Genomic DNA, 53609 nt, shown 5'->3' on the forward strand with positions numbered 1-53609 from the left:
ATTTTACGACAGGGGCGGATTGGCGGTTTGACGGAAGAAGCGCGCGGCTGCCATCCTTCGACAAGCTCAGGATGAGCGGAGTGGGAGGGGAAACATCCCCATGCGCTGGAACCCGCCATTCCCCCGATCCCGCTCAGGCTGAGCCTGTCGAAGCCCCGGCGAGCGAGGCGCGAGGCTGCCATACTCCACTAGCTTAGGATGAGCGGGGTGTGGGAGCGGAATTCCAGCGGCCAACTCGCAACCGGCCCGTCCTCGATCGCGCTCAGGATGAGTGGTGGCCGGGGGAATGGCACCTGCCAACCTACACCCGTCATCCCCGCGAAGGCGGGGATGTGGATTCACATTCGAAGTGCAACGGTTGAAGAGAGCATGCCTCGGCGGGTGTTTTGAAGTCGAGGCATTTTCGCGGTGTATTGTTGTAGCGTTGGATGATGTCCTCAAAGTGGGCAGGCGAGAGATCCTCGATGTTGGTCTTGCGCGGCAGGTCGCGTCTGAGGCGGCCGATGGCGTTTTCGACGCCGCCCTTTTGCCATGGGGCGTGGGGGTCGCAGAAGAACGTATCGATGCCGAGACGGTGCAACCTGTGGTGCTGTGCAAACTCGGTGCCGTTGTCGAGGGTCAGGGTTTGGCGCAAGGCGGCGGGCCAGGGCCGCAGCATGGCGGCGAGCAGGTCGGCGGTGCGCCGGGCCTTTCGGTCGGGCGGATGGCAGATCAGGGTGTAGCGCGAGGAGCGTTCATGGGCGACGAGGATGGCCTGGCCGTATCGGGCGAAGAGCATGAAGTCGGCCTCCCAGTGGCCGGGCCGGGACCGATCCGCGGCCTCGCCCGGGCGCATGGCGATGGGTTGGCGCTTGGCGATGAAGCGGACCGAGGATCCGCCGGGCTTGCGGCGCCATCCGCGGCGGGCCTTGGCGCGGGGCAGATAATGGCGCCATGATCGATCGTTCGTCCGCCTGATCTGGGCATGGATGAAGCGATAGATGCTCTCGTGACTGATGATACGCACGCCGGCCTCGCGGGCCATGCGGCCGGCGATCTGCTCGGGTGACCAGCCGGCCGCGAGGCGGCCCAGCACGCCCTCGCGCAAGGCCTGATCGCGTTCGAGGCGCATGCCCGACCAGCGCCGGGCGCGCGCCTGCTCTTGCGCATAGCCGGGCCGATAGCCCACCGTGCTGCCGCTGTTGCGCTTCAGCTCCCGAAAGATCGTCGATGCCGAGCGATCCAGAGCTGCCGCGATCTGGCGCAGCGATTGCCCGTCTTCATGAAGACGGGCAATCGTACACCGCTCTTCCAGATCAAGCTGTTCGTAAGCTCTTCCCATGACAACACCATAACCTGGTGTTGCACTTCGTTTGTGAACTTGGCGGATCCCGCTTCTGTTGTGCAGGCGAGAGGTCAGGAAAAAGCGGGGCCCTCGCCTTCGCGAGGGCGACGAGGGTGCGAATATGACGGCTCACCGGCACTATTCCCCCGCCCCAAACGACGCCGCGCGTGGGAACCGATCTGGTTCCCACGCGCGGTCAGGTGCGACCCTGCAGGCAAAACGTGCGGATGGTACCGCGGGTTCCCGGGGGTGCCCCCGGGCAGACCCTCAGGATTCGAGCTGGCGCAGCAGCGAGCGGACGTCGCCGTCCATGTCGGCATCGCGCGTGCGCAGTTCCTCGATCAGGCGGACCGCGTGGATCACGGTCGAGTGATCACGCCCACCGAACTTGCGGCCGATCTCGGGATACGAGCGCGGCGTCAGCACTTTGGCGAGATACATCGCCACCTGACGTGGACGCACCACCGCGCGGGCGCGGCGCTTGGAGCTCATCTCGGTCCGGTCGATACGGTAGAACTGGCAGACCGTGCGCTGGATCTCGTCGATCGTGATGCGGCGGCGGTTGGCCGAGAGGATGTCGGTAAGCTGTTCCTCGGCCAGCTGGAGCGAGACGGCCTGACCCGTAAGCTGGGCATAGGCGATCAGCTTGTTGAGGCCGCCGACCAGTTCACGCACGTTGCGGTTGATGGTGCGGGCAAGGAACTCGATCACGTCCGACGGCACGTCCACCGAGGCGAAGCGGTGCAGGCGGTTTTCGAGGATCGAGCGGCGCAGTTCGATGTCGGCCGGCTGGATGTCGGCGACAAGGCCCATCGACAGGCGCGAGAGCAGGCGCGGTTCGACACCGTCGAGCGCCTGCGGCGCGCGGTCGGCGGCGAAGACCAGGCGCTTGCCTTCCTGAAGCAGCGCATCGATCGTGTAGAGCAGTTCTTCCTGCGCCGATGCCTTGCCGATGATGAACTGGATATCGTCCACCAGCAGCAGGTCGAAGCCGCGCAGACGCGACTTGAACTCGATCATCTGGTTCTGGCGCAGCGCCTGGACGAATTCGACCATGAAGCGCTCTGCCGAGCAGTAGAAGATCCGCGCATGCGGGTGGTGCTGAAGATAGGCATGGCCGATCGCGTGCAGCAGGTGCGTCTTGCCCTGGCCGGTGGCGGCCTTGAGGTAAAGCGGCGAGAACTGCGGCGATTCGGTGGCCGACATGCGCTGCGCGGCATTGCAGGCCAGCACGTTGGACTGGCCGGTCACGAACGTCTGGAACGTCTGCGAGGCATCGATGCCGGCAGGACCCTGGCCCAGCGCGGCGAAAGCTTCGCCGGACAGTGCGACCGAGATCGGATCGGCCGAACCTTGCGCCGAATCATTGGCCGGTGCGCTCGACGGACGGCCGCCACCGCCCAGACGCAGCTCGGGAAGCTGGCGACGACCCGGGTGCACGAGGATGCGCACGTGGCGCACGTCGGGACGAGCGATCTTCCATGCCAGCGAGAGACGGTCCGCGAAACGATCCGCCACCCAGTTCGCCGAGAACTCGGTGGGCAGATAGAGATCGAGCGTTCCCGTTTCCTTGCAATAATTGCCGGGCTGAATCGGCTTGATCCACTGGCTGTGCGCTTGCTGACCGAGGTCTTTGCGCAAGCCCTGGCTGATGTCCGCCCAGTCGGCCGCCAGATTCACGGCTTCCTGATCCTCTTCCATCACCAATTTTACCGCCTTCGATTTCTTGCTCACGCCGTTAGCGCCTTGACCTGCTGTATCTGACATAAAACCAACCCCCCTTGTTGGCTGCTGCCCCGAATGGGCCGCGCGCAACCGGAAAGGACACGCCACCAGGCGTAAAAAAATCCCCAACCGCAAACGCATGTTTGCAGCGGGTGCTTCGTCGCTGTTGATGTTCCCCGGCCGGTTCCGCAACGGCCGAGGACCCTTTTAGAAACGGGTTTGGTCGCGGTGCAATACGATCCTCCCCAAATAAAAAAAATTATGCCTGTTGACTCGTCTCGGAGTGCCCAATTTCCGTCATGAAAGAATTTTCATGAATGAAATCAAACGGTTCCCATATGCGCACATGCGAATCGTAAGGTTTCCGTCATTTCGTTGCACAGGCCCCTTCTCGGGGTCCGAAGCGGGGCTTCGGGCCGGGTGACGAGGTCCCGATTTCGTTCCTGTTCCGTACTCGGCCGAAAGTACTAGGTGAGGCTCCTGTGTGCCGAATCGGAATTCGACTCAGGAACACCCGTCCCCTCGGCAAAGGCGGAAGGACCGATTCGACGCAATGTGCCGATTCGGAAATGGGGTCTCCGTGCGGATTGTGAAGGGCGTGGAGCAGTGCGCGGGGTTTTGAGGCCCTGCGTTCCGATCCTGTCTACCCGATGGATGTTGTGGTTGGCCCCTCAGTACGCGATTCGCGCCGGGAGCATTTGCTACGCCCCGTTAGGCAGGAGCACCCGTTGGGCGCAAGCGCTGAGTGCAGTCCTTTTGTGCGGAATGGCGGCCGGTGGATGCGCGCGCTGCACGATTCACGCGGCGCCGGGCGCAAGGGGTGGCCGACAGGAACGAGGACGCCATAAACGAGGACGCCATAAACGCCTTCGGCCCAAGCTTCCGCCCGATACCCGCAAGATGTGCGGGGTGTCCGGACAGAAGCTTGGGCCGAAGCAGCAGTCCCGGGCCACCCGAATTAATCGGGGCCCGGACTGTCAGGCCGGGCTCAGAGAGCCGAGACGGCCTTGGTCAGGCGCGAGAACTTGCGCGCTGCGGTGTTCTTGTGAAGCACGCCGCGGGCAACGCCACGCGCCAGCTCGGGCTGGGCTTCCTTGAGAGCGGCCGAAGCGGCGCTCTTGTCGCCACCGGCAATCGCAGCTTCGACCTTCTTCACGAAGGTACGGATGCGGCTGATGCGGTTGGTATTGATCTCCGCACGGCGATCGTTGCGACGGATGCGCTTGCGGGCTTGCGGCGTATTGGCCATCGAATTTCCTCTGTCTGGCCGCCCCACGCTGGTGATGCCGGCCCAATGCCTAACGAATCTGCTTTTGGCGAGCGGACTCGCCGGAAAGCGCGCCCCTTAGCGGTGTAGCGCCATTCCGTCAACCCGCGTGAGGCGCCCGAAACCGCCTATTTCTGGCATTTCGGACACCAAAAGGTACTGCGTCCACCTTGGACGAAGCGCCTTACCGGGGCCCCGCATAGGCAAGCTTCGCCCTCACGTCCATAGACCTGCCAGGAAGTGGCGAAATAGCCCAGTTCGCCATTGGGCTGCGCATAGTCGCGAATCGTCGAGCCGCCCGCCGCGATCGATTCGGACAGCACATCGCGAATCGCCGGCACCAGCCGGTTCAGCGCGGGCAGGGTAACGCGGCCGGCTTCCTTGTCGGGCCGGATCCGCGCGCGGAACAGCGCTTCGCAGACATAGATATTGCCGAGCCCGGCGACGACCTGCTGGTCGAGCAGCATCTGCTTGATCGGGGCGATTCGTCCGGCCAGCTGCGTCTTGAGATGCGGGGCCGTCAGCCCTTCGCCCAGCGGTTCCGGCCCCAGTGCGGCAAATGCGCCCCACGAATCGAGCCCGGCGGTGGGCACGAGGTCCACCGAACCGAATCGCCTTGCGTCGTTGAGCGCCAGGACATGGCCCGATCCGGTCTCGATCACGAGGTGGTCGTGCTTTTCCGGTTTCTCCGGCTCGATTCGCCAGCGGCCGGACATGCCGAGGTGGAACACCATGGTCTGGTCGCGGTCGGTATGGATGAGGCCGTACTTGGCGCGGCGGCCCATCGTCGTCACCCGCGCGCCGGTCAGGACTTGGACCAGATCGGGCGGGAACGGGCGGCGCAAGTCGGCGCGGTTGAGCGTTACACGCGCGATCCGCTCGCCTTCGAGATAGCGGGCAAGGCCGCGCACGGTGGTTTCGACTTCGGGAAGTTCTGGCATCGTGGGGGGGAGATAGGGCTTCGCACGCGCCATGAAAAGCGAGCGAGGGCTCGGCATTCCGAATGTCACGAGCCTCGCCACCCAACGAACGGGCCGCTAAGCGCTTGTCATGGAAGAAAAGCCTTCGAACTTTCGCGCCTTTGCCATGCTTGGCCTCGTCATGCTGCTGTGGGCGGGTAATTCGATCGTCGGCCGGGCGGTGCGTGCGGATGTGCCGCCGTTCACGCTGGCATTCGGGCGCTGGCTGCTGGCGCTGATGGTCCTGCTGCCTTTCGCGCTGGGTCCGCTGCGGCGCGAGTGGCGCGCGGTTCTGGCGGGCTGGCGGTGGATTGTGGTGCTGGGCGTGCTCGGCGTCGTCTGCTTCAACGGCTTCCTTTATAAAGGGCTGCATTACACGACCGCCGCCAATGCCCTGCTGCTGCAAGCCTCGATCCCGGCGGCCGTGACGGTGCTGGATCGGGTGCTGTTCGGCGGGCGGCCTGGGAAATTGCATGTGCTGGGCGTCGTCGTCTCGACGCTGGGGGTCATGGCCATTGTCTTCAAAGGCGATCCGGCGGCGCTGATGCAACTGCGCTTCGGTCCGGGCGACAGCCTGATCTTCTGCGCGGTGGCGGCATGGTCATTCTACACGGTGCTGCTGCGCAAGCGGCCACCGGTGTCGCCGGTGGTCTTCCTGTTCCTGACTTTCGCGCTTGGCGCGATGGGCATGGCCCCGCTGGCCGCACTGGAGGCGGCGAGCGGGCAGGCCGTGCACTGGAGCCCGCATGTGCTGGCGGCTTTCGCCTATGTCGGCCTGTTTCCTTCGGCGATTGCCTACTTCATCTATAACCGCGCGACGGCCGAGCTTGGCGCGGCCCGCGCCGGGCAGGCGATCACGCTGATGCCGCTGTTCGGCGCGCTGCTCTCGGCGCTGCTGCTGGGCGAGCGGCTCATGCCCTACCACCTCGCGGGCATGGCGCTGATTCTGGCAGGTATCGTGCTTTCCGCGCTCGCCCTGCGGCGGGTACGGGCGAACGCGACGGCATGAACGCCGCGCCCGCCGCCGAAAGCGGCTGGATCAGCCGTATTTGTAGTGGAAGGCTTCGTCGCTGGTGCAGGCGTAGACAATGGCCTCCACGAAAGCGATGCAGCCCGGGATCAGCGTCCAGCAAAAGACGAGGTACAGGATGCCCAAGCCGGTTCGGTTGAGATAGAACTTGTGCGCCCCAAGGCCGCCCAAGAGCAGGGCGAGCACGATGGCAGCCCCCTTGCTTTTCACCGGACGGCTGTATCCTCCGGTGGAAACGGCCGCGTTCATATAGACGTTGCCTTGCCTCTCGCTGGCGCGGAGGGCCTCTTCGGCGCGGCGCAAGGCAATATCCAGAGTTTCGCCGCAATGACGGCATTTCTTGGCGGTTGCCTTGACCGCTTCCGCACAGAATGGACATTCCGTCGTGGCCATTTCACTCAATCCTTCGCTGGTTGAGAGTGCGTCTTCGCGGGTTTCCGTTTCCATTCTTCTGTCCCCTTTTTTCCGATTGCGAACCGGCGTGACTGATTCTTCGTGCGGAAATGATAGGGAGGACTGCCATTGCAACTCTTAAAGCGCCGGTGAAATTATTGAAATAACGTGCAATTTCAATTTTCGCCGCGCCGCAAACTATATTGGGCAAAGGATCCGTTCACTGGCCAGCATCACCCTTTGCGCAAACGGCATTTACGCCTAAAGCGGCGCCATGAGCGAAACGGTTTCCTTCGGCTACGAGGATGTGGCCACCGAGGAGAAGCAGGAGCGCGTCGGCGCTGTCTTCTCCAGCGTCGCACGCAAGTACGACGTGATGAACGATGCCATGTCGGCAGGCATGCATCGGCTGTGGAAGGACAAGTTCGTGCGCCGCGTGAAGCCGCGCGAGGACGAGCAGATCCTCGACATGGCGGGCGGCACGGGCGACATCGCCTTCCGCATGGCCGCGCACGGCGCCTCGGTCACTGTCTCCGACATCAATCAGGACATGCTGGACGTCGGCATCGAGCGCGCGATGGAGCGCGGCATTGATGGCCTCGTCTGGTCGCGCCAGAATGCCGAGGAACTCTCGTTCCCGGCGCGCCACTTCGATGCCTATACGATTGCCTTCGGCATCCGTAACGTCACCCACATCGACAAGGCACTGGCCGAGGCGCACCGCGTGCTCAAGTTCGGCGGGCGCTTCTTCTGCCTCGAATTCTCGACCACCGAATGGCCGGGCTTCAAGGAGGCCTACGACGCCTATTCGCACCATCTGGTGCCGAAGATCGGTCAGGCCATCGCCGGTGACGCTGAGTCCTACCGCTACTTGATCGAATCGATCCGCCGCTTCCCGCCGATGCCGGAATTCGAGAAGATGATCCGCGCGGCCGGCTTCCGGCACACCAAGGTCGAACCGATCATGGGCGGCCTCGTAGCGATCCATTCGGGCTGGAAGGTCTGAGATCCAGATCGTGACGGGTTCTGCAACGCATATCCTGCGCCTGCTCAAGTGGGGGCGCGTTCTCGCGCGCCACGGAGCGCTGCGCGGGATCGAGAATGACCGCAATGCCCCCGCGCAGGTCAAGCGCCTGTGCCGGATCGCCCGGTTCGGCACGCGCCAGCCGGTGGAGCCCGACTATGCCGGGGCTTTCCAGGAGATCGGCCCGGCCGCGATCAAGCTGGGGCAGGCGCTGGCGACGCGCCCCGATCTCGTGGGCGAGGGCCCCGCGCACAACCTGCTGACCTTGCAGGACAGCCTGCCGCCGGTCGCCTTTTCCGAGATCCGGCACGCGATCGAGGGCAGCTTCGGCGTGCCGCTCGACAAGCTCTTCGCCTCGATCGAGGAAACCCCGGTGGGTGCCGCCTCGATCGCGCAAGTCCACCGCGCGGTCACGCCCGATGGCCGCGAAGTGGCGGTCAAAGTGCTGCGTCCCGGCATCCGCGAGCAGTTCGCGCACGACGTCGAGACGTATGAATGGGCTGCCGCGCATCTGGAAGCGCTGGGCGGCGAAGCCGCGCGCCTGCGCCCGCGCGCTGTGGTGGCCAATCTCAAGCGCTGGACCCTGCGCGAGTTGGACCTTCGGCGCGAGGCGGCCTCGGCCTCCGAGCTTTCCGATGCGATGAAGGGCATCCACGGCTACCGCGTGCCCGCGATCGAATGGGACCGCACCAATGGGCAGGTCCTCACCGTCGAGTGGATCGGCGCCACCAAGATGGGCGATCTCGACGGTCTGCGCGCCGCCGGGCATGATTTGCCGCGGCTGGCGCACAAGCTGGTCATCACCTTCTTGACCCAGGCGATCTCGTCGGGCTTCTTCCATGCCGACATGCACCAGGGCAACCTGTTCGTGGAAGCGGACGGCACCATCGTCGCCATCGATTTCGGTATCATGGGCCGCATCAACCGGCAGGCGCGGCTGTGGCTGGCGGAGATTCTCTACGGTCTCACCACCGGCAATTACCGCCGCGTGGCCGAAATCCATTTCGAAGCGCAATACGTGCCGAGCTACCACACCGTGGAAGAGTTCGCGACGGCGCTGCGCGCGGTGGGCGAGCCGATGCGCGGCAAGCCGGTGTCCGAACTGTCGGTCGGCCAGATGCTCGACGGGCTCTTCGCGATCACCCGCGATTTCGACATGGCGGTGCAGCCGCACCTGCTGCTGCTGCAAAAGACGATGGTCATGGTCGAGGGTCTGGCGACGGCGCTCGATCCGGACATCAACATGTGGGACGTCTCGGCGCCGTTCGTGAAGAGCTGGCTGCGCGACGAACTCGGGCCAGAGGCGATGATCGCCGACCGCCTGCGTGAGGATCTGGGCACGCTGTTCCGCCTGCCCGCGCTGGTGCGACGGATCGAGGAGAAGTTCCCGCCCAAGGGCGGCGCGCCCGAGCAGGCGCCGCTGCCGGATGTCGACCTGATCTGGTCGCCGGGCGGCGAGCGTAAACCTCAAAGTAACCACTGGGCAGGCTATGGTCTGGCGGCAATCCTTGGGGGTGTCGCTGCATGGGCGCTGACGTACTGGACTCTGCTGGGGCACTGAGCCCCGGCCGCATGAAAACGGCCGAGGTCGCCGGTCGGGATTCCGACCCGGCGCCCACGCTTTTCGCGCATTGGCCGGTCTGGGCGGCGCGGCTGGCGCTGGCGTTTCTGGCCGTGCTGCTGGTCGCCTCGGCGCTGGTGCCGGTCGCCAAGTCGGGCAGCCGTTCGCCGTGGCAGGGGCCGGTCGAAGGGCCGGTTTCGACCGCCGCGGCTCCCGGCGCCGCGAAAAAGCCCTACGACGAGGATATCGCGCTCTACGAAGTCGCCATCGCGCGCATTCGCAAGGGTGAGAACTATTACCACTTCATCGTCCCCGAACAGCGTTCGCGCGACTATCCGGTGAACCCCGCCATCGCGGTGCGTCTGCCGACGCTGGCCTACCTCAATGCATGGCTGGGCGAGGCGGGGCAGATCCTGGCCGCCGTTGCGCTGATGGTCGGCATCGTTGTCGTCTGGTGGCGCAAGCTGGGTGATGCGGGTGTTTTGCCCCGGCTACGCAGGATCGCGACGGCGCTGGTCTTCGTCGGTGCCTCGCTGGCGCTCAACCGGCACTATTTCCCGTTGCACGAGCTATGGTCGGGCGGGCTCATTGCGCTGGCGCTGGGCCTCCACCGGATCGGCACGCGCGGCGAGGGCGGACGTTGGCACGCCGCTTTTGCCGCCGCCGCGTTGGCGCTGGCGATCCGCGAGCATGCGCTGCCCTTCGTCGCGCTTCTGGCCGCGACCGCGCTGTGGCAGCGCAACTGGCGCGAGGCGGCGGCGTGGAGCGCGCTGATGGCGCTGTTTGTCGCAGGTCTTGCCTGGCACCTTGCGCTGATCTCGCAGCAAGTGCTGCCCACCGATCCGCACAGCGCGCCCTGGCTGGTCATGCGCGGGCTGTCGGGCTGGCTCTCCAACGTGATCCAGTCGAGCAATTTGCGCTGGCTGCCGCACTGGCTGGCCGGACCGGCGGTGGTGCTGATGACGTTCGGCTGGCTCGGCTGGAACCGCGCGGAGGGCGAGTTCGCCTTCCTGCTCGCCGTCGGGTACGGCGTGCTGTTCATGGCCGCCGGCCGTTGGGACAACTTCTATTGGGGGGCGATGATTGCCCCTGCGATGTTCGCCGGGATAGCCTTCGCGCCGCGCGCGCTGACAGGCCTCGTCTCGGCGGCAGGACTTGTTTCAGCCGAAAGGCTGGCCAAATCTCCGGTAAAGATCCCCTAAACAGATTGCACCGTTATGAACGCTGTTGCACAAGCCGGGACCATGAGTGGTCCCCGTATTCTCCTCGTCATCGGCGGCGGTATCGCGGCCTACAAGGCCTGCGAACTCGTCCGCCAGATCCGCAAGGAAGGCGGCGAGGTCACCTGCGTGCTGACCGAATCCGGCGCCAAGTTCGTCACCCCGATGGCGCTGGCGGCGCTGTCGGAGCGGCCGGTCTACACCTCGCTCTGGGACCTCAAGAACGAGGTCGAGATGGGCCATATCCAGCTGAGCCGGGAGGCCGATCTGGTGGTGGTCTGCCCAGCGACGGCGGACCTCATGGCCAAGATGGCCTCGGGCATTGCCGATGATCTGGCCACGACGATGATGCTGGCGACCGACAAGCCGGTCATGGCCGTCCCGGCAATGAACGTGCGCATGTGGCAGCACGCCGCCACGGTCCGCAACGTGCAGATCCTGCGCGAAGTGGGCGTCGATGTGATGGAGCCGGACGAAGGCACCATGGCCTGCGGCGAATTCGGCCCGGGCCGCCTGCCCGATCCTATCGCGATCTGGCAGCGCATTGCCTGGGCGCTCGGCCTCGGCCCCGTGGAAGTGGCGCCGCTGCCCGGCACCGTGCCGACGCTGCCACAGCCCGAAATGGGGCTGGACTTGCGCAACCCGTTCCCCTGGCAGCCGCAGTTCGCTGCGCCCGAGCCGGAACCGACCGCCGAGGATGCCGATAACGACACCGGCCACGATATTGGCGCGGACAGCGCGGCGGACAGCTTCGGGTTGGGTGGCCTCACCGGTTCGATGATCAGCCGCGGCCTGCAAAAGGCCAAGAAGGCGATCAGCTTCGGCGCGTCCGACAACGACGGGCTCGCGTCCGACCCGCTTTCGCCCCATTCGCTGTCCGACGGCGGCGCGGTCGCCGATCCGGCAGCGGGGCTGCTGGTGGTGAAGAAAGGCGGTGCGCGTTCTGCTCCGCCGACCGATCCTGACGCGATCAACCACGTCATTTCGCCTTTCGGCGCTGCGCCGCAGCCTTTCGGCTCCGCGCCGGAGGCGCCCTTCGAAAAGCCGACTGACGGTCCGCTCTCGGGCCGCCATGTGCTGGTGACGGCCGGCCCCACCTGGGAGCCGATCGACCCGGTGCGCTACATCGCCAATCGCTCCTCGGGCAAGCAGGGCTTCGCCATTGCCGGCGCCGCCGCCAAGGCCGGCGCGCGGGTCACGCTGGTGGCGGGCCCGGTGCATCTCGAAACCCCGCCGGGGGTGGACCGCGTGGACGTGGAAAGCGCGCAGCAGATGGCCGACGCGGTCAAGAGCGCGCTGCCTGCCGACATTGCCGTGATGGTCGCCGCCGTGGCCGACTGGCGGACGATCAATGTCGCCAAGGACAAGCTGAAGAAGCGCGGTTCGGCGCCGCCGGCGCTGCTGCTCACCGAAAACCCCGACATTCTCGCGAGCGTCGCCGCGCGGCCCGACCGGCCGCCGCTGCTGATCGGCTTCGCTGCCGAGACCGAGGACGTGATCCGCTACGCCAAGGAAAAGCGCAAGCGCAAGGGCGCGGACTGGATCATCGCCAACGACGTTTCGGGCGATGTCATGGGCGGGGACGCCAACACCGTTCACATCGTCCGGGGCGACGATGTGATCTCTCTTCCCGAAATGCCCAAAGAGGAGGTCGCGCGCCTCCTCGTCGAAAGGTTCGCAGATGCACTCCCCCGTTGACGTTCCCGTTGCTGTAAAGGTCCTTCCGCATGGCGAAGGCCTGCCGCTGCCGGTCTATGCGACCGACGGCGCGGCGGGAATGGACGTGGTTTCGGCCGAGGACGTGACATTGGCCCCCGGCGCGCGCCATGCGGTCGCCACTGGGCTGGCCATGGCGATCCCGCCGGGCTTCGAGATCCAGGTCCGCCCGCGCTCGGGCCTTGCGCTCAAGCACGGCATCTCGGTGCCCAATGCGCCGGGCACGATCGATTCCGACTATCGCGGTGAGCTGAAGGTGATCCTGATCAACCACGGCGCCGATGCCTTCGACGTCCGCCGGGGCGACCGGGTGGCGCAGCTGGTGCTGGCCCCCGTCACGCGCGGGACATGGCTGCAGGTGGAAGAACTCGACGAGACCGTGCGCGGCGAAGGCGGCTTCGGTTCGACCGGCGGTGTGGTCGCGCTGGGGAACTGATTGCTTAGGCGCCTAAAAAGGCGCCGAGGGCCCACAACAGGAGCAGTATGGGTAGCCCCAGCGCCAGTATCGCGATGAGGCAACCCCCGCAGCCCCATTTGCGGTGCACCGTTTCGGCAGTGTCGGCAACGTCGACAACATCTGCGGCGAAACCGATGGCATCGGCTATATGATCGAGAGGCATTGAGCTAGCTTTCGCTCGCAGGTCGTTCTGTCAATTGAAAGCGTTGGAAGAACAGCGCTTTACGTTCGAGCACGCGCGTTACCTATCCCACTCCACTCCGTCATCCCCGCGAAGGCGGGGATCCCGCTTCTTTTTCTCGCGGCATAGCAGAAAGGCAGCGGGGCCCCCGCCTTCGCGGGGGCGACGAAGTGTTTGTGGATGAGGTTGTCTCAGAAAAGCCCGCATTCTGTTTCGGCGCAGCCCGTTATGGGAAGGGCAATAGGCAACGACCCGTGAGGCAAGCGCCGCTCAGTCCTCGCGCTCGATCCGCGCGCGCCATTCGCGGTGGCGCTTGAAGCCGTACCAGCCCAGACTGCCGATGACGCCGATGCTCGCCAGCCCCTTGGCTAGCAGCGAGAAGGCCGATGTCAGCGCTCCGATGGTCACCCCCCAGAAGAGCTGCGACATGATGGCCATGAAGGTGTTCATTCCGGGCCGCTATATCGGGGGATCCCCCCGCAGCATACCCTGAAAGCAAGAACGGGCCCGTCGTTTGCGACGAGCCCGTTCCCCGGTGTCTCCCACCTTGCGGGGGGAGCCTCCCTGTCAGGTCACTTGTGTTCCGGGGCGACCGAGATCCGGGTGGTCTCGCCCGAATTGCCCGGGAAGTTGGTGAACATCGCCTCGACCAGATTGGGGACGAGATATTGCAGGCGGTTCGAGGTCGAAACGGCCTCTGCACGGCCTTCGAACAGGCGCAGGTTGTCCGCTGCACGGTCGATCTTCAGCGAAATGCCGCTGGTGAAGACGGTGTACGAATCGATGCCGCCGTCAAAGAACGGATCATACCAGCCCATACGCCACGGTCCGCCCCAGGCGCCGCCCCAGCCGCCCCAGCCGCCCCAGGCTCCGCCCCAGCGAGGACCCCAGCCGGGACCGTACCACGGACCCCAGGCACCCATGCCCGGAGTCGAACGCACCCGCTCGCGGCCATTGTCGATGCCGTAGTCGAAGTGGACGATCAGCGTTGCCTTGGCGGCATCGTCGACCGGGGTATAGCCCAGACGGGCCAGACGGTCGCGCACGAGGCCGGCGTAAGTCGCGAACTCAAGCCCGCCGGCGAGTCGGGGGTCCTCGGCGACGACGACGAAAGTTTGACCCTGCGGTGCCGGAAGCTGCGACTGGTGGAAGCGCGAAACATCGGCCTTGAAGGGGGTGGCGCAGGCGGCCAGCGCGATGAGAAGCACGGCAACGGCCGCCATTCTCAACCTGCCGAACTGCGATCCGGGATGGTCTGTCATTGGTTTCACTCCATGAACCCGAAGGCCCGAGACGCCCTTCCCAAGCGCGGCCCGCGATTCCTTGCGATCCTGCCCTAATATCAATGCCCTGAATAGCGGTTGAATGGTGGCAAGTTCGTGATGGATCGCTCATCGCGTTCAGCCGCCGGTCATGGCTTGAGCTTGTTCGTTGGATGTAGGATTCTCGTCGGATGATCGCCAGTGCAGAAACGCCGCTTTCCGTACCGATTCGCTCGATTCAGTGCGGCCGGGTCAATCCTTTCCGGGGCTTGGACGAACCGAGCGCAATCGGCAAGCACCCGGTGCAGGGGCCGGTGCGCGTCCACCGCCTCGGGCTGGAGGGCGATGAGCAGGCCGACCTTGCCGTCCATGGCGGCCCGGACAAGGCGATCCACCACTATCCGCACGATCACTATGCCTTCTGGCGTCGGGCGATCGGCGCGCATCCGCTGCTGGCCGATTATGGCGCATTCGGCGAGAATATCGCCACCGACGGGCTGACCGAGGAAGCCGTCTGCATCGGCGACCGCTGGCGCCTTGGCACCGCGCTGGTCGAAGTGAGCCAGGGGCGGCAACCCTGCTGGAAGCTCGACCACCGCTTCGACGGCGCCGCGGTCAATCTGGGCGTGGTAAAATCGCGCCGGGCGGGTTGGTACTACCGCGTCGTGGAGGACGGCACGGTTGCTGCCGGAGACGCGATGGAACTGATGGGGCGGCCGTGGCCGGAATGGAGCGTGCAGCGTGTCTTCGGCCTGCTGATCGCGGGCGACCACAAGCGGGACCCCGAAGGCCTGGAAGCACTCGGAGAAGTTTCGGCACTGGCCACGCCATGGGTTCGGCGGCGGGCGAAGCTGCTAGGGCTGGAAGGTTAGGGGAAGGGGGCGCCGGAAGCGCCCCCCACGCCTTACCCGCGAACGAGCCCGAGCGCGTCGTACGTCTTTTCCAGAGTCGGGATCGCCAGCGCGCGGGCCTTTTCGGCGCCCTTGCGCAGAATCGCGTCGAGCGCCGTGCGGTCCTGCCGCAGTTCGACGAAGCGGGCGTTGATCGGTGCCAGCTTCTCGACCAGCAGTTCGCCCAGTGCGGGCTTGAACGAGCCGAAGCCCTGACCGCCGAACTGCGCCAGCACGTCGTCCGCCGTGGTTCCCGCCATCACCGCGTAGATCGAGACGAGGTTGTTGGCCTCCGCACGGCCTTCGAGGCCGGCCTTTTCAGAGGGCAGCGGCTCGGGGTCGGTCTTGGCCTTCTTCACCTTCTGCATGATCGTGTCGGCATCGTCGGTCATGTTGATGCGGCTCATGTCGGAGGGGTCCGACTTGCTCATCTTCGACGAACCGTCGCGCAGGCTCATGATGCGGGCGGCTTCGGGCGGGATGAAGGGCGCGGGCAGCGTGAACAGCGGCGCGTCCTCTGCGCAGAAGTCGTTGTTGAACTTCTGGGCGATGTCGCGCGCGAGTTCGAGGTGCTGTTTCTGGTCCTCGCCCACCGGGACGTGGGTGGCCTGATAGATGAGCACGTCGGCGGCCTGGAGCACCGGATAGGTGAACAGCGCGACCGACTGGCCCTCGCGGTTCTTGCCGGCCTTGTCCTTCCACTGCGTCATGCGGTTCAGCCAGCCCATGCGCGCAGTGCCGTTGAGCAGCCATTGCAGCTCGGCATGCTGGGGGACTTGCGCCTGATTGAACAGGATCGAGCGGTCGGGATCGATCCCGCAGGCGACCAGCGCGGCGACCATCTCGCGCGTGTTGGCCGAAAGGTCGGTGGGCACGTGCGGCATCGAGATCGCGTGGAGATCGGCGAGGAAGTAGAGGCACTCACCACCGCTGGCGGCAGCATCGTCCTGCATCGAGACCCAGTTGCGGATGGCGCCCAGGTAGTTGCCGAGGTGCAGGTTGCCGGTGGGCTGAATGCCGGAGACGATACGCATGGACGCGTCCTTCGCGATTTATGGGTTGTCGTTTGTGTGTGGATGGTGCGCCCGCCGGGGCGCGCATGCAGGCAGGGTCAGCGCGAAACGCGCGCGACACTCCGCCATCGCCACGAGAGGCGACGGGTTTCGGCAGACTTCGGGTGCGAAAGGTCCTGCATGGCCGTGGCTCATAGCATACCTGCGCGTGGATGGAAGAGCAGGGCATCGGCCCTATAAGTCGTCGTCCCCGCCTTCGCGGGGGCGACGGAAATGTTCGATCGGGGACGGGAGTGGCCCACCGAGAAGTCAGGCTGCCTTGCGGCGGCGCAGCAGGGCGAGGTCGTCGCGGGTGAAGGCGCCCGTCACCAGAGTTGCCAGCGCGTAGACAACGCCGCCCGCCGAAACCAGAGCCGCCAGCGCCAGTCCGCGCACCAGCCAGGTGCCGTGGAGGTAGGGGGTCAGCTGGTCCTGCCCGTACCACAGCGCCACGCCCATCGCGATGGCCGCCAGCGCCAGGCGCGGGGCGCGGCGCTTGAGGCGGGCGTCGGACTGGAAATGGCCGCGCTTCACCAGCGTCCAATAAAGCATGGCGACATTCACGGTGGAGGCGATGGCGGTCGCCAGCGGCGGGCCCATGTGCTGAAGCGGTGCGATCAGCGCAAGGTTGAGCACGAGATTCACGACCATCGATATCATCGCATAGCGGACCGGCGTGCGGGTGTCCTGACGGGCGTAGAAGCCCGGCGTCAGCACTTTGACGAGGATGTAGCTCGGCAGACCGATCGAGAAGGCGGCGAGCGCCTCGGCGGTGCGGGCAACGTCGTTCGCGTCGAACTTGCCATAGCCGAACAGCGCGGCGGCGATCGGCTGGCCGCAGACGATCAGGGCGACCGCGGCGGGCAAGGTGAGCAGCAGTGCCAGTTCCATGCCGCGGTTCTGCGTGTCCATGGCGGCCGCATCGTCCCCGCCGCCGAGCTGGCGCGAGATCGTGGGCAGCAGCACGGTACCGAGGCCGATGCCGATCAGCCCGAGCGGAAGCTGGTTCAGCCGGTCCGCCATGTAGATATAAGTCACCGAGCCATGGGCGAGGAACGTGGCGGCAAGGAAGGTCGAGACGACAAGGTTGATCTGCACAGCGCCGGCACCGGCGGCAGCGGGCCAGATCAGTGCCATCAACCGCTTCACGTCAGGGTTCCAGACCGGCGCGCGCAGACGCATCGACACGCCGTTGGCACGGCAGGCGAAGTAGAGCCAGATGAGCTGCAACGCGCCCGATACCGTAACGCCGATGGCCTGATTGCGGGCCGTCACCAGCGGATCGCTGGAGTGGAAGCCCAGCAGGACCACGATCAGCGTCAGGTTCAGCAGGATCGGCGCGGCGGCGTTGACCCAGAACTTGTTGAGCGAATTCAGGATGCCGCCCAGCAGCGAGACCACGCTGATCAGCGCCAGATAGGGAATGGTGAACCGGCTGAGCGTGACGGCGAAGGCGAACTGCTCGTGATTGACGCCGTTGAAACCGCCCGACAGCATCAGCGTCACCGGCCAGGCGAAGGCTTCCAGGATCACCGTCATCACGATCAGGATCGGCAGGAGCACGGAAAGCGCCTGTTCGGCGAAGGTGATGCCGGCCGCCAGTCCCGGCCCGTCCTTGTCCGCGACCTTCTGGTTGAACATCGGGATGAAGGCCGAGGCGAAAGCCCCTTCCGCGAACAGCGCGCGGAACATGTTCGGCAGCCGGAAGGCGATCAGGAAGGCGTCCGACGCGAAACCGGCGCCGACGAAGCGGGCGAACAGGCTGTCGCGCACGAGCCCGAGGACTCGGCTGGCGAGGGTCAGGCCGCCGACACCGGCAAGCGCCTTGGTGAGATTCATCCCCGGATGGGTCCTTCAGAATTCAACTGCAAAATCAGGGGCGGTCCGTCGATGGCCGAAACGCCAAAAGGCCCGCCCGCCCCGTGACCCTTGCGGGATGGGAGCGGACGGGCCTTGAAGTCACTGCGGCGAAAGCCTCAGGCGTGGCCGACCGGCTCGCCCATGCCTTCGGCCTCGGCCTGCTGGCGGGCGGCGAGCTGCTGGAAGTACAGGCCGTTGAAATCGATCGGCTCCAGCATCAGCGGCGGGTAGCCGGCATCGCGCACGGCATCGGCAACGACGCGGCGGGCGAACGGGAAGATGATGCGCGGCGCTTCGGCGTAGAGGAACGCGTGCATGCTGGGCTCGTCAAGGTTGCGCATGCCGATCAGCGCGCAATAGCTGAGGTCGACGACATAGGCGGTGCCTTCGTCGGCCTTGGCGGCGACGGTGATCTTCAGTTCGACTTCGTGGACTTCGCCGTCGATCGGGCGGGCGCCGATGTTGAACTGGATGTCGACCTGCGGCGCGGCCTGCCACGAGAAGCTCTGCGGCGCGTTCGGATTCTCGACCGAGAGGTCCTTCACGTACTGCGAGATGATGCCGGCGGTCGGCGCGTTGTCCTCGCCGGTGCCGAGGTTGATGTCGGAGATGACGTTGCCTTCGTCGGCCATTTCGATTGTGTCCCGTCTATAAGGATACGGATGAAGTCTGGCGGGGCGCCTAGAGCATTTTCGCAAGCTGGGAAAGGCGCGGGGCCGAATTTGTTGCGCAGTTTTAACCGCGATTCGCCGAGGCAGGCGGCCATTGCCCACCGCATACTGGGCAAGGTTGTGCCGGTTTCGGGCGTTAGTCGCAGAGCTTTACCGCGAAGGAACTGCCGCAGCGGGCGTTTCGGCGAAAAAAATCCCCGATTGCCGCGCTCACGCGTTGTTCATTTGTAAACTGTACCTATCTGGGTTTATGATGACGCTTCCGGGCGCGTGCCCGACTTCTCGCGGATGCGGGCGATTCGTCTTTTGCCCGCACTGTCCAAGGCGCGCAGCATCCGAAGATATAGCGTCCAAGCAAAGGATGGACAAAGGAACGTGACACCGGAAATCGTGATCCTGGCCATGATCGCAGCTTTTCTTGGCCTGCGGCTCTATTCGGTACTCGGCCGCCGCGCCGAGCATGAGGAAGAGCCGATCCAGGGACGCTTCGAAGGCCGCCAGGGCCAGCCCGGTGCGCCGCGCGTCCCCGTGCAGCCCAAGGCGGAGGCCAAGCCCGACGCCAAGCCGACGGATCGCCAGCCCTTCGCACCGCGTCAGCGCGAAATGCCGCTCGCCCCGCCTTCGGTGGAGCGTGGCCTTGGCGAAATCGCCAATGCCGACCGTCGTTTCGATGCTTTCGCGTTCCTCGAAGGCGCGCGCAGCGCCTACCGCCTGATCCTCGAAGCCTTCTGGAAGGGCGACAAGGCTGAACTGCGTTCGCTCTGCGACGGCGATGTCTATGACAGCTTCAGCGCCGCCATCGATGCGCGTCTGGCGGCGGGCGAAACGCTCGACAACCGCCTGATCCGGATCGAGGAAGCCGCGATTTCGGCGGCCGGGGTCGATAACGGCCTTGCCCGCATCACCATTCGCTTCCGTTCGGACATTGCCGCCGTCACGCGCGATGCCGAGGGTCACGTGATCGCAGGATCGCTGGATGACGCCATCGAGGCGGTCGATATCTGGACCTTCAGCCGCCACGTCGATGCCACCGGCCCCGACTGGCTGCTCGACGAGACGGACGCGGGCTGACGCTCCGGATTCCGAGGTTTAACCGACTCGCTTCCGTCACGGAATGCCGCAAGGGCGGTTGATTTCAACGACCTGATCCCACAAGGATTGAGAGGCCGGGCCGAAAGGTCCGGCCCCTTTGTTTTTAGGGCTTTTTTGGGGCCTTTTGGGGTGCGGAGGACGATCTTGCAGGCAGCAGGGATGACGCGGCGGAAGAGTTTCCCCGTCCGGTTTGGCGCGCTCGCGGGGGCGCTGCTCTATGGCGTGCTGCTGTCCGGCTGCGCGCAAGTGGTTCCCAGCGGTGCGGGCCCCGGCAGCGTGTCGCGGCCGCCGACCTTGCCGTCCACAACGCCTCCCGGGACGCCGCCTCCGGCCAATGCCGTCGCGCTAGGCGTGCGCGCGGGGCCGCCGATCACCGACCTGCCGGTAGGCGCGGCAGACGGCGCCGCCGCGCTGGCCTCTTTCCGCGAAAGCTGCCCCAGCGTTTCGAAGCGTACCGACGCCAGCGGCCTGACCCGCCCCGGCGACTGGCAGACCGCCTGCACCGCTGCCGCCACTTGGCCGGGCACCGCCGTGCAGTTCTTCCAGACCTATTTCGAGGCCGTGAAAGTGGGCGACGGGCGCGGCTTCGCGACCGGCTACTACGAGCCCGAGATCGCCGGATCGCGCACGCACCTGCCGGGCTATGAAGTGCCGGTCTACGGCATGCCGGCCGACCTCGTCCGCGCGCGACCGGGTGATGCCCAGCCCAATGCCAAGGGCCAGATGCCGCTCGGCCGCTATGACGAGAACGGGCTGTTCGTACCCTATTTCGACCGCGCGCAGATCGAGGACGGCGCGCTGGCGGGCAAGGGGCTGGAGATCGCCTGGGTTCATGACCCGGTCGAATTCTTCTTCCTGCAGGTTCAGGGCTCCGGCCGCCTGCGGGCGCCCGACGGCACCGTGATGCGGATCGGCTATGCCGGGCAGAACGGGCTTCCCTATACCGGCATCGGCGCGGTGATGCGCGACAGCGGGCTGGTGGGCACTGGGCCGGGCCAATATCCGGGCTCGATGCAGGGGATCATCCAGTACATCCACGATCACCCGGTGGAAGGCGATGTGCTGATGCGCCGCAACCAGTCGTGGGTGTTCTTCCGCGAGCTGACCGGCGCCGGGCCGCTCGGCGCGCTGGGCGTGCCGGTGCGCGCGCATGCCTCGGTCGCGGCCGATCCGCAATTCGTGCCGTTGGGCGCGCCGGTCTGGCTGGGGCTGGATCGCGGGGAGGCCAGCGGGCTATGGATAGCGCAGGATACCGGCGGCGCGATCAAGGGCGCCAACCGCTTCGACACGTTCTGGGGCGCGGGCGATCAGGCACGCCTGACGGCTGGTGGCATGAGCGGTCGCGGCGATGCGCTGGTGCTGGTGCCCAAGGGTACGCTCGCGCGTTTGCAGCCGTGATCGAGTAAGAAGGCTTAGATGAGAAGACCGGTACGACGACTGACAGCGGAGGAAGCACAAGTCTGGGCGCAAGTCGCCCGGACGGTGACGCCGCTCGAAAAGCGTCGGCCTGCGCCTGCGCCTGCCGAACCCGTGGAGGTAAAGGCCGTGGCCGCGCCTGCCGCGCTGCCGCCGAAGAAGGTCAAGGGCCGCGTCCCGCCGCCGCTGGTGCCGAAACCGGCGCCGCCCAAACCGGCCGGGCCGGGGGCGCTCCAGCTCGACGGTTCGTGGGAAAAGCGCATCGCCAAGGGCACCTTGGCGCCGGATTTCAGTCTGGACCTCCACGGATCGAGCCTCGATCAGGCCTATCTGCGGCTGATGCACGGGTTGACGCAGGCCAAGTCGATGGGCGCGCGGGTGGTGCTGGTGGTGACCGGCAAGCCGCGCCCGGTCGACGCCATGGATCGCGGCACCGCGCGCGGCGCGATCCGCGCCAAGATCGCCGACTGGCTGGCGGCGAGCGAACATGCTTTCGACATCGTCGCCGTACGCGGCGCGCATCGCCGCCATGGCGGGCAGGGCGCGCTCTATGTGGTGCTGAAAAAGCGCCGATAGTCGGAGGGCGGGGGCTAAACCGGGCCTTCCGCACCTTCCCAACCTTCGTCATTGCGAGCGTCGGTGCGCCGGGTTGGTCCGGCCCCGTCTGTCGTCAACCGTTGCACCCGGCGCGGAAGGAACTCCCGCGCCGGGAAACAGGTTCGTTACATCTTCACCGAGACGCGCAAGTAGCCGAACTGGCCGGGCACGTCATACGTCGTCGGGTCGTAGTTCGGCCCGGTGCAGGTGTTGCAGGCCGGCGGATCGGTGTTGAACAGGTTGATCACGCCCACCGTGAACGTGAGCGCGCTGTCCATGAAGCTCGGCGTGTAGCTGAGCTGGATGTCGCCATAGAAACGGTCGCCCATCTTGTGGCCGTCGCTCTCCACCACGCTGTCGATATAGCGGCCGGTGAACGAGGCATCGACCCCGGCGTAGGACCACGACAGGATGCCGGTGCCCTTGAACTCCGGATAGGACTGGTCCGGGAAGCCGCGCGTGGTGCCCTTGTAGCTGATCGTGGCCGAGCCATCCGCAGTCGGGAAAGTCTCGGTATACTTGAGCAGCCGGTTGGCGTTGAACGACAGGCCGAACGTGCCCGCGCCGGTTTCGGGCGAGGTGTAGTTGAGGCTGATGTCGATGCCCTGCGTGCGGATCCCGCCGATGTTCTGGAGCAGGCCGACCACGCGGGAGATGATGCCGCTGGGCGTGCGGATCACATTGGCGCAGGCCGTGGGATCGCCCAGTTCGGCGCAGCGCGACAGCGTGACTTGCGGGTTGATCGCCGAGATCGCGTCGTTCACCTTGATGTCGTAGTAATTGACTTCAAGGCTGAGGTTGCGGGCAAACCCGCCGCGCGCCCACGCTGGGCTGTAGACGCCGCCGAACAGCCAGGTCTTGCTGGTTTCGGGCTTCAGCGTGTCGTTGCCGCCCGTCAGTGTGCCGATCTGGCCGCCTTGCGGTTCCTGATAGCTGCCGCTTGCGGGCACGCCGTTGGCGATGCAGTTGTTCCGCACGGTCTGCGAGGATTGCCAGAGCGAGCCGTCGACATTGGTGCAGGGGTCGTTGATCGGCGCGTCCGCGCGGGACTGGGCGCCGAACAGTTCGCCGATCGCCGGAGCGCGGAAGCCTTCGGCATAGGATGCGCGCAGCAGCAGGTCGGACACCGGCTTCCACAGGCCGGTGGCGGTGAACGTGGTGCTCGATCCGCTGGTCGAATAGTTGGCATGGCGCACCGCGCCGTCCGCTTCGAGCTGCTGGAAGAACGGCGTGTCCTTCAGGATCGGGACGCGGAGTTCGCCGTAGAACTCGTCCGAATTGTAGCTGCCCGCTGCCGCTTGAGCCGGAATGTCGGCACCGAGACCCGCCTGGATGATCGGATCGGGCGTGAACGAGCCGAACTGATAGCGGTGCTCGTAACCGACGGCCATGCCCACGGGACCGGCGGGCAGGTCGAACAGATCGCCGGTGACGTTGGCGGTGTAGTCCTGCATGCGCTGGCTCGACCGGTCATGCTCGGTGAACGAGATGTAGTCGAGCATGGCCGGTGTGATCGACCCTTCGCCGCCAAACAGGTTGAGCGGTACGCAGGCCCCGGTGCAGTCCGCCAGCGGCCCCAGCGCCTGCGCCACTTTCGCCGCGTTGACGTTGCCGGTGAAGGTCTGGTTCGCGTCGTTCCAGCCGAACGCGGCATTCACGTCCCAGTAGAACTTGCGCGTGCCGATATGGAAGCTGCCGTCCAGCGATGCGTTGGCCGTCATCGTGTCGACGTGCTGGGTGTAGGTCCGCTGTCCGGCCTCGACCAGGCGGCGGGCGATGAAGCTGTAAGTCGCCGGTTGTCCGTTTGCGCCGGAGTTCAGGGTGATGCCGAAGGGGTTGTAAGGGTTGGTTGCGTCGATCGAGACCGTGTCGAGCAAGTTGCCATTGCCCGCGTCCGGCCCGACGAAGAGCGGCAGGAACGCCGCCTGGTTCTGCGAATTGCGATGGTTGTAGACCATCTTCGCGCGGAAGGTGATGTTGGAGGTCAGCTCCTGCTTGACGCTGACCCAGGCGCCATAGCGCTCCTGCGGCGTCAGGAAGTAGTTGTAGGGCGAGAAGTTGAAGCGGTCCGCATCGGTGAAGGCGCGGAAGTCACCGCCCACCAGCGTCGGGTCGTAGACGCCCTGCGTGGTCAGCGGCGGGTTGCGGGGGGTGATGCTGCCGCCCGCGGGCAGCGAAGGATTGCCTTCGTTAAAGACGATGCGCCCGTTCACCGCCGCCGACGAACAGCCGCCGCGCGGGTCGAGACAGGAGGTCTGGCCGGGATTGGGGAACTGCGAGATCGAACGGTCGGCGGTGCTGACCTTGTCCTGCTTCACGTAGCTGGCGCCGAACACCACCGAAGTGGTCGGCCCCTTGACGCCGTAGCTGACGTTATAGTCCTGCGTATGGCCGTCACCTTGGCGGTAGGTGCCGAACTGGCCCGAAGCGCGCAGGCCGTCCTGCTCGGACTTGGTGATGATATTGACGACACCGGCGATGGCGTCCGAGCCATAGAGCGGCGACTGCCCCGATTGCAGCACCTCGATCCGCTCGATCTGGCTGGCGGGAATGGTGTTGAGGTCGACGGTGGAGGGAATGCCGCTCGCGGCCGTGGCGTTCACGTAGCGCATGCCGTCCACCAGCACGAGCGTGCGCTTGGCGAGGAGGTAGCGCAGATCGATCTCGCTGGTGCCCGCGCCGACGCCGCCGCCGTCTTGCGGATTGCCGATATTGCCCGAATTGTTGACCTTGGTGTTGAGCCCGCCCGCCGCACTGGGCAGGCGTTGCAGCACGTCGGCGATGGAGGAGAGGCCGGATCGGGCGACGTCTTCGTTGCTGACCGTGACCACCGGGCTCGGATTGTCGAGCGGGTTTTGGCGGATGCGCGATCCGGTGACGATGATGGCCTGTGCGGGAGCATCCAGACCGTTGTCCGATGCGGTGTCTTGTGCCTGGACGGTAGCGGGCATGGCCAGTGCCCCGAGAGTGAGTGCGGCAATGCTGCAATGCAAATGGAAGTTACGCATATTCATGTAACGACCCCTCAAGATTGTCCCCTAAATCGGGTACTTGGGAGCGTCACTTGCGTCATGTTGCCACGCAACAGAATTCTGCGACATTGTAAATAATGTGAAATATTAGCGAGATGCTGTGGCGCGTGGGCAACAATATTCTTGCAGGTGCAGGATTTTCTCGAACGTGGCGAACGAAAAATTAGAGCGTCCGTAAAACTCCTTATCCCCCACACCCCGCTCATCCTGAGCTTGTCGAAGGATGTTGGATCAGCGCCACGTCGCCGGGGGCTTCGACAGGCTCAGCCTGAGCGGATTTGAAGGGCGGGAGTTGCGGGGCAACTGCCGGTCAATGGCCGATGAAGGTTGCTGTCAAAAAGGCGAAGAGAAGCATCGTAACCACTCCTAGCGCTACCGCGAGAGTACACAGGAGCATTCGGGAAAGCCTTGTGGCGATAAGCTTGCCGCATCCGCCGACGACCGGCGGAACCGTTAGAAGCGCAGGGTATATCCATGTGATCGGATGAACGTCCGGAAGCAGCAGCCGCAATCCCGTTGGCGAGAAAACCAACGCTATGAACAGGCTCGACAGTGCAAAAAAGAACCAAAGCGTTGCGACGATACCGGCCAGTCGGTTTCCCATTGTCAGACGCTGCCACAAGATGGATGTCCGCAAAGGCGGCGAAACCCCAATTGCAGCCTTTGGCGCAAGCTTACAACTTTTGCCGTGCCAAAGGCCTCCCAAACGTATCCGCGCGGTCCGCTGAATTTCAAACGCGCAAACGAAAACGGGCGGGCACCTTTCGGCGCCCGCCCGCTTGCTCGGGGGGTATTCTATGTTCAGGCCGGTTCGAGAACCGCGACCGGCGCCTCGTTGCGGATCAGGTAGTCGAACGCGGACAGCGCTGCCTTCGATCCCTCGCCCATGGCGATGATGATCTGCTTGTAGGGCACGGTGGTCACGTCGCCTGCCGCGAAAATGCCGGGCAGGTTGGTCGCCGCCTTGTCGTCGATCACGATCTCGCCGCGCGGCGAGAGCGCAACGCCGCTGTCCTTCAGCCACTCGGTATTCGGCACCAGACCGATCTGGACGAACACGCCTTCCAGCTCGACCTTATGCTCCACACCGCTTGCGCGGTCCTTGTAGTGCAGGCCGTTCACCTTCTCGCCGTCACCCGTAACCTCTACAGTCTGGGCGCTGGTCAGGATAACGACGTTCTTCATCGAACGCAGCTTGTCCACCAGCACCTGGTCGGCGCGCAGCTTGTCGTCGAACTCGATCAGGGTGACGTGGCCGACGATCCCGGCAAGGTCGATCGCCGCTTCAACGCCGGAGTTGCCGCCGCCGATCACCGCCACGCGCTTGCCCTTGAACAGCGGACCGTCGCAGTGCGGGCAGTAAGCCACGCCCTTGTTCTTGTACTCGGCCTCACCGGGCACGCCCAGGTTGCGCCAGCGGGCACCGGTCGTCAGCACCAGCGAACGCGCCTTGAGCGATGCGCCGTTGGCGAAGACCACTTCGTGATAGCCGCCCAGTTCCTTGGCCGGGATCAGCTTTTCGGCGCGCTGCAGGTTCATCACGTCGATGTCGTATTCACCAACGTGCGTTTCCAGCGCAGCGGCCAGCTTCGGGCCTTCGGTGTAGGGGACCGAGATGAAGTTCTCGATGCCCATGGTGTCCTGCACCTGACCGCCGAAGCGCTCCGCCGCGATGCCGGTGCTGAAACCCTTGCGCGCGGTGTAGATCGCGGCCGAGGCACCGGCGGGGCCACCGCCGACGACCAGCACTTCGAAAGGCTTCTTCTCGGCCAGCTTGGCAGCGGCCTTGGCATCGGCGCCGGTGTCGAGCTTGGCGAGGATTTCTTCCACGCCCATCTTGCCCGAACCCCACATCTCGCCGTTCAGGAACACCGCGGGCACGGCCATGACGCCGCGGCCTTCCACCTCGTCCTTGAACGCGCCGCCTTCGATCAGGGTGGCGTTCACGTGCGGGTTGTTGAGCGCGATCAAGGTCAGCGCCTGCACCACGTCCGGGCAGTTGTGGCAGGAGAGCGAGAAGTACATCTCGAACTCGTAGCTGCCTTCCAGATTGCGGATCTGCTCAAGCGTCTCGTCAGAGACTTTGGGCGGATGCCCGCCGGTCCACAGCAGGGCGAGGACAAGCGAGGTGAATTCGTGGCCCAGCGGCAAGCCCGCGAAGCGCACCCAGGCGCTGGCGTCCGAAGCGCGGCGCACGATGAAGCTGGGGCGGCGGGCATCGTCGCCGTCGAAAGTGGCGGTGACCTTGTCCGAGAGCGAGGCGATGGTGGTCAGCAGCTCGCGGGTCTCGGCCGACTTTGCATCGTCGCCCAGCGAGGCGACGAGCTCGATCGGCTCGCGCAGCATGGCGAGATATTGCGAGAGCTGTTGCTTCAGAGCGGCGTCGAGCATGAGTCTGGTCCTTTGAAATCAGTGTGACGAAAGGGGCGGCCCGGGGACAGGTTCCTTACCGGCGCGCCATAGCTTGGGGGCATGGGGGCGCGGCACGGGGGGAGGGAGGCCCCGGGCCGCGCACCTTCAGCACGCGACCCGTGGGATCGCGTAGTTTTTAGAGCTTGCCGACGAGGTCAAGCGAGGGAGCGAGGGTCTCGCCGCCTTCTTCCCACTTGGCCGGGCAAACCTGGCCGGGGTTGGCGCGGACGTACTGGGCAGCCTTGATCTTGCGGACCAGTTCGACAGCGTTACGGCCAACGCCTTCGCAGGTGATTTCCATGATCTGGATGACGCCTTCGGGATCGACCACGAAAGTGGCGCGGTCGGCCAGGCCCGAATCTTCGCGCAGAACGCCGAAGGCTTCGGTTAGCGCGTGGTTCTGGTCGCCCAGGAACGCGTACTGGATCTTGCCGATCTTGTCCGAGGTGTCGTGCCAGGCCTTGTGGCTGAAGTGCGTGTCGGTCGAAACGCCGTACACTTCCACGCCCATGCCCTGCAGTGCGGCATACTGTTCACCCAGGTCTTCCAGCTCGGTCGGGCAGACGAAGGTGAAGTCGGCGGGGTAGAAGAAGAACACGGCCCACTTGCCGGCGATGTCGGCGTCGGTGACGTCGAAGAAGCCCTTGCCGGCCTGGAAAGCGGTGTTCTTGAAAGGCTTGATGGTGCTGCCGATGATACCCATGGATGTAATCTCCCTCGATTGGGTGTTGAACTTCGAGGACCGAGATAGGCGGACAGGGCGCCGATGTGTAGGGTGTTGATCCGATTGGGTTGATCGGATTGATCGATCACTAACGGTGAATTGAACGTTTCTGTCGATAAAATGCTCGCGCATGCGAAAATCCGTGCGGCGATGCGGAAAGTGGGTTTAGGGGGAGGCATGAAGACGATACGACTTGCGCTGCTGGCAGCGGCCTGCGCATCGCTGGCCGCCTGCAACAGCTGGCCCACCTCGCTGGACAACCGGGCAGAGGGCGACATGAAGTTCCGCTATCACCATCGCCTTTACGATCAGTGGTCGTTCTGGGCGCCGGTAAAGCAGGGCCACGCGGTGATGTTCGCGCACGAACACCGCATCCGCGACATTTCCGGGTTCGAGATCACCGAAGGCGAGTTGACCTACCGCTACGGCGCCCGCGCGCTGGCGCCGGTGCAACAGTTCTGCGCCGGCAGCGCAAGCTGCGCGCTAGTCTATCGCGGCGAGGGTAGGCTGGAGGCACGGACAGCGCCGCTGGCGGATGCGAAGCTGGATTAAGGGCGGATACCGCGAACTCCACCACCGCTCATCCTGAGCCTGTCGAAGGATGTGAGGCCTCGCGCCACGCCCGCGGGGGCTTCGACAAGCTCAGCCTGAGCGGTTTGGAGAAGGGCGATGTGAGGGACGTAATCCCAAAACACCTTCGTCGCCCCCGCGAAGGCGGGGGGCCCGCTTCCTTGCGCCGGGGCTCAAGAAAAGCGGGATCTCCGCCTTCGCGGGGATGATGGATCGGTTGTGTGAGGGGGCTGATAGCTTGCCCCAATCTACGGCGCGGTTTGCCGGCAAACTCCGGTCCTCCCCTGCAAGGGGGGTGGCATCGCGAAGCGATGACGGAGGGGTGTCATGCTATCGAGAGGGGGATACCCCTCCACCGCCTTTGGCGGTCCCCCTCTCCTTGCAGGCGGGGATGGTCAGCTTGCGGCGAAGCTGTGATGATAGGCAACTTCGCCGACAGGAGCCGAGTCGGTGAAGACAAGGCGCTGGAAGTACTCGGCCGGCACGCCGGGATAGGCGAGGGCGGGATCGCTCTCGAATCCGAAGCGGGCGTCATAGGCAGGATCGCCCAGCACCACGCAGCCTTGCGCCCCGGCGTCACGTAACCGCGCAAGGCCGGCCTCGATCAGCCGGGCACCGATGCCTTGGCGCCGGTGATCGGGCCTGACGGCAACCGGGCCGAGCCCAAACCAGCCCAGATCCGTGTCATCGATGGTGACGGGTGAAAAGGCCACATGGCCGACGATCACGCCGTCCGCCTCCGCCACCAGTGATACGGTGAGCATGCCGGAGGCGCGCAGGGCGTCGACGATAGCGGCTTCGGTGCCGCTCGAATGCTCGGCGCCAAGGAAGGCGGCGGTCACCAGCGCGCCAATGGCTGCGGCGTCGCCGTCCTGCTCGGGGCGGAGGGAGATCACCTCAGCCTCGCGAAATCAGCCGCACTGGCCGCGATGGAGCAGTTTGTGATCGGCCAGCACCAGCGCCATCATCGCCTCGACCACCGGCACGCCGCGAATGCCGACGCAGGGGTCGTGACGGCCTTTGGTGAACAATTCGGTCGCCTCACCTTCACGGGTGATCGTGGGCTGCGGGGTGAGGATCGAGCTGGTCGGCTTGAAGGCCACGCGCACCACCACCGGCTGGCCGGTCGCAATCCCGCCAGCAATGCCGCCCGCGTGGTTGGCGCTGAATTCGGGACCGCCAACACCGGGATGCATCGGATCGGCATTCTGCTCGCCGGTCAGGCGCGCGGCGGCGAAACCGTCGCCGATCTCCACGCCCTTCACCGCGTTGATGCCCATCATCGCGGCGGCCAGATCGGCGTCGAGCTTGCCGTAGAGCGGCGCGCCCCAGCCGGCGGGAACGCCGGTGGCGACGCATTCGACCACCGCGCCGACCGAAGATCCGGCAAGGCGCGCATCGTCGACGATTTTCTCCCAGCGCTTCGCGGCCTCTGCGTCGGGGCAGAAGAACGGGTTGTTGCCGATCTCGGCCGCGTCGAAGTTCGTCCTATCGATAGCGTCGCCGCCGATCTCCGAGACATAGGCGAGGATCGCCACTTCCGGGATCACCAGACGCGCCACGCCGCCCGCCGCCACGCGGCTGGCGGTCTCTCGCGCGGAACTGCGGCCGCCGCCGCGATAGTCGCGGAAGCCGTATTTGGCGTCATAGGCATAGTCGGCATGGCCCGGGCGATAGGCTTTGGCGACGTCCGAATAATCCTTCGAGCGCTGGTCGACGTTCTCGATCATAAGCGAAATGGGCGTGCCGGTGGTCTTGCCCTCGAACACACCCGAAAGGATGCGGACCTGATCCGGCTCCTGCCGCTGCGTGGTGAACTTCGACTGGCCGGGGCGGCGCGCGTCGAGGAAGGGCTGGATCACACTCTCCTCGATGGCGAGGCCCGGCGGGCACCCGTCGACGACGGCGCCGATGGCCGGTCCGTGGCTCTCGCCCCAGGTGGTGAATCGCAGAAGACGGCCGAAAGTGTTCACGCTCATGGCCTCGCGCTCTGGCGCGCAATCTTCGGTTTGTCCAGCATGCGCGGCGCGCCACATGCTTGCCGAATGCGCCGCGAGAGGCCATGAGCGGGCTATGTTCCTGGTCGTATTCCGCAATCGCAAGCGTGCCGATATCGATGCCGCAGCCTATTCCGCCGATGCCGAGGCGATGGAGGCGCTGGCCCGCGCACAGCCCGGTTTCCTCGCCTTCAAGAGCTACACCGGCGACGACGGCGAAGTGATCGCCCTGTCCGAATGGGCCGACGAAGCCGCCGCGCTGGCCTGGCGGCTCGTGGCCGCCCACGCCGAAGTGCAGGGCAAGGGCCGCGAGCATTATTATCAGAACTATACGCTCTTCGCCTGCAACGAGCCGCGGGTGCGCCACTTCGAAAGGGAAACCGACTCGTGAGCCTTGAATTCTACGGCATCCCCAACTGCGACACCGTCAAGAAAGCGCGTAACTGGCTGGACGCGCGCGGCACGGATTACACGTTTCACGACTACAAGAAGGAAGGCGCCGATCCGGCCCGGCTCGAAAAATGGGTGGCAGAGGCGGGCTGGGAAAAGCTGCTGAACCGCGCGGGCACTACCTTCCGCAAGCTGTCCGAGGCGGACAAGGCCGACCTCGATGCGGCGAAGGCCATCGCCATCATGGTGGCGCAGCCGAGCACCATCAAGCGCCCGGTCGTCGAATATCCGGGCGGGCTGCTGGTGGGCTTCAAGCAGGACGAATGGGACGCGGCGCTGTCCTGAACGAATGGATTTACCCAAGTGCATCCAGCCTGAGCGGAGGCCGGACTGCACATTGAAGGGACGATTGAAGGGGCGACGATGAACACGGTCGAATGGATTGCGGCAGGGCTGGGGCTTGCCAACATCGCGCTGCTGGTGCGGCGCAGCGTGTGGAACTTCCCGTTCGGCATCGCCATGGTGGCGCTCTACTTCTTCGTGTTCTTCGAGGCCAAGCTCTACGGCGAGGCGGGGCTGCAAGTGTTCTTCCTGGCCGCGCAGGTCTGGGGCTGGGTGCTCTGGGTGCGCGCGGGCGGGGGTGAGACGCGAGTGCCGGTGCGGCGGCTCGACGTGTTCAGCCGCATGCTCTGGCTGGTGGCGACAGTGGCGCTGACGCTCAACCTCGGCTGGGTCATGCACAAGTTCACCGATGCCTCGCTGCCTTATGCCGATGCCGCCATCGCCGGGGCCTCGATCGCCGCGCAGGTCCTGCTGGCCTATCGCCGGATCGAGAACTGGGTGCTGTGGATCGCCATCGATCTGGGGTCGATCGGGGTCTACGTCTACAAGGATCTCTGGCCGACGGTGGTGCTCTATCTGGTCATGCTCACGATGTCGGTGCTTGGCCTGCGCGAATGGATCGCTGCCGAGAAGGCCCAGAACGCGCGTGAGCGCGAGCGGGAAGCCGCAGCAGCCATCGCATGATCACGGTCTGCCTGCACGGGGCGGAAAGCACGGGCAAGTCGGTACTCGCCGCGCGGCTCGGCCATCCGTGGGTGCCCGAGTATGGCCGCACGTACTGCGAGGAGCGCGGGACCGACCTGACGATGGCGGACCTGCTCGCCATTGCCGAGGGGCAGGCGGAAGAGAACCGGCTGGCCATGGCCGCACGTCCGCCGCTGCTGGTGCTGGATACCGATCAGCTCATGACCGCCGCCTGGGCCGAGATGCTGTTTGGCGAGGTGCCGGATGTGTTGATGAACTACCCGAAGGCGGATCACTACCTGCTGTTTTCGCCCGACGTGCCGTGGCGGGACGATGGTACGCGGTTCTTCGGCACCGACGAGGCGCGGGCGCGCTTTGCCGGGTTGGCCGAGGAGATGCTGGTGCGGGCGAAGGTGCCGTTCACGCGGATCGGCGGTTCGTGGGAGGAGCGTGAGGTGCAAGTGCGGGCGGCTATCGCGGGGCTTCTCGCAGCGTAGGGCCGTAAACGCAGAAGCCCTAACCGAAGCAGTCCTAACCGAAGCAGTCCTAACAACAGTCCCGTCGCCCCCGCGAAGGCGGGGGCCCCGCTTCCTTTTCGCCCCGCCGCAAGAACAAGCGGGGTCCCCGCCTTCGCGGGGACGACGAGATGTAGCGGGTAATCGAGTTAGAGCGCGGGCTCCAGATCCTCCCCTGCAAGGGGAGGTGGCAGCGCGAAGCGCTGACGGAGGGGTATCAGCCTCTCGATGGCGCGCCACGGCGAGAGCGTTACACCCCTCCACCACCCTTCGGGCGGTTCCCCTCCCCTTGCAGGGGAGGAATTTAGAGGCCTCAGCCCTTCCGCGCCGTCACGATAAAGTTCAGCGAAAGATCCTCCGACAGATGCAACCCGCGCGTCGGCGACCAGGCGATGCCCTTCGGCTCGCCCATCACCAGACCCGCGCCTTCAACAAGCGCACGCAGTTCGTCGGGCGTCGCGAACTGGCTCCAGTTGTGCGTGCCGCGCGGAACTTTGCCCAGTCGTTCGGCCGCCTCGACCAGCAGCAGGCGCGAGGCGGCGGTGCGGTTGGGGCAGGAGAGCAGCATCAGCCCATCGTCCGCCAGCGCATCCGCAAGCTGGCCGATGAACAGCGCCTTGTCGGTCACATGTTCGATCACTTCCAGCGAGCAGACGAGGTCGAAACCGGAGAGGCCTAGCGCGCCCAGTTCCCCGTGCTTGTAATCGATCGGCAAGCCCATCGCCTCGGCATGGGCGCTTGCCGCAGCGATGTTCTCCGCCGCCGCATCCACGCCCGTCACTGCAGCGCCGAGGCGGGCGAGCGGTTCGCAAAGCAGCCCGGCGCCGCAGCCCGCATCGAGCGCACGCTTGCCGGAAAGCGGCTTCAACGCGCGCGAATCGGTGCCGAAATGCGTATCGATCGCGGCGCGAATGAAGCCCAGACGCACCGGGTTGAGCTGGTGGAGCATGGCCGAGGAGCCCTTGGGATCCCACCACTCGGCGGCCATAGCGCCGAAGTGCGCCGCTTCCTTCGGATCGATTGTTGCGCCGGAAGGCGTGTTCGAAGCAGTTGCATTGTCCATGACTCCCCCCTAACAGCGCGCCCGACCGTTATCCACACGCGCATCCGTCATGCGCACAATCCTGATGGGGAGCAACCAGACCTTGGCACGCATCGTGATGAAATTCGGCGGCACGTCGATGGCCGGCACCGAGCGAATCCGGCGTGTGGCGGGTATCGTCAAACGCCAGCAGGAAGCGGGCCATGAAGTGGCGGTCGTCGTCTCGGCGATGGCGGGCGAGACCGACCGTCTCGTGAACTTCTGCCGCGAGGCCAATGCGCTTTACGATCCGGCGGAATACGACGTGGTCGTGGCCGCGGGCGAACAGATCACTTCGGGGCTGCTGGCGCTGACGCTTCAGGCGATGGGCTGCACGGCGCGCTCGTGGCTCGGCTGGCAGCTGCCGATCAAGACCGACGACGCCCATGCCAAGGCCCGTATCGAGGACTTCGATTCGGACGCTCTGCTGGCCTCGATGGCTGCCGGTGAAATCGCGGTGATCCCGGGCTTCCAGGGCGTTTCGCCCGACGGCCGCATCACCACGCTGGGCCGTGGCGGTTCGGACACCTCGGCGGTGGCCGTGGCGGCGGCGGTCAAGGCCGACCGCTGCGACATCTACACCGATGTCGACGGCGTCTACACCACCGACCCGCGCATCGTTGCCAAGGCACGCAAGCTGCCGTTGGTGACTTACGAAGAAATGCTCGAACTGGCCTCGGTCGGCTCGAAGGTGTTGCAGACCCGCTCGGTCTCCCTCGCGATGAAGGAGAACGTGCGCGTTCAGGTGCTGTCCTCGTTCATTGACGAGAATGCCCCTGCGGCCGACACCCTCCCCGGAACGATGATCGTCAGCGACGAAGAACTTGAAGGAAGCGACATGGAACGCCAGCTGATCACCGGCATCGCCGCTGACAAGAACGAAGCCAAGGTTACCCTTACCCGCGTGCCCGACCGTCCGGGCGCCGTGGCCGCGATCTTCGCGCCGCTCGCGGAATCGAACATCAACGTCGACATGATTATCCAGAATGTCGCCAAGGATAAGGGCGAGACCGACGTCACCTTCACGGTGCCGCAGGCCGACCTCGTCCGCGCGCAGGCGCTGCTGGAAGAGCGCAAGGAAGCCATCGGCTACTACCGCATGATCGCCGACAGCAGCGTGGCGAAGATCAGCGTCGTCGGCGTCGGCATGCGCAGCCATGCCGGTGTTGCCTCCACCATGTTCAAGACGCTGGCCGATCGCGGGATCAACATCATCGCCATCTCGACCAGCGAGATCAAGGTTTCGGTCCTGATCGACACCGACGAGACCGAACTGGCGGTGCGCGTGCTGCACACGGCTTACGGGCTCGACGCTGCGGCCTGACCCTTCGACAAGCTCAGGGTGAGCGGTCGGAATAGTGTGAATTAGAGAAAGGCGGCGCGGTGAGCGCCGCCTTTTTCGTATCAGTCTTCCAGTGAGGGCTGGGCCAGTTCGAGCACGTGATCACGTAAATCGCCGGGCCATGAAGCGAGGGCCTTGGCGAAATCCTCCAGCCTGTCCGCGAAGAGCAGGCGGCTGGCTTCCTCGAACCCCGGCAAGTCGCCGCCGAGCGCGGACATGACGCGGTAGGCGCGCTCGTACGCCATGCGCCGCGCGGTGCGGCCGTGGTCGGCCTTGCGGGCCTCGTCGACGAGGCGGCGCAGTGCCTGCGAGGCGCCGCCGGGCTGCTGGGACAGCCAGTCCCACTGCCGGGGCAACAGCGTCACTTCGCGGGCGACGACGCCCAGCTTCGGGCGGCCGCGACGGCGCGGCGCTTCGCTCTCCTCGGGGGCAGGAGTGGCGACGCCGCGCCAGTCGAGATCGACCGGGCGGCCGGTGGCGTCGTCGAACACGAGCACGCCTTGCTCGCGGCCGCGCAGGGCGGCGATCAGTTCGGTGGGCGTGCCGCGCGCGGCGCGGGTGGTGCCGATGAAGGCGGTGCAGGTCTGGGTCATCGCGGGTCCTGATATTATTTTTGCCCGGGTAAATTGTATTTGCACGCGAGTCAATTTATCCGGGTGAAAATACGAAAAGGAATCGAACCATGGAACGTCAGGACCGCAAGGCCGCCATTGCCGAATATCGCGAACGCAAAGTCGATCCGGGCATCTACGGCTTGCGCTGCACGGCGAGCGGGGAGGCCTGGGTCGGTCGCGCACCGGATCTGGCGACGATCTGGAACCGGCTGTCGTTCATGCTGCGACAGGGCACGACGCCGCAGCGTACGTTGCAGGAGGCATGGAACGCGCATGGAGCGGACGCCTTTGCGTTCGAGGTGCTGGAAGTTCTGGATGCCGAGGAACTCGGCCTTGGGCTGGGGCGGGAACTCAAGCAGCGCCATGCAAATTGGGTCGAGCGGCTGGGAGCGACGGCGATCTAGGTCCAAGCTCAGCCAAAAAACCCCCGTCATCCCCGCGAAGGCGGGGATCCCGCTTGTTCTTCTTTCAGCACCCAGAGACGCAGATACGCGGAGAGAACGGTGGATTGCTGCACGATCTCTCCGCGTCTCCGCGTGAAACCAGAAAGCGGGGCCCCCGCCTTCGCGGGGGCGACGGGGTGTTTTAGGCTAAGTCTGTTTTGAGGCTAAGTCTGCTTTGCAGCGATAAGGTTAGAGCGCTTTCGCCAGCTCGTCCCGGAACTTAGGATCCGCCAGCCCGACCAGCAACTCCGCCCGCTCGCGCAGGGACTTGCCGCGCAAGTTGGCGGCGCCATGCTCGGTGACGATCCAGTGCACGTCATTGCGCGGCGTCGTCACCGGCCCGTCCAGCTTGAGCACGATGCGGCTCACCGTGCCGCCCAGCGCGGTAGAGCGGCAGGCAATCACTGAAACGCCGCCCTTCGAGCCATAGGCCCCGCGCACGAAATCCAGCTGGCCACCGGCGGCGGAGAACTGCCGCCCGCCCATGAATTCGGAATTGCAGGCGCCCTGCAAGTCCACCTGGATCGTCGCATTGACCGAGACCACCTTGTCGTTCAGCGCGATCACGGCGGGGGCGTTCACCACGTCCACCGGCATCGAATAGACCTCGGGATTGCCGTCCATCCAGCGGTAGAACGGCTCGTCCCCCATCGCGAAGGAATAGACGGTAAGGCCCGGCTGCGTGGTCTTGAGGCGGTTGGTGACGACTCCGGACTGGGCCAGCCCGGCCATCGCGGGCGTCAGCAGTTCGGTATGGATGCCAAGATCGCGGCGGTTACCGATGCGGCGGCAGACCGCGGCGGGCAGGTTGCCGATGCCCATTTGCAGGCAGGCGCCGTCGTCGATCAGCTCGGCAATGGAGGCGGCAATCGCCTCGTCCTCCGGCGATCCCGCCGCCTCACCAAAGCAGAGCAGGGGGACGTGGTTCTCGACGATGGCCGAGACTTCGGAGATGTGGAGCGGACGCGGGCAGGTGACGCGCGGCATCGCCGGGTTGACCTCGACGATCACGATCCGGGCGCAATGCGCGGCAACCGATGTATAGTCGTTCGCCGCGCCGAAGCTGAAATAGCCGTCCGCATCCATCGGCGAGACCGTGAGCACGCAGGCGTCGAGTTCGATCTCGTCGCGCAGCAGGCGCGCGGACCCGGAAAAGGCGCATGGTACGAAGTCGATCAGCGCCTCGGCAGCCGGGTCGGCCTTTATCAGCGCGCGTTCGACCCCGCTCATGAACAGGCACTGCGGACGAATCTTGCCCAGCAGGTCGCGCCGCAGGATGGTGGATCCGGCATGGACTTGCGAGAGCAGGTACCAGACCCTGAGGTCGCGCAGCGTGCCCGCCTCGGCCCGGCGGGCGATGGCAGCCAGCAGCGCGGGCGGCTCGCCCACGGCCATGCCCATGGCAAGGTCGCTGTCGCTTTCGAGCGCCTGCACCGCCATGTCGGCCGTGGTCAGCTTGGCTTGGTAGAGACTGCGGACATCCATCGCCCATGGGTCTCACCCCCGGGCGACGAGATCAAGCCTCGCGAAAATTCCTAAACTGCCCGGCCTGATGCGAGATGGCTGCTGAGTTCGCGCAGGGTGCTCGCTGCCGCATCGGTATGGCCCTGCTTGACGGCTTCGTGCGCCAGCCTGACCTGCTCTGCCATATGGCGGCGCAGGCTGACGGGTACGCCCGCGTCCAGCGTGTGGACCGAGGCGGAGAGCACGCCGAGCTGCACGAAGGCAAGCTGGCGATCCTCGCTGGTGCCGTCGAGGCGGGCGGCGACGTTGCTTGCCATGATCTCGATGTCGAGCAAGGCCTTGCGGTCGGCATCGGCAAGGCTGGCGAAACGCGGCGTGGCCGTCATGCCGGTCGCGGCGACATGCGGCCGCGCGACCACAGTGACGGCGAGCGCGACGCCCGCGATCACTACCAGGGCGAGGAGGAAGAGAATGGAAGGCTGGCGCAGGGCGCCACGGGGGGCATTGGTCATACCGTGCAAGGGTCCGGTGGTTGGATCGTTCAAGGGAGGTTGGGGAAGGGCGTGATGGCGGAAGGTTCGCAAAGGCGCGGCTTGTGCCGCGCGTTTCCGCACCCTATGGCGCTCGTTCGTTCATGAATGCGGGCTATGGGAGCTTCGATGGCCGCCACCAATAAGACCTCTGCGCTGATGGCGCGGGGATGCGAATTTCTCGGCAGCGAATATGCGATCCTGTGCGGCGCCATGTCCTGGGTGTCCGAACGCAATCTGGTTTCGGCGATCAGCAATGCCGGCGGTTTCGGCGTGATCGCCTGCGGGGCGATGAACCCGGATCTTCTCGACAAGGAGATCGCGGCCACGCGCGCCCTGACCGACAAGCCCTTCGGTGTCAACCTCATCACCATGCACCCGCAGCTGTTCGACCTGATCGAGGTCTGCGCGGCGCACAAGGTCAGCCATGTCGTGCTTGCGGGCGGCATTCCGCCCAAGGGCAGCGTGGAAGCGATCAAGGCATCGGGCGCCAAGGTGATCTGTTTCGCGCCGACGCTGGCGCTGGGCAAGAAGCTGCTGCGCTCCGGTGCGGACGCGCTGGTGATCGAGGGCATGGAAGCCGGCGGCCACATCGGCCCGGTCTCGACTTCGGTCCTCGCGCAGGAAATCCTGCCCGCGCTCGCCGGCGATCACCTCGTCTTCGTGGCGGGCGGCATCGGCCGGGGCGAGGCGATGGCCGGCTATCTCGAAATGGGCGCGGCGGGCGTGCAGCTCGGCACCCGTTTTGCCTGTGCCACCGAATCGATCGCGCATCCGGACTTCAAGAAGGCCTTCTTCCGGGCTTCGGCCCGCGATGCCGTGGCGTCGGTACAGGTCGATCCGCGCCTCCCGGTGATCCCGGTGCGCGCGCTGAAGAACAAGGGCACCGAGGAATTCACCGCCAAGCAGATCGAAGTGGCGCGCCTGTTGGACGCCGGTGAGGTCGACATGGGCGAGGCCCAGCTCAAGATCGAGCACTTCTGGGCCGGCGCCCTGCGCCGCGCGGTGATCGACGGCGACGTGGAGAACGGCTCGATCATGGCGGGCCAGTCGGTCGGCATGGTCAGCAAGGAAGAGCCGGTGAGGGACATCATCGCCGCGCTCATGGCCGAATCCGAGACCGCGCTTTCCAACCGCGCTGCGGCCTGAGGATCGACTTATGGCAGAACCGCTGATCCTCGCGCTGTCCTGCGCCGATCGCCCGGGCATTGTCGCCCGGGTGACCGGCTACCTCGCGCAAGCGGGGGGCAACATCATCGAGGCGCAGCAGTTCAACGACCTAGATGAAGACAAGTTCTTCATGCGGGTGGCCTTCGATCCCGGTTCGGCGGATCGCGAGGAAGTGCGCGAGGGCTTCGGCCCGATCGCGCACGAATACGGCATGGCCTGGTCGATGACCCGCCGCGACCGGCCGCGCCGCGTGCTGCTGATGGTCAGCAAGTTCGACCACTGCCTGGCCGACCTGCTCTACCGCCTGCGCATCGGCGAGCTGCCGATGGACGTGGTGGGCATCGTCTCCAACCACCCGCGCGAGGCGATCGATTCGGCGATGATCGGCGATCTGCCGTTCCACTATCTGCCGGTCACCAAGGATGCCAAGGCCGCGCAGGAAGCGCAGGTCCGCGCGCTGGTGGACGAGACGCGCGCCGAGCTGGTGGTGCTGGCGCGCTATATGCAGATCCTCTCGGACGAGATGGCGGCGTTCCTTTCGGGCCGCTGCATCAACATCCACCACTCGTTCCTGCCGGGCTTCAAGGGCGCCAAGCCCTATCATCAGGCGCATGCGCGCGGGGTGAAGATGATCGGCGCCACGGCGCATTATGTCACGGCAGACCTCGACGAAGGGCCGATCATCCATCAGGATGTGGAAGCGGTGACTCACGCCGACACGCCCGAGGACATGGTGCGCAAGGGCCGTGACATCGAACGGCGCGTGCTGGCAGAGGCCGTGCGGCTCCACCTTGAAGATCGCGTCCTGCTCAATGGCGCACGCACGGTGGTGTTCAGAGGATAGGAGAGGTTGCAATGCAGGTCAGCGGTATCGATCACGTCAACGTCCTGACCGAGGACCTTGAAGGCACCGCACGTTTCTACGAGGACCTGCTAGGCCTGACGCGCAGCCCCAACTCGACGGTGGCCTCGCATATTGCCGGCTATTGGATGCGCGATTCGGCGGGCAATGCCATCGTCCACCTTGTCGACCGCACCACGGCCCGGGAACGCTACGACGGCTATGTTCCGGGGCTGCCGACCAATGCGCTCCACCACGTGGCGCTGCGCTGCACCGGCTTTGCCGAAATGCGCGCGCGGATAGAGGAGATGGGCGTGCCGCACCGGGCGATGGAGCATCCCTCGCTGGGTCTGGCGCAGATCTTCCTGGTCGATCCCAACGCTGTGAATATCGAACTGAATTTCCCCGGCGCTGCCTAGGCAGCTGGTGGAGTTGGCTGCCAGCATCCGGCCAGCTTGGCGAACGCGGCTTCCACCCAATGTGCGAGCGGGGTTCCTGCGTTGGTCCTGAGCTGGAGGCGCCCGTTGTAGGGCGCGGCGCTGGCTTCCGCATCGAGCTGGTAGGACACGCCGTCGGCCACGATGCTGATGCTGTCCGAGCCATCCAGTCCGTAGACATAGGGGCGAGGGCCTTCCAGTTCGCCCAGTTCCTCCAGCAGGGATCGGCTGCCGGGGCATGAACGGGTATCCGTCCACGACGTTTCGATGATCTTGCCCCGGTCGGGCACCACGGTCTTGCGGAACCAGTAGTGCTTTGATCCATCGCTGCTGGTCAGCAGTCCGACATCCACGCGCGTCGTGACGCGTCGCAACTCGGGATAGGCGGAAAATGTCAGCAGCGGGTGATCGGCTTGCGGGAGGGCCTGCACGGCCATCGCGGCCAGGATCGTGACTATCATTCATACCCCCTGTCGATTTCGGTGATGATGACTTGGTGGAGGCCGTTTCGCAAGGAATGTGCTGACGGCCAACTCTAGCCCCGTCATCCACTTCACCCGCTCAGGCTGAGCTTGTCGAAGCCTCTGCGAGCGGGGCGCGAGGCCTCCATCCTTCGACAGGCTCAGGATGAGCGGAGTGGGTGGGGAGGGTAGAGGGAGTTGGAGGTGGAGTTGAACTTCACCTGCCACCTAATCCCCCATCTCCCGTGCCCGTTGCGCAAGCAGTCCGCTGCTCGCTTATTAGTGGGCCGAAAAGCGGCCAACCAACCTACACTGTCCTGTCAGTCCCGCTCAGGCTGAGCTTGTCGAAGCCCTCTGCGTGCGGGGCGCGAGGCTGCCATCCTTCGACAAGCTCAGGATGAGCGGAGTGGGTGGGGAGAGGGAGAGAGACTCACCGTACTTCGCGAAGCGTCACTTAATCCTCGGCAATGAATCGTGCCCAGACGGGCGCGTCCTTGTGGGAATTCGTCTCCGGCTCCCACTGGACGCGCATCAGGTCGCGGGCCTCGGTTTCTGGCATGCCCCGCGCGCGGTTCCAGCGATAGAGAAAGGCGGAAACCCGCCAGTTGAAGATGCAGTGAACGTGCACCGGCACCTCTTCCGCGTCTGCCATCGCGGCTTCGAAGGCAGCGAAGTGACTCTCGACCGGCGCGTCGAAGGGGACCGGAATGTGCACGTAATCGATCCCGGCCACCGCCATCTCGGCCGGCTCACCGGGCAGGGCATCGGGATGGTCGGCCAGCGCCAGGTTGATCACCCGCCGCACCCCCAGCGCGGCCAACCGGCCGGGATCACCCTCGACCAGCTTGCCCGATGTGGTGAGGCGCGCGTCGATGCGCTGCCAGCAGGCGATGTCCTTGGGGTCGTCCATCGATTCCGTGCCTTTCGTGAAGGAGGGGACTCGCCATGCGTCATGATGGTCGCTAGCCTGAATTCCATCCCGAAAACAACTGCGGCCGGGTAACTATGGAGCATCCGTTCGATGTGTGACGACTTCACCGCTCTGGCCGAAGACGAGAACCTGAAACGCCGCGGGCTCGACCGCCGCACGTTTGCCGCGCTGGGCGCCAGCGCGGCGCTGGCCGGGTGCACGGGGGGCAGCATCCTGCCCAAGACCGGCGGCAGCGGCGTCAAGGAGAAGATGGTTTCGATCACCACCACCGACGGTGTGGCCGACGCTTTCTTCGTCCATCCCGGCAAGGGCGCGCATCCCGGGATCATCATGTGGCCCGATATCGCCGGCCTGCGCGAGGCGATGAAGATCATGGCCCGCACGCTCGCGGCAGAGGGCTACGCGGTGCTATGCGTGAACCCCTATTATCGCGGCGGACCGGCGCCGACGTTCGAGAGCTTCTCGGACTACCGCACGCCGGAGGGGCAGGCCAAGGTCGCCCCGCTGCGCGCCGCGCTCAAGCCCGAGGCGATCACCCGCGACGCGCGGGCCTATGTCGCCTTCCTGCTGGGCGATCCGGCGGTCGACACCAAACGCGGTATCGGCAGCAACGGCTATTGCATGGGCGGCCCCTTCACCGTGCGCGCCGCCGCTGCCGAGCCGGACCATGTGCGCGCCGCCGCCTCGCTCCACGGCGCCGGGCTGGTCACCGCCGATCCCGACAGCCCGCACCGCCTGATCGCAAAGACGCAGGCCTCGTTCCTTTTCGCCATCGCCCGCAACGACGATGCCAGCCAGCCCAACCAGAAGACCGACCTGAAACAGGCCGCCGAAGCCGCGAACCGCCCTGCCGAAGTGGAGGTCTATCCCGCCGACCATGGCTGGTGCGTGCCCGATTCCCCCTCGTGGGACCCGGACGCGGCGGACAAGGCGTGGCAGCGGATGCTGGCGCTCTACGCGACGCTGTAAACCGCTCCAAGACAGGAAGAGATACTGGAAAGCGGCCGCCGCTTCTCCCATATCCGGGCGCAAGGAGAAGCCGATGACCGACAAGATCCATCTCACCGAAGAACAATGGCGCGAAAAGCTGAGCCCCGAGCAGTACCAGGTGCTGCGCCAGTCCGGGACGGAGCGCGCCTTCACCGGCAAATACGAAAGCAACAAGGCAGAGGGCATGTACTTCTGCGCCGGCTGCGGGGCGCCGCTGTTCTCGTCGGAAACCAAGTACAATTCGGGCTCGGGCTGGCCGAGCTACACCGCGCCCGTCAGCGCCGAGGCGGTCGACGAGCACCGGGACGTGTCGCACGGCATGGTCCGTACCGAAGTGCGCTGCGCCAAGTGCGAAGGCCACCTTGGTCACATGTTCCCGGACGGTCCCGGGCCCTCGGGCCTGCGCTACTGCATCAACAGCGCCTCGCTGGACTTCAAGCCCGAGGATGAGGGCTGAGGTTGTGGGGAGGCTGAACCTTACGCTCAGCCTACTGAAACAGGCACGACCCATCACCGCGATGAGGTAATCCAATAGCGCCTCGTCGCCCCCGCGAAGGCGGGGGCCCCGCTGCCTTTTCGCTACGCCTCAAGAAAAGCAGGGTCCCGCCTGCGCGGGGACGACGCGGTTTTGTTTCGCAAGAAGGGCGGGGGGTATTCAGCCTCACCCCCAACAAAAAAGGGACCGGAAATCCGGTCCCTTTCTCGTATCGATCGGCCTCAGACGCCCGGTGTGCGCACCGGCGAGGGTGTTCGGGTCGCGCTGGGCCGCGCGGCGCCGGATCCCTGTCCGCCGCGTGCGCTGTCATCCGGCGCGGGGCGGCCGGTGGCGCGGCTGAGGAAGTCATCGTTGGCGGCCGGAGGAGCGCCGCCCCCCGGTGCGCGCGGCGCGCGCTCGGGCGGCGAGCCCGGCGCCGCTCCCGGAGCGGCAGCGCCGCCGGGGCCGTAGTCCGGCATCTGCGGCGTGCCCGGACCGGGGCCGGGGCCGACGGTGCCGTCTTCGTAGCGCGGCTGGCCATCGCCCTGATCGTTCGCGCCGGGATGCACCACGTTGCCGTTCTCGTCGACATAGTAGTAGTCGTCCGGGCTGCCCTGCAGGGCCTCGTCGTCGGGTTCCAGCTGCCATTCGGGCAGCTTGACCTCGGTCTGGAACTGTTCGACCGGGCGGCCGGCGACGGCGACCTTCATATAGTCGGCAAAGGCACGCGCCGGGGCGTGGCCGCCGGAGAGGCCGGGAACCGGGTGGGCATCGTCGCGGCCCATCCATACGCCGGTGGTGATGCCGCTGGAGAAGCCGAGGAACCAGCCGTCCTTATTCGAGCTGGTGGTGCCGGTCTTGCCCGCGACCGGACGGCCGATCTGCGCGGCGCGGCCGGTGCCGGTGGCGACGGTGGTCTGCAGCAGGTCGGTAATGCCGGCAGCGACGTTCGGCGGTACGAGGACCTGACCGCGCACCGACTTGTGCTCGTAGAGCACCTGGCCCGACGTGGTGGTGACCTTGACGATGCCATAAGGCTCGACCGAGGTGCCGCCTGCCGAGATCGCCGCGAAGGCGCGCGTCATGTCGATCACGCGCACTTCCGACGTGCCAAGCACCATCGCGGGCTTGGTGTTGATCGGCGTGCTGATGCCGAAGCGGCGCGCCATCGAGGCGACCGTGCCGAAGCCCACTTCGTTGCCGAGCTGCGCGGCCACGGTGTTCTTCGAATAGGCGAAGGCGGTGCGCACGTCGATCTGGCCGGCGAAGTTGCGGCCGTCGTTCTGCGGGCTCCATCCGTCGATGGTGACGGGTTCGTCCATCACTCGGTCGTCGGGCGTGTAGCCGGCTTCCAGCGCGGAAAGGTAGACGAACAGCTTCCACGCAGAGCCGGGCTGGCGCACGGCATTGGTGGCGCGGTTATAGTTCGAATTCACGTAATCGGTGCCGCCGACCATGGCCAGAACGGCGCCGTCGCGGTCAAGGCTGACCAGCGCGCCCTGTGCGCCCTGCGGCGCATTGGCGGCGATCGAGCTGGTCGCGGCCTGCTGCATCTTCGGGTCGAGCGTGGTCCAGACCTCGATCGGCTCGTTGGTATCGGGCAGCAGCGTGTCGAGCTGGGGGAGGGCCCAGTCGGTGAAGTAGCGGACCGAGTTCTGGCCCTTTTCGTGGTTCACGGCGACATCGGCGATGTCGGCCTTGTCGGCCTCTTCCTGCGTGATCGCGCCGTTCTTGACCATCAGGCCCAGCACCACTTCGCCGCGGCCCTTGGCCGCATCGAGGTCCGCCGTGGGCGAATAGTTCGAAGGCGCCTTCACCAGACCGGCGATGATCGCGGCCTCTGCGGTCGAGAGTTCGGTAGCCGGGTGGCCGAAGAACTTGCGGCTGGCCGCGTCGATGCCATAGGCGCCGCCGCCGAAATAGACCTTGTTGAGGTAGAGTTCGAGGATCTGGTCCTTGGTGAACTTGCGCTCCAGCGCCAGCGCCAGCACCGCTTCGCGAACCTTGCGGCCCATCGAGCGGCTGTTGTTCAGGAACACGTTGCGCGCGAGCTGCTGGGTGATCGTGGAGGTCGCCTTGGCGCGGCCGCCGGTGGTCAGCGAGACATAGACCGCGCGGACAAGGCCGAGCGCGTCGACACCGACGTGATCGCGGAAGCGGCGGTCCTCAACCGAAACCATGGCGCCGCGCATGACGGGTGGAATCTCGTTATAGGACAGCCACTTGCCATAGCTCGGCCCGAGCGAGACGAGTTCGCTGCCATCGCGCGCGCGCACGACGATCATCTGGCCGTTCTGGCTGCTCTTGAGAGCGTCGAAAGCGGGCAATTGGCTCATCGTCACGGCAACGGCGGTGCCGATGCCGATGGCGGCCAGCAACGTCAGCGCTCCCCCCCACACGAGCACGCGCCGCACGAGGCGACCGAAGAACGACGATTCTTTCGGATTCGAGGAGGAGGGCCCGCCGGACGAGCGGCTCCGGCCGGTATTCTTGGCCATTTTCTAGGTGCAGATCCCTTATGTGGACCGGGCGGTCCGAGCGCTCTCTACCCCATGGACGCGGGTTTTGTAACCCGAGGTTAACGGGGCGCGCTCCGATTTCCTGGGGATGCCTTGGAACGCCCGGATTCCGTGGCGCTGGAACTGCGCAGCGGCCGGTGGCAGAAGGGCGCGCATGGCTCACTATCTGCTCACCTATCACCTCGCCGCCGACTATCTCGACCGGCGCCCCGAATTTCGCGACGCGCATCTGGCGCTGGCGTGGGCCGCCGCCGAGCGCGGAGAACTGCTGCTGGGCGGTGCTGTCGAGGACCCGGTCGATACCGCCATGCTGCTGTTCGCGGGCGAGGGGCCGGAAGCGGCCGAGGCATTCGCCGCCGCCGATCCCTATGTGACCGAGGGGCTGGTGCAGCGCTGGACCGTGCGCCGCTGGAACACCGTGGTGGGCGCGCAGGCGGCGAATCCGGCCCATCCATGAGCGCTTCCGGCGAACTCGCGATCCGCGCGCGCCGCGCCGCGTTCAACCGCGCCATTGCCGAGGGCGATGCCGCCGCGATCGGCTCGATCCTCGCGCGCGACTGCGTGATGGTGACCGGCACCGACAGCGCGGTGATCGCCGGACGCATGGGGCAAGTGAAAGTCTGGCGCCGCGAATTCGCCGCCGCCGGTCGCATGGTCTATGTGCGCACGCCGGAGCGGCTGGAGATATCGCCGGTCGAGCCCGTCGCCATGGAGCATGGCTGCTGGCAGGGCCTCGACGGCGCTGGAACGACGCTCGCCTCGGGCCGCTATACCGCCAAGTGGCGCGAACTCGGCGGCGAGTGGGTGATCGAGGCCGAGATCTTCCTGACGCTGGCTTAACTGGTGCCGTGCTCGGCGGCGGTCACGTCGTCGGCCGCGGCGCGGGCGCGGGCGGCGGCGGCCGAAGCGGCATCCTGAACCGGCGGTCCGGCGGGCGCGGGCGCACGCATCTGCCGGTCGGGCGCATATTGAGGGGCATATTGAGGGGCAGGCGCATAGGCCCGCCCACGCGGCGCGGCCTGCGCATAATTGCTATCGTCCGATCCGTCGTCGCTCTGCCAGTCCGGACCTTGCCAACCGTCTCCGCGCAGGATCACGATCTGGCCGGGAGCAGGGGCCGCGCGGAAGGCGGGACCGTCCGGCTGGGGCGCATAGGCGTATTCGTCGCCGTCGTTGCCTTCGAGCGGATAGCCTTCCTGATCGTTATAGACATGGCGCTCCGCCATCGCGCCGTCGCTGCGTGACCTGTCGGGACCGGCGTTGAACGCCACGTAGCCCTGCGGTGCCGCATTGTCGTGCGGGGCGAACCGCGCGGTCAGTTGCCGCATGCCACCGGCCGCCATGCCGCCCGCGACGAAGCCCGCACCCGTGCCTGCCACCAGCAGGAGAACCATCCACTTACCCGCACCCATCGTCACTCACGTCCCGTATGATTCCGCCGCTTCCCGCGCGCCGCCTAGACAGTCTGCCCTGTCCGGTCGGTGAACGGAGGGCGGTGAACGGCGAAACGCGCATCTGCGTATTTCCCCGGAGGGTGCCGGTAACGATCCGGCAATCAGGATTATGAGACGGTTAAGCCATACCCATGAGGCTATTTTAGCAGATGTACACGCGGCGCGATTCCTTTGCGATGACACCCTGTTGGTACCGGGGTGTGCACCAGCCCGACGGCCGCCGCGAGCGCGAGGAGGACGGATCGATCCTCTGCACCTGCCGCCATTGCCGCAAGCAGATCCGATCGCGAGAGGGCAAAGTCTGGAATCTGGCCGAGGGTCTGGATCTCGACGCGCTGGCCGCCTCCTGCATGTCGAGCCACTTCAGCGTGGTGGACGCGGCGGACGGCGTGGTGATCGCCCGCTACCCGCTGCCCGAAGGCAGCGATGAAGAGGCCATCGAGGCGCTGCGCGACCGGCTTTGCGCGCAGCACGGGATCGAGCCGGGCGGAGACCTTGAGGTCCGCCTTGTCAGCCACGCGGCGATCCTGGGCAAGCGGCATTGATGCCGCATTTCCGTTAGGGGGGAGGGCGCCGTCCCGAGCTGCGCGCACGAAAAGGGCGCCGCCCCGGCCGGGGCGGCGCCCTTTTCGTTTCATTCACCGCGACCGGGCCAAAGCCCGGCCGCCGCGAAATCAGTTGCTCTTGTCGGCAGCGCCGGCGAGCGCGTTGCGCGCATCGGCCAGACGGAAATCGACATTGCGCGAGTTGTAGGTGCCGGTCACGCGGTTGCCGCTCACGTAGAGGCGGAACGGAACCTGGCCCGAAGCGGTGCCCTGGATCACGGTCACGTTGCCCTTCTGGGCAGTGGTGTAGTTGTAGTGCACGCCGTCGTGCTGGAAGTCGCGGGCGTCTTCGGCGTGAGCGGAAACGGCACCCAGGGCAACAGCGGCGATGGCAGCGCCACCGGCAAAGATCGTCTTGAACATGGCAAAATCCCTAACTGGTGAGGAAGGAGATCGCCTAAGGGGCATCCAACCTCTTGTTGCAGTGCAACATGGATGGGAGGCCCCTTTTTCGCAATGGCAATAGATGCTACCTGTGTTGAGGAAAACGCAACATAGTGGAAAAACTCCGACAAGTTATGCGCTTAGGCAACATCGGGCGAAAAAGCGTCCGGCCGGAGAAAAAATTGCGGCTTGCGAGGCCAACGTCCCCCGGGTTTTGGCTATTCCGGACAGCGTGCAGAGGCTGCAATCGTTCCTTCTTGCGGCGGTGGCTGACCCCGGTTACGCTCTCAGGATGCCAATGGGTTCCGTGACTTGCATGCCGCGCCGCATCAAAACCAGCCTCCCGGCGGCTACGCTGGGCTGCCTGCTACTCGCTGCCTGTCATGGCAGCAACGATGCCGGACACGGCGTTCCGGGCGACCGCGACGATCACAAGCCATGGAGCGGTATTGCCGTTGCCGAGCGGATTCGCGTGGTGGGCACCGAGCCGTTCTGGAATGCAGAGATTCGCAACAACCTCCTCACCTATCGTACGCCCGAACGGCCGGGCGGCGATCAGGTTTCCGTGGCCCGCTTCGCCGGGCGGGGCGGGGTTTCGTTCAGCGGCACGCTACTGGGCAAGGAATACACGATCGCGATCGAGCCCGGGCCGTGCAGCGATGGCATGTCGGACCGGCGCTATCCGTTCAACGCTCTGCTGCGCGTGGGAGACGAAGTCCGCAAGGGCTGCGCGTGGAGCGACCAGCATCCGGCCAAGATCACCAAGCCCGGCGAACCGTCACGCTCGGCGGCCGAATCGGGAATCATCGAGGACCGGCAGTTCCAGATCGGCGGAGCCACCGCAGGCGCCGAGAGCGGATGGCCGGAAGACAAGGCCATCAAGGGCGTTCAGGTCGATCCCACCCCGTAAGCGCCCCCGAAGTGTGAGGGAGGCCGCCAGAGCATGATCCCTTCGGATCATGCTCTGTTTATTCTTTGTTTGCCGCATTTTCCGAGTCGTCAGGTGATCCCACCTGACTTGAAAATGCTCTGGGGCAGCCCCCCGCACGCCATCGCGTCAGCCTTCGAGCGACTTTTCCAGCGTGATCTCGCAATCGAGCAGCTTGGAAATCGGGCAGTTCTTCTCCGCTTCCTCGGCGAATCGGGCGAAATCTTCCGCCGAGATGCCGGGAATCGCGCCCTTGAGCACCAGCGCCGACTTCGTCACCGCGAAACCGCCGTCGGCCTGATCGAGGGTGATCGTGCACTGGGTGTCCAGCGTACCTTCCGCAAAGCCCTCGCGCGCCAGCACGAAGCTGGTGGCCATGGTGAAGCAGGCGGCATGGGCAGCGGCGATCAGTTCCTCGGGATTTGTGCCGGGCTTGCCTTCGAAGCGGGTACCGAAACCGTAGGGCTGGCTGGAAAGCACGCCCGAACGCGTGGAAATCGAACCCTTGCCTTCCTTGCCGAGGCCTTCGTAGCGGGCGGAAGCGGAATTGGTGGTCATCGGGGAGGTCCTTTCGGTGCTGCCCGGCGCGATGCGCGGGCCGCGATGTGTCGCACGAAAAGGCGGCCGAGTCATGACAGTGGTCTGGCCCGATGGAGCGCGGCGGCATTCCACGGCGAAATTCGGCGGAATTTCGCGGGATCCCGATATCGCCCCACCGGCTCTTGAGCGCTTGGGGTTTGCTTAATCGACTGTTATCGTCCGGGGTTCGGATAAGGCGGGCCGCATGACGGCACCGTCACTGGAAGAGGATGGTGTCATGAAGCAATTCCTGACGGCATTTCACGTAGGATTGGCGGCTTTGGCGCTGGTCTGGCCGGGCCAGAGTCCGGCCCAGAGTCTGGAGCAGCCGCTGCCCGCTGCAGCCGGCGCGGTCGATCCCGATGCGATGACGGGCGCGTATTTCCTGCGCGACACTCTGGTTCCCCGGGCGGACGATCTCGCCCTTATCCAGCGCAAGCCCGCCCTCTACCTCTCCAGCTTCAATGACGACATGGCGACAGTGGCCTATTCGCTGGAAGGGCGGCGGATCGTCTACCGGGTGGTATCGGGCAATCTTGATGCCGCCGCGCGCGATGCCATCGACCGCGCGCTGGTAAAGCTGCAACGCAAGGTCTGAACGGAATCGGGGGCGGGGCGGGCCTCAATCCCGGCCGAGCACCGGCCGTGCACAGGACGCGACGGTCCGCACTGGACCGCGATGGTGCCTTGCAGCATAAGTCCGCGCCATGGACCTGGTTCACCAATATGAGCGGGCAATCGATTGGATTGTCTCGTTATGCCCCCAGCCCGACAAGTTCGCGCATACTTATGCCGGCCTGACGATCTGGCTGATCGCCGCGATTCTGATGCGCCGCAAACTCAGCTCGCCTTGGCCGGTCGTGGTGGTGGCGGTGGCCGAGGCGGCCAACGAATATATGGACCGGCTCGCGCATGGGTCATGGCGCTGGCCGGACACCATCGGCGATGCCATCGCCACGCTGTTCTGGCCGCTGATCATCATGATGGCGCTGCGCCTGCGGCCTGCCCTCCGGGGCTAGCGCGGCCTGCCGCTCCGCGCGTGCGGCTGGACAGGATCGGCGGCGCGGAGGCATATTCTTTTGCGTGGGGCGCGCTCCCGGATGGAGCCGATGGGGATCGGCGACGTTTGCCAAAGGAGGCAGGGGCTTAAGGCCGGGCCATCCTTTCGCACGGGAGACGACGATGCGCGATCTGCACGGATACGACCTGAACCGGGGATATGAACTGAGCTGGCACTCAAGCGTGGTGGCGGCGATGCTGCTGCTGGCAGCCGGTTGCGGAAGCAAGGAACCGGCGGCCACGGCCACGACCGCTGTTGCCGCCACGGTCGAACCGGTGGCCATGGCGACGGGCGCGGCCACGCCTGCCGCTGCGCCTGCCGCCACTTCGGCCGCGCGTTCCAAGGCGAACATGTCGGTTTATATCGGCACCTATCCACTCGACAAAGTCGGCGCTCATGCTTTCTTTGACGATCCCGTGGTGGTCTCGGGCGTGGCTGCTGCCGTCACCGATCCCAAGGCCGCCGCCGCCATTGCCGCGATGAAGGGGCCGGTGGGGCCGGTAAAGCGCGTGGGCGACGAGATCGCCGCCTCGCGCTGCGAACTCCACAACTGCGGTGCGCGCAATTACGCCGTCCATGTCGACGCGGCGACCAACCGCGTCTCCTCGGTCTGCTACTATGACGAGAAGGCGGGTCCGATCGCGACATGGTATCGGCCCGACGGCACCAAGACGAGCGAGGGCGGCGGCTGCTCGATAGGCTAACTCAGCTGGGCGACCAGCCGGGCGAGGCCAGCTCGAAGCCGCCGAAGTGGAAGCCCGGAGAGACCACGCAGCTCACCAGCGCCCAGCCGCCGAGCGGTTCGGCCGCTTGCCAGTGCCCGGTCGGCACCAGCACTTGCGGCGCCTCGCCCTCCAGCACCCGCGCGCCCAGCACGGTACGGGTGACCGGGCCCGAATCTTCGGGCGCGATGGACAGCGCGACCGGCGCACCGGCATGCCAGAACCACAATTCTGCCGCATCCACCCGGTGCCAGTGCGAGCGCTGGTGCGCTTCGAGCAGGAAGTGGATCGCGGTAGCCGTCGGACGCGCACCTTCGGCGGCTTCGGCGCGCCAGGTCTCACGGTACCAGCCGCCCTCGGGATGGGGTTCCAGCCCGAGGCGGGCGATGATCCCGGCTGGCGTTTCGTCCGGTTCTGTCATGAAAGCCTTTCGTGCGTGCAATGGCGTCTCGGGCGCGATATTGGGGGCAATCGCCGGCCGCTGTACAGCCCGCGTCGGCGCCCGCGTTACAGGTTACGGTCCATCAGGGACGAGAGGATTCGATCATGCCCCATCCGCTCGGTATCGAGTCGCGCACGGTTGCCGGAATGGGACCGGTGGAGCACATCCGGCTCGCCGCGGAACTGGGCTGCACGCGCGTTTCGCTAGGGCTGGAGCAAGTGCCGGGCAGTGAGTCCGGCTATCCCGCCTGGTCGCTGCGCGAGGACGCGGGGCTGCGGCGCGAGGTCAAGGCCGCGCTGGCGGACAACGGCATCTGCATCAAGCTGGGCGAAGGGCTGGCGGCCTCTGACATGGTCGCGCCGGCTGCCCGGGCGGCCGATTTCGACCTCTATGCCGAACTCGGCGCCAAGCGGCTGGGCGCGCACGACAACGGCCTCGAACGCGAGCGTGCGCGTGACCAACTGGCCGAACTGGCGACGATGGCGCGGGATCGGGGCATGGACCTCTCGATCATCTTCGCGCCGGTGCTGACCACGCGCAGCCTGCCCGAAGCGCTGACGCTCGTGCGCGAGATCGGTGAGGACAAGGCGAGCCTTACCATCGATGCGCTCTATTTCTTCCGCACCGGCGGCTCGGTGCGCCAGATCGCCGAGCTGGACTCGGCGCTGGTCGGCCACGTGCGCATCTGCGACGGTGCATTCGGGGACGGAAAGAAAGACACCCAGAGCCCGCGCCTGATCCCGGGGCAGGGCGAACTGCCCTTGCGCGAATTCGTCGACGCCCTGCCGCGCGGCAAGACGCTGGGCATCGACGTGACCCTGCCGCAAGCCGCGATCGGCTACGAAGCGGCGAAGGACTACGTGGGCGAGATCGTGGCGCGCACGCGGGCGCTGCTGGTCTGATGGTCCGCGTCTGGTTCAGCGGCCTCGCTTAACCCTCCAAGGCCCCGTCATCCCCGCGAAGGCGGGGACCCCGCTTGTTCTTTGAACGGCAGCGCAAGAAAGCGGGATCCCCGCCTTCGCGGGGATGACGGTAGGAGATGCGCGAGGATAGGCTGGGCTAGGCTGAACGATTCGGCCCTCAGCCCTTCGCGTCTGCCAGCATCATTTCCGCGCCTTTCTCGGCGATCATCATCGTCGGCGCATTGGTGTTGCCCGAGGTGATCGTGGGCATGACCGAAGCATCGATCACGCGCAGCCCTTCGAGCCCGGTCACCCGCAGTCGCCCGTCGACCACGCGGCCCATCGCGGCCGTGCCGACCGGGTGGAAGATGGTCGTGCCGATAATGCCCGCCGCCCGGCGCAAGTCTTCCTCGCTGCGCAAGTCGGCGCCGGGGCGCATTTCCTCGGGCGCGTAGCAGGCGAGCGCGGGCTGGGCGACGATCGCACGGGTCAGCCGGATCGCCTGCGCGGCAACGCGAAGATCCTCCTCGGTCGAAAGGTAGTTCGGCCGGATCGCCGGAGGCGCGGCGGGATCGGCGCTGGCGATGCGCGTGGTGCCCCGGCTTTCCGGCCGCAAGTTGCACACGCTCGCCGTGAAGGCCGGATAGGGATCGAGCGCCCCCCCGAAGGCCTCAAGGCTCAGCGGCTGGACGTGATATTCGAGATTGGGCGTCGCATAATGCGGATCGCTGCGGGTAAAGACGCCGAGCTGGCTGGGCGCCATCGCCATGGGGCCGCTGCGCCGCAGGGCATATTCCAGCCCGATCAGCGCCTTGCCGAACAGCGTGGCGGCCCGCTGGTTGAGCGTGGAGACGCCGGTGACACGCCAGGCG

General features: G+C 65.9%; 58 protein-coding genes (1 of these 58 running past the window's edge). 30 read left to right on the top strand and 28 right to left on the bottom strand.

All coding sequences use genetic code 11. The features are described 5' to 3' along the window. Positions 1-310 precede the first annotated feature (310 nt). From AC1VVK_RS11610 to mutM, 4 genes are all read right to left on the bottom strand, one after another. On the bottom strand, positions 311-1321 hold the full coding sequence (locus AC1VVK_RS11610) for an IS30 family transposase (protein ID WP_482903103.1): 1011 nt from the start codon (positions 1319-1321) through the stop codon (positions 311-313). A gap of 270 nt (positions 1322-1591) precedes the next feature. Continuing rightward, on the bottom strand, positions 1592-3025 hold the full coding sequence (gene dnaA, locus AC1VVK_RS11615; RefSeq protein WP_132388621.1) for a chromosomal replication initiator protein DnaA: 1434 nt from the start codon (positions 3023-3025) through the stop codon (positions 1592-1594). Positions 3026-4037: 1012 nt separating this feature from the next. Then, entirely contained in the window at positions 4038-4298 is a 261-nt protein-coding gene (gene rpsT / locus AC1VVK_RS11620) for a 30S ribosomal protein S20 (RefSeq protein WP_132388328.1), read from the bottom strand. Between the two features lie 146 nt (positions 4299-4444). Then, positions 4445-5257, bottom strand: a complete 813-nt coding sequence (gene mutM / locus AC1VVK_RS11625; RefSeq protein ID WP_482905155.1) for a bifunctional DNA-formamidopyrimidine glycosylase/DNA-(apurinic or apyrimidinic site) lyase — start codon at positions 5255-5257, stop codon at positions 4445-4447. Positions 5258-5366: 109 nt separating this feature from the next. On the opposite strand from mutM, the gene AC1VVK_RS11630 reads away from it, so the two are divergent. Next, positions 5367-6284: a DMT family transporter gene (locus AC1VVK_RS11630; RefSeq protein WP_482903104.1), complete on the top strand. Its 918-nt coding sequence runs from the start codon at positions 5367-5369 to the stop codon at positions 6282-6284. Positions 6285-6314: 30 nt separating this feature from the next. Here AC1VVK_RS11630 and AC1VVK_RS11635 read toward each other — a convergent pair whose 3' ends face one another. After that, positions 6315-6752, bottom strand: a complete 438-nt coding sequence (locus tag AC1VVK_RS11635; protein ID WP_482903105.1) for a TM2 domain-containing protein — start codon at positions 6750-6752, stop codon at positions 6315-6317. A 220-nt stretch (positions 6753-6972) separates the two neighbouring features. Between AC1VVK_RS11635 and AC1VVK_RS11640 the strand changes: the two genes are divergently transcribed. From AC1VVK_RS11640 to dut, 5 genes are read left to right on the top strand one after another with little or no spacing between them, the layout of a single operon-like run. Then, positions 6973-7704 carry a class I SAM-dependent methyltransferase gene (locus AC1VVK_RS11640; RefSeq protein WP_132388334.1) on the top strand — a complete coding sequence of 244 codons (732 nt, stop codon included), beginning with the start codon at positions 6973-6975 and terminating at the stop codon, positions 7702-7704. 10 nt (positions 7705-7714) lie between these two features. After that, positions 7715-9283 carry a 2-polyprenylphenol 6-hydroxylase gene (gene ubiB, locus AC1VVK_RS11645; protein ID WP_482903106.1) on the top strand — a complete coding sequence of 523 codons (1569 nt, stop codon included), beginning with the start codon at positions 7715-7717 and terminating at the stop codon, positions 9281-9283. Between the two features lie 11 nt (positions 9284-9294). Continuing rightward, positions 9295-10485 carry a hypothetical protein gene (locus AC1VVK_RS11650; RefSeq protein ID WP_482903107.1) on the top strand — a complete coding sequence of 397 codons (1191 nt, stop codon included), beginning with the start codon at positions 9295-9297 and terminating at the stop codon, positions 10483-10485. A gap of 42 nt (positions 10486-10527) precedes the next feature. Continuing rightward, positions 10528-12201 (top strand): bifunctional phosphopantothenoylcysteine decarboxylase/phosphopantothenate synthase, encoded by a 1674-nt coding sequence (locus AC1VVK_RS11655; protein WP_482903108.1) that lies wholly within the window; start codon positions 10528-10530, stop codon positions 12199-12201. Next, a complete protein-coding gene (gene dut, locus AC1VVK_RS11660; RefSeq protein ID WP_482903109.1) occupies positions 12185-12655 on the top strand; it encodes a dUTP diphosphatase in 471 nt (156 codons plus the stop codon). Before AC1VVK_RS11655 ends, dut begins: the two co-directional genes overlap by 17 nt. 472 nt (positions 12656-13127) lie before the next feature. On the opposite strand, the gene AC1VVK_RS11665 is transcribed toward dut, so the two are convergent. Both AC1VVK_RS11665 and AC1VVK_RS11670 read right to left on the bottom strand, forming a co-directional pair. Then, complete coding sequence (locus tag AC1VVK_RS11665; protein ID WP_482903110.1) at positions 13128-13307, bottom strand: hypothetical protein; 180 nt, start codon at positions 13305-13307, stop codon at positions 13128-13130. A gap of 122 nt (positions 13308-13429) precedes the next feature. Further along, a complete protein-coding gene (locus AC1VVK_RS11670) occupies positions 13430-14119 on the bottom strand; it encodes a DUF4136 domain-containing protein (protein WP_482903111.1) in 690 nt (229 codons plus the stop codon). Between the two features lie 191 nt (positions 14120-14310). On the opposite strand from AC1VVK_RS11670, the gene AC1VVK_RS11675 reads away from it, so the two are divergent. Then, positions 14311-14991, top strand: coding sequence for an MOSC domain-containing protein (locus AC1VVK_RS11675; RefSeq protein ID WP_482903112.1), 681 nt, complete (start codon positions 14311-14313; stop codon positions 14989-14991). Positions 14992-15023: 32 nt separating this feature from the next. On the opposite strand, the gene trpS is transcribed toward AC1VVK_RS11675, so the two are convergent. The 3 genes from trpS to secB all read right to left on the bottom strand — a co-directional run bounded on the left by trpS (position 15024) and on the right by secB (position 18553). Further along, positions 15024-16043 (bottom strand): tryptophan--tRNA ligase, encoded by a 1020-nt coding sequence (gene trpS / locus AC1VVK_RS11680; protein WP_482903113.1) that lies wholly within the window; start codon positions 16041-16043, stop codon positions 15024-15026. A 288-nt stretch (positions 16044-16331) separates the two neighbouring features. Next, entirely contained in the window at positions 16332-17900 is a 1569-nt protein-coding gene (gene murJ / locus AC1VVK_RS11685; RefSeq protein ID WP_482903114.1) for a murein biosynthesis integral membrane protein MurJ, read from the bottom strand. A 137-nt stretch (positions 17901-18037) separates the two neighbouring features. Next, positions 18038-18553 (bottom strand): protein-export chaperone SecB, encoded by a 516-nt coding sequence (secB, locus tag AC1VVK_RS11690; RefSeq protein ID WP_132388352.1) that lies wholly within the window; start codon positions 18551-18553, stop codon positions 18038-18040. Between the two features lie 414 nt (positions 18554-18967). On the opposite strand from secB, the gene AC1VVK_RS11695 reads away from it, so the two are divergent. The 3 genes from AC1VVK_RS11695 to AC1VVK_RS11705 all read left to right on the top strand — a co-directional run bounded on the left by AC1VVK_RS11695 (position 18968) and on the right by AC1VVK_RS11705 (position 21676). Further along, entirely contained in the window at positions 18968-19663 is a 696-nt protein-coding gene (locus AC1VVK_RS11695; RefSeq protein ID WP_482903115.1) for a Tim44/TimA family putative adaptor protein, read from the top strand. Positions 19664-19843: 180 nt separating this feature from the next. Beyond that, positions 19844-21082, top strand: a complete 1239-nt coding sequence (gene mltA / locus AC1VVK_RS11700) for a murein transglycosylase A (RefSeq protein WP_482903116.1) — start codon at positions 19844-19846, stop codon at positions 21080-21082. An 18-nt stretch (positions 21083-21100) separates the two neighbouring features. Next, positions 21101-21676, top strand: coding sequence for a Smr/MutS family protein (locus AC1VVK_RS11705; RefSeq protein ID WP_482903117.1), 576 nt, complete (start codon positions 21101-21103; stop codon positions 21674-21676). Positions 21677-21822: 146 nt separating this feature from the next. Here the strand turns inward: AC1VVK_RS11705 and AC1VVK_RS11710 are convergent, their stop codons facing one another. The 4 genes from AC1VVK_RS11710 to ahpC form a co-directional block, all read right to left on the bottom strand. After that, positions 21823-24711 (bottom strand): TonB-dependent receptor domain-containing protein, encoded by a 2889-nt coding sequence (locus AC1VVK_RS11710; RefSeq protein ID WP_482903118.1) that lies wholly within the window; start codon positions 24709-24711, stop codon positions 21823-21825. Positions 24712-25039: 328 nt separating this feature from the next. Continuing rightward, on the bottom strand, positions 25040-25351 hold the full coding sequence (locus AC1VVK_RS11715) for a hypothetical protein (RefSeq protein WP_482903119.1): 312 nt from the start codon (positions 25349-25351) through the stop codon (positions 25040-25042). Between the two features lie 179 nt (positions 25352-25530). Continuing rightward, positions 25531-27120 carry an alkyl hydroperoxide reductase subunit F gene (gene ahpF / locus AC1VVK_RS11720; RefSeq protein ID WP_482903120.1) on the bottom strand — a complete coding sequence of 530 codons (1590 nt, stop codon included), beginning with the start codon at positions 27118-27120 and terminating at the stop codon, positions 25531-25533. Between the two features lie 157 nt (positions 27121-27277). Next, positions 27278-27844 (bottom strand): alkyl hydroperoxide reductase subunit C, encoded by a 567-nt coding sequence (gene ahpC, locus AC1VVK_RS11725; RefSeq protein ID WP_132388366.1) that lies wholly within the window; start codon positions 27842-27844, stop codon positions 27278-27280. 198 nt (positions 27845-28042) lie between these two features. Between ahpC and AC1VVK_RS11730 the strand changes: the two genes are divergently transcribed. After that, complete coding sequence (locus AC1VVK_RS11730) at positions 28043-28417, top strand: hypothetical protein (protein WP_482903121.1); 375 nt, start codon at positions 28043-28045, stop codon at positions 28415-28417. Between the two features lie 413 nt (positions 28418-28830). Here the strand turns inward: AC1VVK_RS11730 and AC1VVK_RS11735 are convergent, their stop codons facing one another. After that, positions 28831-29331, bottom strand: a complete 501-nt coding sequence (locus AC1VVK_RS11735; RefSeq protein WP_482903122.1) for a GNAT family N-acetyltransferase — start codon at positions 29329-29331, stop codon at positions 28831-28833. Between the two features lie 15 nt (positions 29332-29346). Further along, on the bottom strand, positions 29347-30414 hold the full coding sequence (gene aroC, locus AC1VVK_RS11740) for a chorismate synthase (protein WP_482903123.1): 1068 nt from the start codon (positions 30412-30414) through the stop codon (positions 29347-29349). A 94-nt stretch (positions 30415-30508) separates the two neighbouring features. Between aroC and AC1VVK_RS11745 the strand changes: the two genes are divergently transcribed. The 4 genes from AC1VVK_RS11745 to AC1VVK_RS11760 all read left to right on the top strand — a co-directional run bounded on the left by AC1VVK_RS11745 (position 30509) and on the right by AC1VVK_RS11760 (position 32345). After that, the gene (locus AC1VVK_RS11745; protein ID WP_482903124.1) at positions 30509-30823 is read left to right on the top strand and encodes an antibiotic biosynthesis monooxygenase family protein; all 315 of its coding nucleotides are present in this window, start codon (positions 30509-30511) and stop codon (positions 30821-30823) included. Further along, complete coding sequence (locus AC1VVK_RS11750; protein WP_482903125.1) at positions 30820-31167, top strand: ArsC family reductase; 348 nt, start codon at positions 30820-30822, stop codon at positions 31165-31167. Before AC1VVK_RS11745 ends, AC1VVK_RS11750 begins: the two co-directional genes overlap by 4 nt. Before the next feature lie 78 nt (positions 31168-31245). Then, positions 31246-31848 carry a nicotinamide riboside transporter PnuC gene (gene pnuC / locus AC1VVK_RS11755; protein ID WP_132388380.1) on the top strand — a complete coding sequence of 201 codons (603 nt, stop codon included), beginning with the start codon at positions 31246-31248 and terminating at the stop codon, positions 31846-31848. Next, positions 31845-32345, top strand: a complete 501-nt coding sequence (locus AC1VVK_RS11760) for an AAA family ATPase (protein WP_482903126.1) — start codon at positions 31845-31847, stop codon at positions 32343-32345. Before pnuC ends, AC1VVK_RS11760 begins: the two co-directional genes overlap by 4 nt. 331 nt (positions 32346-32676) lie before the next feature. Here AC1VVK_RS11760 and ubiG read toward each other — a convergent pair whose 3' ends face one another. Further along, positions 32677-33426: a bifunctional 2-polyprenyl-6-hydroxyphenol methylase/3-demethylubiquinol 3-O-methyltransferase UbiG gene (gene ubiG, locus AC1VVK_RS11765; protein WP_482903127.1), complete on the bottom strand. Its 750-nt coding sequence runs from the start codon at positions 33424-33426 to the stop codon at positions 32677-32679. A gap of 82 nt (positions 33427-33508) precedes the next feature. On the opposite strand from ubiG, the gene AC1VVK_RS11770 reads away from it, so the two are divergent. After that, positions 33509-34768: an aspartate kinase gene (locus AC1VVK_RS11770; RefSeq protein WP_482905156.1), complete on the top strand. Its 1260-nt coding sequence runs from the start codon at positions 33509-33511 to the stop codon at positions 34766-34768. An 80-nt stretch (positions 34769-34848) separates the two neighbouring features. On the opposite strand, the gene AC1VVK_RS11775 is transcribed toward AC1VVK_RS11770, so the two are convergent. Beyond that, positions 34849-35379 (bottom strand): DUF2239 family protein, encoded by a 531-nt coding sequence (locus AC1VVK_RS11775; RefSeq protein WP_482903128.1) that lies wholly within the window; start codon positions 35377-35379, stop codon positions 34849-34851. Positions 35380-35468: 89 nt separating this feature from the next. Between AC1VVK_RS11775 and AC1VVK_RS11780 the strand changes: the two genes are divergently transcribed. Continuing rightward, positions 35469-35804: a GIY-YIG nuclease family protein gene (locus tag AC1VVK_RS11780; protein WP_482903129.1), complete on the top strand. Its 336-nt coding sequence runs from the start codon at positions 35469-35471 to the stop codon at positions 35802-35804. Between the two features lie 228 nt (positions 35805-36032). Here the strand turns inward: AC1VVK_RS11780 and AC1VVK_RS11785 are convergent, their stop codons facing one another. Together AC1VVK_RS11785 and AC1VVK_RS11790 are read right to left on the bottom strand one after the other, a co-directional pair. Next, positions 36033-37328, bottom strand: coding sequence for an acetyl-CoA hydrolase/transferase family protein (locus AC1VVK_RS11785; protein WP_482903130.1), 1296 nt, complete (start codon positions 37326-37328; stop codon positions 36033-36035). A gap of 50 nt (positions 37329-37378) precedes the next feature. Further along, positions 37379-37819 carry a hypothetical protein gene (locus AC1VVK_RS11790; RefSeq protein ID WP_482903131.1) on the bottom strand — a complete coding sequence of 147 codons (441 nt, stop codon included), beginning with the start codon at positions 37817-37819 and terminating at the stop codon, positions 37379-37381. Between the two features lie 147 nt (positions 37820-37966). Here AC1VVK_RS11790 and AC1VVK_RS11795 point away from each other — a divergent pair, with 147 nt between their 5' ends. The 3 genes from AC1VVK_RS11795 to AC1VVK_RS11805 are packed head-to-tail and all read left to right on the top strand — an operon-like array spanning position 37967 to position 40267. After that, positions 37967-38986 (top strand): NAD(P)H-dependent flavin oxidoreductase, encoded by a 1020-nt coding sequence (locus AC1VVK_RS11795; protein WP_482903132.1) that lies wholly within the window; start codon positions 37967-37969, stop codon positions 38984-38986. Positions 38987-38996: 10 nt separating this feature from the next. Then, on the top strand, positions 38997-39851 hold the full coding sequence (gene purU / locus AC1VVK_RS11800) for a formyltetrahydrofolate deformylase (RefSeq protein WP_482903133.1): 855 nt from the start codon (positions 38997-38999) through the stop codon (positions 39849-39851). An 11-nt stretch (positions 39852-39862) separates the two neighbouring features. Next, a complete protein-coding gene (locus AC1VVK_RS11805; protein WP_132388398.1) occupies positions 39863-40267 on the top strand; it encodes a VOC family protein in 405 nt (134 codons plus the stop codon). Here AC1VVK_RS11805 and AC1VVK_RS11810 read toward each other — a convergent pair. Then, entirely contained in the window at positions 40264-40746 is a 483-nt protein-coding gene (locus AC1VVK_RS11810) for a hypothetical protein (RefSeq protein ID WP_482903134.1), read from the bottom strand. The two genes, AC1VVK_RS11805 and AC1VVK_RS11810, sit on opposite strands and share 4 nt — an antisense overlap. Positions 40747-41200: 454 nt before the next feature. Next, positions 41201-41656 (bottom strand): beta-lactamase hydrolase domain-containing protein, encoded by a 456-nt coding sequence (locus AC1VVK_RS11815; RefSeq protein WP_482903135.1) that lies wholly within the window; start codon positions 41654-41656, stop codon positions 41201-41203. A gap of 111 nt (positions 41657-41767) precedes the next feature. Here AC1VVK_RS11815 and AC1VVK_RS11820 point away from each other — a divergent pair, with 111 nt between their 5' ends. Next, positions 41768-42646, top strand: a complete 879-nt coding sequence (locus AC1VVK_RS11820; RefSeq protein ID WP_482903136.1) for a dienelactone hydrolase family protein — start codon at positions 41768-41770, stop codon at positions 42644-42646. A gap of 73 nt (positions 42647-42719) precedes the next feature. Continuing rightward, on the top strand, positions 42720-43124 hold the full coding sequence (msrB, locus tag AC1VVK_RS11825) for a peptide-methionine (R)-S-oxide reductase MsrB (protein WP_482903137.1): 405 nt from the start codon (positions 42720-42722) through the stop codon (positions 43122-43124). 260 nt (positions 43125-43384) lie between these two features. Here msrB and AC1VVK_RS11830 read toward each other — a convergent pair whose 3' ends face one another. Next, positions 43385-45640 (bottom strand): transglycosylase domain-containing protein, encoded by a 2256-nt coding sequence (locus AC1VVK_RS11830; protein WP_132388406.1) that lies wholly within the window; start codon positions 45638-45640, stop codon positions 43385-43387. A 175-nt stretch (positions 45641-45815) separates the two neighbouring features. Here AC1VVK_RS11830 and AC1VVK_RS11835 point away from each other — a divergent pair, with 175 nt between their 5' ends. Together AC1VVK_RS11835 and AC1VVK_RS11840 are read left to right on the top strand one after the other, a co-directional pair. Further along, entirely contained in the window at positions 45816-46118 is a 303-nt protein-coding gene (locus tag AC1VVK_RS11835) for a YciI-like protein (protein WP_482903138.1), read from the top strand. Further along, positions 46115-46501, top strand: coding sequence for a nuclear transport factor 2 family protein (locus AC1VVK_RS11840; RefSeq protein ID WP_482903139.1), 387 nt, complete (start codon positions 46115-46117; stop codon positions 46499-46501). Before AC1VVK_RS11835 ends, AC1VVK_RS11840 begins: the two co-directional genes overlap by 4 nt. Here AC1VVK_RS11840 and AC1VVK_RS11845 read toward each other — a convergent pair. Further along, on the bottom strand, positions 46498-47079 hold the full coding sequence (locus AC1VVK_RS11845; protein ID WP_482903140.1) for a hypothetical protein: 582 nt from the start codon (positions 47077-47079) through the stop codon (positions 46498-46500). The genes AC1VVK_RS11840 and AC1VVK_RS11845 overlap by 4 nt on opposite strands. 212 nt (positions 47080-47291) lie before the next feature. Here AC1VVK_RS11845 and AC1VVK_RS11850 point away from each other — a divergent pair, with 212 nt between their 5' ends. Then, positions 47292-47660: a hypothetical protein gene (locus AC1VVK_RS11850; RefSeq protein WP_482903141.1), complete on the top strand. Its 369-nt coding sequence runs from the start codon at positions 47292-47294 to the stop codon at positions 47658-47660. A gap of 129 nt (positions 47661-47789) precedes the next feature. Here AC1VVK_RS11850 and AC1VVK_RS11855 read toward each other — a convergent pair whose 3' ends face one another. Further along, on the bottom strand, positions 47790-48083 hold the full coding sequence (locus AC1VVK_RS11855; protein WP_132388415.1) for a hypothetical protein: 294 nt from the start codon (positions 48081-48083) through the stop codon (positions 47790-47792). Positions 48084-48402: 319 nt separating this feature from the next. Here AC1VVK_RS11855 and AC1VVK_RS11860 point away from each other — a divergent pair, with 319 nt between their 5' ends. Continuing rightward, on the top strand, positions 48403-49014 hold the full coding sequence (locus tag AC1VVK_RS11860; protein WP_482903142.1) for a COG3650 family protein: 612 nt from the start codon (positions 48403-48405) through the stop codon (positions 49012-49014). A 147-nt stretch (positions 49015-49161) separates the two neighbouring features. On the opposite strand, the gene AC1VVK_RS11865 is transcribed toward AC1VVK_RS11860, so the two are convergent. After that, entirely contained in the window at positions 49162-49590 is a 429-nt protein-coding gene (locus AC1VVK_RS11865) for an OsmC family protein (RefSeq protein WP_132388417.1), read from the bottom strand. A 226-nt stretch (positions 49591-49816) separates the two neighbouring features. On the opposite strand from AC1VVK_RS11865, the gene AC1VVK_RS11870 reads away from it, so the two are divergent. From AC1VVK_RS11870 to AC1VVK_RS11880, 3 genes are all read left to right on the top strand, one after another. Next, a complete protein-coding gene (locus tag AC1VVK_RS11870) occupies positions 49817-50209 on the top strand; it encodes a hypothetical protein (protein WP_482903143.1) in 393 nt (130 codons plus the stop codon). 109 nt (positions 50210-50318) lie between these two features. Continuing rightward, positions 50319-50630 (top strand): hypothetical protein, encoded by a 312-nt coding sequence (locus AC1VVK_RS11875; protein ID WP_132388421.1) that lies wholly within the window; start codon positions 50319-50321, stop codon positions 50628-50630. A gap of 163 nt (positions 50631-50793) precedes the next feature. Then, positions 50794-51375 carry a hypothetical protein gene (locus AC1VVK_RS11880; protein ID WP_482903144.1) on the top strand — a complete coding sequence of 194 codons (582 nt, stop codon included), beginning with the start codon at positions 50794-50796 and terminating at the stop codon, positions 51373-51375. Position 51376: 1 nt separating this feature from the next. Here AC1VVK_RS11880 and AC1VVK_RS11885 read toward each other — a convergent pair whose 3' ends face one another. After that, complete coding sequence (locus AC1VVK_RS11885; RefSeq protein WP_482903145.1) at positions 51377-51814, bottom strand: cupin domain-containing protein; 438 nt, start codon at positions 51812-51814, stop codon at positions 51377-51379. Between the two features lie 125 nt (positions 51815-51939). On the opposite strand from AC1VVK_RS11885, the gene AC1VVK_RS11890 reads away from it, so the two are divergent. Next, positions 51940-52737 carry a sugar phosphate isomerase/epimerase family protein gene (locus AC1VVK_RS11890; RefSeq protein WP_132388427.1) on the top strand — a complete coding sequence of 266 codons (798 nt, stop codon included), beginning with the start codon at positions 51940-51942 and terminating at the stop codon, positions 52735-52737. A 178-nt stretch (positions 52738-52915) separates the two neighbouring features. On the opposite strand, the gene AC1VVK_RS11895 is transcribed toward AC1VVK_RS11890, so the two are convergent. Beyond that, a protein-coding gene (locus AC1VVK_RS11895) for a GMC family oxidoreductase (RefSeq protein WP_482903146.1) crosses the window boundary here: on the bottom strand, positions 52916-53609 show its 3' end. Its footprint extends 893 nt past the window's final position; only the last 694 of its 1587 coding nucleotides appear in the window; its start codon lies off the right edge, out of view; its stop codon occupies positions 52916-52918.

The organism is Novosphingobium sp. BL-S-32 (assembly GCF_056857055.1).

Excerpts from the sequence above, each read along its gene's own strand:
- AC1VVK_RS11610 (WP_482903103.1), bottom strand. The coding sequence starts at position 1,321 with ATGGGAAGAGCTTACGAACAGCTTGATCTGGAAGAGCGGTGTACGATT.
- dnaA (WP_132388621.1), bottom strand. The coding sequence starts at position 3,025 with ATGGAAGAGGATCAGGAAGCCGTGAATCTGGCGGCCGACTGGGCGGAC.
- rpsT (WP_132388328.1), bottom strand. The coding sequence starts at position 4,298 with ATGGCCAATACGCCGCAAGCCCGCAAGCGCATCCGTCGCAACGATCGC.
- mutM (WP_482905155.1), bottom strand. The coding sequence starts at position 5,257 with ATGCCAGAACTTCCCGAAGTCGAAACCACCGTGCGCGGCCTTGCCCGC.
- AC1VVK_RS11630 (WP_482903104.1), top strand. The coding sequence starts at position 5,367 with ATGGAAGAAAAGCCTTCGAACTTTCGCGCCTTTGCCATGCTTGGCCTC.
- AC1VVK_RS11635 (WP_482903105.1), bottom strand. The coding sequence starts at position 6,752 with ATGGAAACGGAAACCCGCGAAGACGCACTCTCAACCAGCGAAGGATTG.
- AC1VVK_RS11640 (WP_132388334.1), top strand. The coding sequence starts at position 6,973 with ATGAGCGAAACGGTTTCCTTCGGCTACGAGGATGTGGCCACCGAGGAG.
- AC1VVK_RS11650 (WP_482903107.1), top strand. The coding sequence starts at position 9,295 with ATGAAAACGGCCGAGGTCGCCGGTCGGGATTCCGACCCGGCGCCCACG.
- AC1VVK_RS11655 (WP_482903108.1), top strand. The coding sequence starts at position 10,528 with ATGAGTGGTCCCCGTATTCTCCTCGTCATCGGCGGCGGTATCGCGGCC.
- dut (WP_482903109.1), top strand. The coding sequence starts at position 12,185 with ATGCACTCCCCCGTTGACGTTCCCGTTGCTGTAAAGGTCCTTCCGCAT.
- AC1VVK_RS11665 (WP_482903110.1), bottom strand. The coding sequence starts at position 13,307 with ATGAACACCTTCATGGCCATCATGTCGCAGCTCTTCTGGGGGGTGACC.
- AC1VVK_RS11670 (WP_482903111.1), bottom strand. The coding sequence starts at position 14,119 with ATGACAGACCATCCCGGATCGCAGTTCGGCAGGTTGAGAATGGCGGCC.
- AC1VVK_RS11675 (WP_482903112.1), top strand. The coding sequence starts at position 14,311 with ATGATCGCCAGTGCAGAAACGCCGCTTTCCGTACCGATTCGCTCGATT.
- trpS (WP_482903113.1), bottom strand. The coding sequence starts at position 16,043 with ATGCGTATCGTCTCCGGCATTCAGCCCACCGGCAACCTGCACCTCGGC.
- murJ (WP_482903114.1), bottom strand. The coding sequence starts at position 17,900 with ATGAATCTCACCAAGGCGCTTGCCGGTGTCGGCGGCCTGACCCTCGCC.
- secB (WP_132388352.1), bottom strand. The coding sequence starts at position 18,553 with ATGGCCGACGAAGGCAACGTCATCTCCGACATCAACCTCGGCACCGGC.
- mltA (WP_482903116.1), top strand. The coding sequence starts at position 19,844 with ATGACGCGGCGGAAGAGTTTCCCCGTCCGGTTTGGCGCGCTCGCGGGG.
- AC1VVK_RS11705 (WP_482903117.1), top strand. The coding sequence starts at position 21,101 with ATGAGAAGACCGGTACGACGACTGACAGCGGAGGAAGCACAAGTCTGG.
- AC1VVK_RS11710 (WP_482903118.1), bottom strand. The coding sequence starts at position 24,711 with ATGAATATGCGTAACTTCCATTTGCATTGCAGCATTGCCGCACTCACT.
- ahpF (WP_482903120.1), bottom strand. The coding sequence starts at position 27,120 with ATGCTCGACGCCGCTCTGAAGCAACAGCTCTCGCAATATCTCGCCATG.
- ahpC (WP_132388366.1), bottom strand. The coding sequence starts at position 27,844 with ATGGGTATCATCGGCAGCACCATCAAGCCTTTCAAGAACACCGCTTTC.
- AC1VVK_RS11730 (WP_482903121.1), top strand. The coding sequence starts at position 28,043 with ATGAAGACGATACGACTTGCGCTGCTGGCAGCGGCCTGCGCATCGCTG.
- aroC (WP_482903123.1), bottom strand. The coding sequence starts at position 30,414 with ATGAGCGTGAACACTTTCGGCCGTCTTCTGCGATTCACCACCTGGGGC.
- AC1VVK_RS11745 (WP_482903124.1), top strand. The coding sequence starts at position 30,509 with ATGTTCCTGGTCGTATTCCGCAATCGCAAGCGTGCCGATATCGATGCC.
- pnuC (WP_132388380.1), top strand. The coding sequence starts at position 31,246 with ATGAACACGGTCGAATGGATTGCGGCAGGGCTGGGGCTTGCCAACATC.
- AC1VVK_RS11760 (WP_482903126.1), top strand. The coding sequence starts at position 31,845 with ATGATCACGGTCTGCCTGCACGGGGCGGAAAGCACGGGCAAGTCGGTA.
- ubiG (WP_482903127.1), bottom strand. The coding sequence starts at position 33,426 with ATGGACAATGCAACTGCTTCGAACACGCCTTCCGGCGCAACAATCGAT.
- AC1VVK_RS11775 (WP_482903128.1), bottom strand. The coding sequence starts at position 35,379 with ATGACCCAGACCTGCACCGCCTTCATCGGCACCACCCGCGCCGCGCGC.
- AC1VVK_RS11780 (WP_482903129.1), top strand. The coding sequence starts at position 35,469 with ATGGAACGTCAGGACCGCAAGGCCGCCATTGCCGAATATCGCGAACGC.
- AC1VVK_RS11785 (WP_482903130.1), bottom strand. The coding sequence starts at position 37,328 with ATGGATGTCCGCAGTCTCTACCAAGCCAAGCTGACCACGGCCGACATG.
- AC1VVK_RS11790 (WP_482903131.1), bottom strand. The coding sequence starts at position 37,819 with ATGACCAATGCCCCCCGTGGCGCCCTGCGCCAGCCTTCCATTCTCTTC.
- AC1VVK_RS11795 (WP_482903132.1), top strand. The coding sequence starts at position 37,967 with ATGGCCGCCACCAATAAGACCTCTGCGCTGATGGCGCGGGGATGCGAA.
- purU (WP_482903133.1), top strand. The coding sequence starts at position 38,997 with ATGGCAGAACCGCTGATCCTCGCGCTGTCCTGCGCCGATCGCCCGGGC.
- AC1VVK_RS11805 (WP_132388398.1), top strand. The coding sequence starts at position 39,863 with ATGCAGGTCAGCGGTATCGATCACGTCAACGTCCTGACCGAGGACCTT.
- AC1VVK_RS11810 (WP_482903134.1), bottom strand. The coding sequence starts at position 40,746 with ATGATAGTCACGATCCTGGCCGCGATGGCCGTGCAGGCCCTCCCGCAA.
- AC1VVK_RS11815 (WP_482903135.1), bottom strand. The coding sequence starts at position 41,656 with ATGGACGACCCCAAGGACATCGCCTGCTGGCAGCGCATCGACGCGCGC.
- AC1VVK_RS11820 (WP_482903136.1), top strand. The coding sequence starts at position 41,768 with ATGTGTGACGACTTCACCGCTCTGGCCGAAGACGAGAACCTGAAACGC.
- msrB (WP_482903137.1), top strand. The coding sequence starts at position 42,720 with ATGACCGACAAGATCCATCTCACCGAAGAACAATGGCGCGAAAAGCTG.
- AC1VVK_RS11830 (WP_132388406.1), bottom strand. The coding sequence starts at position 45,640 with ATGGCCAAGAATACCGGCCGGAGCCGCTCGTCCGGCGGGCCCTCCTCC.
- AC1VVK_RS11835 (WP_482903138.1), top strand. The coding sequence starts at position 45,816 with ATGGCTCACTATCTGCTCACCTATCACCTCGCCGCCGACTATCTCGAC.
- AC1VVK_RS11840 (WP_482903139.1), top strand. The coding sequence starts at position 46,115 with ATGAGCGCTTCCGGCGAACTCGCGATCCGCGCGCGCCGCGCCGCGTTC.
- AC1VVK_RS11850 (WP_482903141.1), top strand. The coding sequence starts at position 47,292 with ATGACACCCTGTTGGTACCGGGGTGTGCACCAGCCCGACGGCCGCCGC.
- AC1VVK_RS11855 (WP_132388415.1), bottom strand. The coding sequence starts at position 48,083 with ATGTTCAAGACGATCTTTGCCGGTGGCGCTGCCATCGCCGCTGTTGCC.
- AC1VVK_RS11860 (WP_482903142.1), top strand. The coding sequence starts at position 48,403 with ATGGGTTCCGTGACTTGCATGCCGCGCCGCATCAAAACCAGCCTCCCG.
- AC1VVK_RS11865 (WP_132388417.1), bottom strand. The coding sequence starts at position 49,590 with ATGACCACCAATTCCGCTTCCGCCCGCTACGAAGGCCTCGGCAAGGAA.
- AC1VVK_RS11870 (WP_482903143.1), top strand. The coding sequence starts at position 49,817 with ATGACGGCACCGTCACTGGAAGAGGATGGTGTCATGAAGCAATTCCTG.
- AC1VVK_RS11875 (WP_132388421.1), top strand. The coding sequence starts at position 50,319 with ATGGACCTGGTTCACCAATATGAGCGGGCAATCGATTGGATTGTCTCG.
- AC1VVK_RS11880 (WP_482903144.1), top strand. The coding sequence starts at position 50,794 with ATGCGCGATCTGCACGGATACGACCTGAACCGGGGATATGAACTGAGC.
- AC1VVK_RS11885 (WP_482903145.1), bottom strand. The coding sequence starts at position 51,814 with ATGACAGAACCGGACGAAACGCCAGCCGGGATCATCGCCCGCCTCGGG.
- AC1VVK_RS11890 (WP_132388427.1), top strand. The coding sequence starts at position 51,940 with ATGCCCCATCCGCTCGGTATCGAGTCGCGCACGGTTGCCGGAATGGGA.